Here is a 57,671-nt window from a genome sequence, read left to right on the forward strand (position 1 = left end):
CCCGACCACGCCGTGGGGGGTGGGATAGGCAGCGCTCCCCCTCCCCCCCCCCCCCCCCCCCCCCCCCCCCCCCCCCCCCCCCCCCCCCCCCCCCCCCCCCCCCCCCCCCCCCCCCCCCCCCCCCCACCCCCCCCCCCCCCCCCCCCCCCCCCCCCCCCCCCCCCCCCCCCCCCGCGGCCGGGTTACAGCGGAACCGGGTCGATGTCGCAGTTGGCCCGCTGCCCTGCCTTGGCCTGGACGGTGGCCGGGTGCGGGGCGGCGTTCTCCGAACGGAGCCGGGGCTCGTCGAGCACGCGCTCCATCCGCGCGATGGTGTCGGCCCGCAAGGTGTTTCCGTCGGTCTCCTCGCCCACCGCCACCAGGTCCGTCGCCAGGTTCACGGCGCAGGCCAGCGTGGTCGGGTGGTCCTCGCCGAGCGTGGCACGGCAGCGCTCGAGGGTCGCCTCGCCGAGTACGCGCGCCGCGGCGTGGTCGTCGAGCGCGGCCAGGTCACTGGCCAGGTTGATGGCGCAGGCCAGCGCGATGGGATGGGCGGGACCGAGCCGTTCGGTGAGCGACGAGAGGGCCGCTTCGTCGAGCCGGCGCGCCTCGTCGGGCTGACCGAGCAGACGCAACGTCACCGCGAGGTCGATGTCGGCGGACAGGACGTGCGGGTGGCCGGGGTCGAAGATCGCGCGGTACCCCTGGCAGGCCTTGACCCCTCGCTCACGTGCCGCCTGGAGGTCGCCGTTCTCGCGCAGGGCGATGGACAGCGTCAGGGCGGCGGAGAGCGACTGAGGGTGGTTCTCGCCGTACCGGCGGGTGAAGCGCGAGCTGGCGTCGAGGGCCATCTCCAGGGACTTGGCGTGGTCGCCCTCCTTGCGGCAGGCCTCGCTGAGCTGGCGCACCGTGCCGATGGCGGCGGGGTTCCCGCGGCCGAAGACCTCGCGATAGGCCATCATGACGGCTTCATGGCGGGCGCGCGCCCCGACGTAGTCCCCTGTCTCGCGCATGTCGATGGCTACGTTGAGCTCGGTGTGCAGCGTCTGCTGGTGGTCCTGGCCGAGGACACGCAGCTTCAACGCCAGGGTCTGCTGGTCGAGTTCGTACGCCTGGCCGTACTGGCCCATCAGGCGCAGGCTCACCGCGAGGTTGTGGGCGGTGTTGAGGGTGGTCGGGTCCTCTTCGCCGAAGGCCCTGCGCGCCCGCTCGTACACCGTGGCGTCCAGCTGGGCGCCGAGGGCGAAGTCTCCTTCGACACGGCGCACGGCCGCCTCGAAGTTGATCGCGTCCAGGGAGTCCTCACGGGAGTCCTCACGGTCGGACGGGGCTGTGCGCTCGTAGATCGCCCTGATCTCGGCGACCAGGGCAGCGGCCTCGCGGTGGCGGCCGACGGCCCAGTAGAAGAAGCCCAGTTTCTGCCCCATGATGAGCGTCATCTGGTCTTCCTCGCCGAAGACGTCCCGCCAGGTCCGCCAGGCCCGCTCGGAGAAGTCGAGCGCCACCTCGTGGTCGCCCCAGTGGTAGAGGTACAGGGCGACGTTCAGGACGAGCTGGCGCACCCAGGGCTGGTCCGACTTGACCGCGTCGGACGCGATGACGTGGCTGTAGAGCTCCGCGTACTTGGGCCAGTTGGCCGGGGACACCGGCGACTTGGGGTCGGCGGCGGCCAGCAGGGTGTGCGCCCCGTGACGCATCCGCGCCTGTTCCTCGGGGGACATGCGGTTGTTCAGGACGAGCTGTACGAGGCGGTGCATCTCGATGGAGTTCGTACGGTGGTCGATGCGGGCGAGGGAGTAGCGGTTCACTTCCCTTATGGCGCGCGCGAGCCGCATCGGGTCGTTCAGCGTCGCGTCGAGCTCGGGGAAGATGCTGCTGTTGCCCAGGCCGGAGAAGATGGACCGGGAAATCGGGTCCGGGGCGAAGTACGAGCAGAGCTGCAGCAGACGCAGGGCCGAGGGGCTGCGGGTCTCCAGGTGGTCGAGGGAGACGTTCCACGCGGCCGCGACCGGCAGTTGGTAGTCCGGGGGAGGCGACGTCTCCAGGAGTTCGGTCCGCTTGTTCTCGAAGAGGCGCAGATACTCCGAAGCGGGCATGCCCGTCTCCGCGCGCCACGCGGCGGCCTGTTCCAGGGCCAGCGGCAGGTCTCCGAGCGCCTCGGCAAGACGGTCCGCCTCTTCCTCCTGGAGGGGCGGCCCGGAGTGGCGCAGGAGTTCCTTGCTCTCCTCGCGGGTGAAGACGTCCACTTCGAGTGAGCCGCCGACCAGGCCCCACCGCCGGTTGCGGGAGGTGACCAGGATCGTGCCGTTGCCCCCGGTGGGGAAGTAGTGGCGTACCTGCTCGGGGTTGTCGGCGTTGTCGAAGATCAGCAGCCAGCGGGAGTACGGCCGGCCCTCGCGCAGTGCCTCACGCACCGCGGGGCCCGCGATGTTCGCCTCGGTGCTGGTCTCCAGGCCCAGGCGTCCGGCCAGCTCCACGAGCGCCTGACCGATCTGGCCGGGCCGCTCGGAGGGAATCCACCAGACGATGTCGTACTCACCCTGATGGCGATACGCGTACTCGATGGCGAGCTGGGTCTTGCCCACGCCGCCCATGCCGTGGATCGCCTCGGGCAGGACCGTGGTGGTGCCCTCCCGCAGACGCTCGCCGAGCAGTTCGAGCAGCTCCGCGCGGCCGGTGAAGTTCGGGTTGCGGGGCGGCAGGTTTCCCCAAACGCGCGGCAGTGATGTGCGGTCCCCCTCGATCGTTTGCTGGGGCGTAGTCGACATCACCAATGCTCCTTCAGGATGGGGCCGAGAGACGGGGGGTTGACCGCTTTTCTCCAGGCTGACTGCGTATCGACGATCGTGCCAGCCAAGTACCCCTGCCAGCAGGGCGGCGCGCTGCATGAAACGTCCGGAGAGTGCCCTCAGCGCGGCGAGTTCCACGCGCAGGAAGTCGATGTTCCGGCTGTTCACCCGGGGCATGGCCAGGGTGTCGAGCGGTTCGGCGGGGGAGGGGAGCAGCGAGGGGGTCTCCGACCCGTCGGCCGCCAGCAACGCGCGTACGTCGTGCAGGATTCTTGCCGTGTCGCTGCGGCGGCCGAGTGCCAGCAGCTCCTCGCGGATGTCGGGGGCGAAGGAGAACGCCACGTCCGTAATGTCGTCGCCCTGTTCCCCGCTGGGCCGGACGAGGCCGCTCATCAGCAGCTCGGAGGCGTGCACAGGGCCCGCTCCCGGCGTGGTCTCAAGGACCTTCTGGATGAGGGGGAGGCTGAGGGGCGCGGCCGATAAGCGGGTCGCCAGCGTGAAGGCCGTGGGGGAGGCGCCGGCGCGGAAGTCCGAGACGCGTTCCGACGCGGGCACCGTGCTGCGCGGGTCGGGGACGTCGTTCGTCCAGGGCAGGGCGCGCGCGGCGTCGGGCCTGCGTTTCCAGTCCCGCGCCCGGACGGCGGACATCTCGAGCCACTGCGGCTCGGGGCCCATGAGGAGCTGGGTCCAGGCTTCGGCCCAGCGGTTGGTCAGGGCGAGGACCGGCACGAGGACCGTGTCCCCCTCGGCCTCCGGCTCGCCCGGGTCGCGCGACTCGACGGGGGCCTCGCGCAGCTCCCAGTCGAGCTCGCTGTTGGCCGCCCAGGGGTGACCGGCGCGCAAGCGCACCCGGCAGACGTCCAGGCCGGTGCGGAACCACAGCTGCTGGGGGAGTACGTGCACCACGGCGACCGGGCAGGTGCGGCCCCAGGCGCGCAGCAGGGGCAGGACGGCGCCCGACCGCCAGCCGGCCGCGAGCCCGTCGGTCAGGACGAGGATCACGCGGCGCATGTCCGTGATGCCGCCGAGCGGTTCCTCGGGGCTGATCCGGGCGGGGTCGGTCTCGTCGGTGCCGCGCAGGCTCAAGACGCGTACGCGCGCGAAGTCCCCTTGGCGGTTCAGCTCGTCGATCAGGTCGTCGACCGCCTGGTCCCACACCTTCATGGTCAGGTGGCCGTCGAGGACGAGGACCGCTTCGGCGCGCTCCTGTCCGCCGGGCCGGCCGGACCTGGCGCGGCCGAGCCGGCCGAGAACGGACGCGGCCTCACGTCGTGCCCGCGTGGCCGGTCCCCGCTGCCCTCCGTCGTCATGCATATGCGCCCTCAAGGCGTCGAGGCGGCCTGGACAGTTGTGCGGAGTCCCGCAGAGCGCGGGCGTGCGTGACATCCACAAGCGCAGCGTGACAGTGCGCCCGCACTGCAAGCAAGGGGGTACGGCGGCATGGGCCGGGGCGCACGGAAATCATGCTAGAAGTCACGCCTGCATCGAGACGAGATGTGCCCGCACGGCAAGGCACGGTCCTCCGGGCGCGTGGTTCCGTGCGCCGGGAGGGCAGTTGCGTGCGCCCGGCGTCGGGAGGTTCACGGACCTGGGCCTGTGGTCGGCGGGGCCCGTTCAACTCGTCACCGGCGCACGGTCGGGGCCAGGTGGCCCGGGTCTGCGTTCCGGGTCGTCGAGCAAAATCGCGAGATGGCGTCCCACGTGGTGGTCCCAGCCCTCGGGTCCCAGCGCCAGAGCCTCCTTGCGCCAATTCCCGGCGCGCGTCACCAGGCTGGACAGGCCCCTGTCCTGGACCATCTCGGCGACGGCTTCCTTGAACGCGGGGTCACCGCAGTCGCCGCGGTGCCAGATCATGGCGGGCACCCCCGCCCGCAGGCCGGCCATGAACTCCTGGTGGCTGGCAGGGCAGTCGGTGCCCGGTGGCTGGCTCAGCACCAGACAGACCGCGTGGTCGTCCTCCTTCAGTTCGCGCTCCAGGTGGAAGTGCGACTGGCCGGGAGGGTTGAAGTACGAGTGGCTGTCGGCGGGCTGCTCCTTGAGCTGGCGCCACTTCTTGTGCCAGGGGCGGTGCCAGGCGGCTTTCCGGAGGCGTTCGAAGCTGCGGATCAGCACCGAGTAGTCCATCACCAGGGGAGTCGGCGACGAGGAGGAGGACTCCTTGTGCCACCACTCCACGGGCTCCCCCAGCAATTCCCACGGGAGGATGAATTCCAGGACGACCGGTTGCCGCAGGTCCGCCCACCGCTCCTCGGTCTGTTCGATGAGGACCTCGACCTCGGCGGGCAGGTCGTCGCGGTGCAGATGCAGGGTCTCGCCCGGCACGGGATGCCAGCCCTCGGCGTCCGACTGACGCCAGTGGGAGAGGAAATAGCGGTCGGGATCCACTCCGTCGGGCTCGAACTGGATCATCAGGTACGCGGGCACCAGGGGCGGCGGGGCCTGCTGGGCCATGCCGCTGCGCTGCCAGTCGGCGATCTGCTCCTCGAGCCCCCAGGTCCTGGCCTGCTGACGGTTCCAGCGGCGCAGGTCCTCCGCAGCCTCCATCTGTCCGTCCTCCACGAGCCGTTCGGCGGCCAGGGCCAGGAACGCCATGCTGACGGGGAGTTCCTTCGCGGCGGTGTTGTCGCCGGCCAGTCGTAGGAAGACTGCCCATCCCGTGTCGCACCACGCGGGCAATTCCTGGGTGCGTGACCGGCTGGCACGCCGGGCGAGCGTGGCGAGCCCGGCGGACGAGCGCATGTCCCGCAGGATCGGCTGCAGGGGATGCAGGTCGGCGCCGTCGAAGAACTCCACGGCCTCCCATTCGTCCACGAGCCGCCGCAGCGACAGAATGGCGGAAGACTGCTGCTCCAGATACTGCAGGCAGCGCACCAGACTCGTGAGGCCGTCGGGGACCTGCGAGCAGTGCTCCACCAGCTGCAGCAGCCAGGGCCGCAGCGCCGCGTTGCGCAGGGGGTCCACGGGGGACGCCAGCTCGTCGCTCAGCATGCGCACCCAGATGTCGGCGCTGTTCTCCTGTCGTACCGTGCTCGAATCCTGCAGTACGTCGACGATGTCGGCGACCAATTCGTTGCGAACCCTCGCCGGGCTGCGCCCTTCCACCCCCGTGACCTCCCGATCGCCACCAGCAGCCAGCAGTCAGCACTCATGTGAATCGATGGTGCGGCACCGTCAAATCGATGGTGGCGACAAGCGTACGGCCACAGCCCAGCTCAGGGCAGGCCTCCGGCCATTCGCGGGCAGAGCTGTGACCATTGGCCTGGCTCCGCCAACTCCTTCTTATGCACGTTCAGTTCAGGGTTCGATCAGGTGTCCGCAAGTCCTGATTTCAGGCCCGCCCCGCACAGCGGCACCACGGCACTCCGTTCGCCGAGTGCGCCGTCCCGTACGGCCGCCCAGCACGCGACCCCGGTCGCCTCGACGAACAACCCCCGGCTTGCCAGGTCGAGTTGGGCGGCGCGGATCTGGTCCTCCGTGACCGTGAGGAAGCCGCCGCCGGAACCGCGTACGGCCCGCAGGATCTGCCGTGCCCGGGGCGGGCGCGGGATCGCGATGCCCTCCGCGAGCGTGGGCGCCGCCGGGGTGTTTCCCAGGGGTTCGTCGGCTCCCGCGCGCCAGGCATCGGCCAGCGGGGCGACCGCGGCGGCCTGCACGGCGTACAGCGTGGGCGCCTTCGCGATCAGGCCCGCCGCGTGCAGTTCCCGCACCGCGAGGGCCGCGCCGAGCAGCAGGGTGCCGTTGCCCACGGGCAGGACGAGGGCGTCCGGGAGGCGGCCGCCCAGGTCCTCCCAGAGCTCGAGGACGTACGTCTTGGTGCCGTGCAGGAAGTAGGGGTTGTGGACGTGCGAGGCGTAGAAGGTGCCCGGTTCGTCGGCGGCCGTCCGGGCCGTCCATGCCGTCTTCTCGCGGTCCCCGGGGACGACTTCGAGCCGCGCGCCGTGTGCTCCGATCTGCTCCAGCTTCTTCGGTGACGTGCCCTCGGGGACGTACACCGTGCAGGGCAGTCCGGCCCGCGCGCAGTACGCGGCGACCGCCGTGCCCGCGTTGCCGCTGCTGTCGGCGATCACCCGCTCCGGGGCGAGCCGCTGCGCGAGCGCGGCGAGCATGACGGCGCCGCGGTCCTTGAAGGAGAGCGTCGGCATCAGGAAGTCGAGCTTGGCCGAGATCGCGCCATCCAGCGGTACGAGGGGTGTGCGGCCCTCGCCGAGCGAGAAAGCGGGGGCGGGCAGCGGCAGGGACTCCGCGTACCGCCACAGGGAATTGACCCTTCCGTTCAACGATTTCAGCGACCCGGGGTTGGGGGAGAAGTCCAGGTCGAGCGGGCCGCGGCAGACGGGGCAGCACCAGGCCAGCGTGCCCGCGGGGACGCGGGTTCCGTCAGCGGGGCAGAAACAATCCGGCAATGCTGTCATGTACGCAGGTTAGTTGGGGCAGTTGGGGCGGATGTGTCATGACGGGTGCGTGGCGGTCATGTTACGTCCGGTACTGACCCTTGTGGGATTCCTATGGGTCCGCCAATCTTTCGTCCCGACGGAGGTAAGAGCAGGTGGATCGCTGGTCGAACGGACACCGTCAAGTTGACATGTCCCTGCCTTCCCTGTGTTTGCCCTCGTGCACGTGAGCACCACCGGCACCACCCCCCACCAGCGCACCACCTATTGAGGAGGACCCCTCAGATGGCAGTGATGCGTCATACCCGCCGAAGACTGGCCGGGATCAGCGCGACAGCGGTCGCGGCCCTCGCCCTCGGCCTCGTCTCCGCCCTCCCGGCGACCGCCCAGCCGGGTCAGGCCGAAGGCACCGTCGAGAACGCCGGAGTCCCCGGCGCGATACCGGGCAGCTACATAGTCAGCCTCGACGAGGACGCCGCGAAGGCGGGCTCCAAGGCGGGCAAGGCACTGGCCGAGGAGTACGGCGCCGAGATCAAGCGCACGTACAAGAAGGCGCTCAACGGCTACGCGGTCGAACTCTCCGCGGCCGAGGCCAGGAAGTTCGCCGCGGACCCGGCGGTCGAGTCCGTCGTGCAGAACCGCACATTCACGGTCGACGCCACCCAGCCCAATCCGCCGTCCTGGGGCCTGGACCGCATCGACCAGAAGACGCTCCCGCTGAACAACTCGTACACCTATCCGGACTCCGCCGGTGAGGGCGTCACGGCGTACGTCATCGACACCGGGGTCCGCATAAGCCACAGCGACTTCGGCGGCCGTGCTTCCTACGGATATGACGCGATCGACAACGACAACACCGCGCAGGACGGCCACGGCCACGGCACGCACGTCGCGGGCACGGTCGGCGGAACCCTGCACGGTGTCGCCAAGAAGGCGAAGATCGTCGGCGTGCGCGTCCTCAACAACCAGGGCTCCGGGACCACCGCGCAGGTCGTCGCCGGCATCGACTGGGTCACCCAGAACGCGGTGAAGCCCGCCGTCGCGAACATGTCGCTCGGCGGCGGCGCCGACAGCGCCCTGGACGCGGCCGTACGCAACGCCGTCGCGTCCGGCATCACCTTCGCGGTCGCGGCCGGCAACGAATCCGTCAACGCCTCCACGCGCTCTCCCGCGCGTGTGACCGAGGCCATCACGGTCGGCGCCACCACGAGCACCGACGCCAAGGCGAGCTACTCCAACTTCGGCAGCGTCCTCGACCTGTTCGCGCCGGGCTCGTCCATCACCTCGACCTGGAACAGCAGCGACACCGCGACGAACACGATCTCCGGTACGTCGATGGCGTCCCCGCACACCGCGGGCGCCGCGGCGCTCTACCTCGCCGACAACCGCACGGCGTCCCCGGCACAGGTCTCCGCGGCGCTGGTCGCGGCGGCTTCCACGGGCGTCGTCACCAGCCCCGGCTCGGGCTCGCCCAACCGCCTCCTGAACGTGGGCCCCGGCTCGACCAACCCCCCGGGCCCCAAGTTCGAGAACACGGCCGACTACGCGATCAACGACAACGCCACGGTCGAATCACCGGTCACCGTGAGCGGCGTCCCGGGCTCCGCCCCCGCCGCCCTGAGCGTGCCGGTCGCCATCAAGCACACCTACGTGGGTGACCTCCAGGTGCAGCTGATCGCGCCCGACGGCAGCGCGTACACGCTGAAGGGTTATGGCACCGGCGGCAGTTCGGACGACATCAACACCACGTACTCGGTGAACGCGTCGTCCGAGACGGCCAACGGGACGTGGAAGCTGCGAGTGAGCGACAACGCGGCGCGGGACGTCGGGAAGATCGACTCCTGGGGGCTGCAGTTCTGAGTGACCCCTCTTCGTGACTCTCTGAGTGCCTTCTTCTAGCTCTCCTCCTCGTCCTCGCGGTACGGCTCCGGGTCGGTGACCCAGCCCGCCGCGAGGACGAGGCGGGGAAATTGGCCCTCCGCCCGGTCCGTCGTGGCATCCCCCGCTCGTGCGCCGCACGCGATACGTGGGCTTTTTGTCCGCTTCTGTGATAGTTCTTCGGCGTGACGACCGTCGTGACGCCGACCGTCGCCGGCCGGTGTGGTTCGAGGCCCGCGGCGGTGGATTCTCCCCCAAGGGGTAGCCGCAACGACCGGAACGGGGCCAGGGTTTCGTGCGTCGCGCACCTCTCCCGCGGGCTCCTCGTCGTCGTCGCTCTCCTGAACGCCGCTCTTGTCGTGCTCGTGGCGTCCCCGTTGCCCCGCATCTCCCTCCTGGTGCTCGTCGCGGGAGCGATCACCTCCTGGGGGCTCGTGCTCGTGCCGCCCGCGGTCGTCGGCCTGGTCGCCGGAGCGGTCGCGGGCCGGCGGTATCCGTGGTGCGCCGGACTGGCCGTACTGACCGCGTTCGTCGCGCTCGTGTACGGCGTCATGCCCTACGCCGCCGCGTACCGCACCACCGAGGAGCACGGGCAAACCCTGGCTCCCGGCGCCTACTTCGAGGGCGTCAACTACGCCAAGGCCCCTGACGGCGACCGCACCCGCCGGTACGCGCGCATCGGCGAGCAGCGCGGGAAGCTGGACCTCTGGACCCTCCCGAAGCGGGACGGCGTGCGCCACCCTGCCGTGGTCTGGGTGCACGGGGGCGGCTGGAACAAGGGGCATCGCGGTCAGAGCCCCGCATGGAACCGCTGGTTCAACGCGCGGGGCTGGTCCGTCTTCGACATCGACTACCGGCTCGCGCCGCACGTGACCCAGCTCGACCAGATCGGCGACGTGAAGTGTGCCGTGGGCTGGGTGCGCCGGCACGCGCGCGTGTTCGGCATCGATCCCGACCGCCTGGTCCTCGCGGGGAGTTCGGCGGGCGGCAACCTCGCGCTGGCGGCCGCCTACACGGAGGGTGATGACCGCGTCCCGTCGTCCTGTGCGGTGCGTGACAGCTCGGTCGCCGGGGTGATCTCCCTCTACGGGCCGACCGACATGGGGCGCCTCATCGCGGGGACGGCGCTGCGCGGGGACCCCATGATCCCGCGTCTGATGGGCGGTTCGGCAAAGGCCGTCCCCGCCCGCTACCTCCTGGGTTCGCCCGCGAAGCTCGTACGGACGGATGTGCCGCCCACCCTCCTGCTGCACGGCAGCGCGGACCGGGCGGTACCGGTGGCGCAGGCGCGCGAGCTGGCGCGGCGGCTCGATGCGGTGGGGGCGCCGGCGACGTACGTCGAACTGCCCTGGGCGGACCACTGTTTCGACGTGAACTGGGGTGGGTGGGGGAGCCAGATCGCGCGATCGGCGGTCTCCCACTTCCTCGCCGTCCGGGGCGAGAGCGCGTGATCGACGTCCCCCGGAGCGCTGCGCGAAGGTGATCGCCATAGCTGCGAAAAGCCCCTGCGTAAAGACCTGCACACTCCAGAATCATCACTTCGGGTGATTCCTTGGCCTTGGCTTGCGGTCAACAACCCACGGTTGCCAGGCTGTTGCTGTCTGTCAACCTGATGGGAGTGGCCAGTGACTTTCGGTGAACAGCCGGCGTATCTGCGTGTCGCGGGTGATCTCCGCAAGAAGATCGTCGACGGTTCGCTGCCGCCGCACACCCGACTCCCCTCGCAGGCCAGGATCCGCGAGGAGTACGGGGTGTCGGACACGGTCGCCCTGGAGGCCCGCAAGGTCCTGATGGCCGAGGGCCTGGTCGAAGGGCGTTCCGGATCGGGCACGTACGTGCGCGAGCGTCCCGTGCCCCGCCGCGTGGCGCGCACCGGGTATCGCGCCTCCGGCGGCTCGACGCCGTTCCGCCAGGAGCAGGCGGAGGACGGCGCACGCGGCACCTGGGAGTCCCGCAGCGAGCAGGTGGAGGCGGGCAGCGCGATCGCCGAGCGTCTCGGCATCCGCGCGGGCGACCGCGCGATGTGCACCAAGTACGTCTACCGCGACGCGGGCGAGGTGATGATGCTCTCGACGTCCTGGGAGCCCCTCGCCGTCACCGGACGCACTCCGGTGATGCTCCCCGAGGAGGGGCCGCTGGGCGGCTGCGGAGTGGTCGAGCGCATGGCGGCCATCGACGTGGTCGTGGACAACGTCGCGGAGGAGGTCGGCGCGCGCCCGGGGCTTGCGGAGGAGCTCATGGCGCTCGGCGGCGTCCCCGGCCATGTGGTGATCGTCGTGCAGCGGACGTACTACGCATCGGGCAAACCGGTCGAGACGGCCGACATCGTGGTCCCCGCGGACCGGTACCGGATCGCATACCACCTGCCGGTGAAGTGACCGGACGCTCCGGCGCACGCCCGAACTTCGCCGAAATCCAGACGGGCCTGTCCGCCCGCGGTGATCGCCACTCGACGCCCGCCCGACTTCTGTAAACGCCCGGACACCAGGGGGCGCACTTGCCAAAGTGCGCCCCCTCAACGTTGGCCAATTGCGTACCTCTTTGTGCAAAGTCGTATCCGCTGAGTAAAGGTCGGGCGTAGGCTCGGGCATATGCGGATTGCGGTTTCCTTACTGATCGAGGCGTGGCGCGCGCCGAGGGCGGCGAGCGGAGGGCGCGATGAATGACGGAACGGTCGTACTGCCCTGGTTCGTGATTCGTCAGGACGACAACGGCAACCGCTACAGGGTGGGCAGGTACGCGACGAAGGCCGAGGCCGAGAGAATCGCGCACAGCCTCGACGACCACGGCCACCAGCAGCTGTACTGGGTGGAGAAGCTGAGCCAGAACGGCACCGCGCACTGACCGCATAGGCTCCGCCGCATGACGGAACGGATCGTGGTGGGCGCCGCCCTGTATGACGACGGGCGCCTGCTCGCGGCGCGGCGCAGCGCACCCCCCGAGCTCGCGGGCCGCTGGGAACTGCCCGGCGGGAAGGTCGAGCCCGGCGAGCGCCCCGAAGAAGCCCTGGTACGGGAGCTGCGCGAAGAACTGGGCGTCGACGCCGAGCCGGTCGCCAGGGTGCCGGGCGAATGGCCGCTCAAGCCGGGGTACGTCATGTGGGTGTGGACGGCGAAGCTCCGCTCCGGAACCCCTGAGCCCCTTGAGGACCACGACGCCCTGCGCTGGCTCTCGCCGGACGAGGTCTGGTCGGTCCCCTGGCTGGACGCGGACGTCCCGGCGGTGGCGGCCGTGACCGGGTGCCGCTAGGGGAGCGCGCGAGGTGATGTCTTCCCGCACTTGAGCCCCACCTACGCCGTTCGTGCCACAGTGCGCCCAGGTAAGCGGTAATTCCGCCGGGATATCGGGTATGTGCCCATTAACCCCATGAAACCGGACAAGGGTCCGCTGTTGGACAAGGGTCCGCTGTTGCTGGTCTGGAAGTGATCGGCGTGATCGACACCGAAGGCGACTGCGCCGAGTGGGATTTTCCCGCGGACCCGGGCGCCGTGCGCATGGCTCGTGCCGTCGTCCGCAAGCAGCTCGGAGCCTGGGGCCTCGCTGCCCTCGGAGACGTCACCGTCCTCCTCGTGAGCGAATTGGTGACCAACTCGCTGCGGCATGCATCGGGCCCCATCGGAGTACGGCTCGTACGTCAGGCCGGGCCCTTGGGCACACTCCTCGTGGAGGTCTCCGATCCGCTGCCCGACCCGCCCCGGGAGCGCGACGCCACGCCTGATGACGAGGGGGGCAGGGGTATCCAGTTGGTGGCCCGCGCGTCGCGGCGCTGGGGGACGCGACAGGGCAGTACGGGGAAGACGGGGAAGACGGTGTGGTTCGAGCTGGTGCTGCCGGGTTAGAAGACTGGCAGCGTGAGACGGACACAAGACGGTGACGGGCCAAAAAGGGTTGAGTCCGTGCTGTGATCGTGAACGCCGTGTGGCGTGGCTCCGTAGTGCTGGATACTGCGGGCAGCCGCATCCGGTGACCGGTGCCGGACGTGGTGAGCTGGAGGGGACGGTTCGCGTGAGCGAGATACCAGCGAAGGCGACGGAGCAGGACGGGCCGTCGGGTGACGCTAGGGGCGAAGCTGCGGATGATGTGATGTGGCAGAGCAGTCCACCCGGTTCCATCTATGACTACATCAAGGTGGCCTCGTTCTCGATCGGCCCCGACGGTCTCATCGACCAGTGGAGCCTGCGTGCCGAGCGGCTGTTCGGAGTGGCCGCCGACGACGCCGTGGGCAGGGACCCCATCGAGGCCTTCGTCCCGGCCGAGCTGCGCAGCAGCGGGCACCGCAAGATGGCGGAGATCCTGGACGGCAGGGAGTGGACCGGGTCCGTTCCCTTCCGGACGCCGGCGAGGTCCGACGGGTCCGGTGGAACCGGTGGGCCTGGGGGATCCGGCGGGTCCGGCACAGGCTCCTTCAGAGGCTTCGAAGGCATCGCTGAGGTCTACGTGATGCCGACGGAGACCGAGGAGGGCGAGCGGGCCGCCGTCTGCATCGTCGTCGACGTACGGGCGCTCCGGCAGATCGAGACCGACCTCGCCGCCTCGCAGGCCATTTTCGGCCAATCTCCCTTCGGTTTCCTGTTGTTCGGCACCGACCTGAAGGTGCAACGGGCCAACCGCCGCTTCGCCGCGGTCTTCGGAGGCGGCGTCGAGGACCACCGGGGGCGTACGGTCCACGACTATCTGCCACGGCACGAGGCCGACCGCATGGCCGCCGCGCTCAAGCGGGTCCTGGAGACCGGCGACGCCGTCACGGACATGCAGATCGTCGGCCCCGCCCCCGGCAGCAACGACCGCCGCCACTGGTCGATCAACCTCTACCGCGTGCACAGCGGTTCGGGCCGCCCCATAGGCATCGCGGGCCTCGGCACCGACGTCACCCGGCGTCACGCCGCCGCCCGCGAGGCCGCCCACGCCCGCCGCAACCTCGCCCTTCTCAACGAAGCGGGCGCCCGGATAGGCAACTCCCTCGACCTGGAGACCACCGCGCGCGAGCTGCTCGACGTCACCGTCCCCGGCTTCTGCGACCTCGCCTCCGTGGACCTCTACCAAGGGCTGCTCGACGGCGACGAGACACCTCCCGGCCTCGCCGACGGAAGCGCCGAGCTGCGCCGCGTGGCCTTCGCGAGCGCCGTCGCCGACGCGCCCTTCCCGGACGGCGGCCACCCCGTCGACGTGGGCGCCGTGCACCGCTTCGGTTTCACGTCGCCCTGCGCCGACGCCCTGCGCACGGCGCGGCCGAGGCTCGTCTCGGCGGCGGACGACGGCTCCGCGAGCAGGCTCACCGGCGGGCTCGTCCAGTCGACGCTCGCCGTGCCGATGGTCGCCCACGACACCGTCGTCGGCCTCGCCCAGTTCTCCCGCACGAAGGGGAGCGAGCCCTTCGGAGAGCGCGATCGCTCCCTCGCCGTCGAACTCGCCGCGCGCGCCGCCGTCTGCATCGACAACGCCCGCCTCTACCGCCGCGAGCACGAACGTGCGCTGATACTGCAACGGTCCCTGCTCCCGCCCGACGACCCCGAGGCGTCAGGTCTGGACATCGCCTGCCGCTATCTGCCGGGCAACGCGGCCACCGAAGTGGGCGGCGACTGGTTCGACGTCATCGAGCTGCCGGGCCACCGCACCGCGCTGGTCGTCGGCGACGTCATGGGCCGCGGCCTGCGCGCCGCCGTCGCCATGGGTGAACTGCGCACCGCCGTACGCACCTTGGCGCTCCTGGACCTGGAGCCCGCCGAGGTCCTCTCCGCGCTCGACGAGATCGCCCGCGGCCTCGGTGACCCCTCAGGCACCCAGCAGGCCACGAGAGCGGCCCGTCAGACGCGCTCCGCGAACGGGTCGGACCTTTCCGAGGTCTACCTCGCCACATGCGTCTACGTGGTCTACGACGCCGTCACGCGCCGCTGCACCTTCGCCAACGCGGGGCATCTGCCGCCCGTGCTCGTCGAGCCCGGCGAATCGCCGCTCATGCTCGACGTGCCGCCCGGCATGCCGCTTGGCGTCGGCGGCGAGCCCTTCGAGGAGGTCGAGGTCGAACTGCCCGAGGGCGCCCTGCTCGCGCTCTACACGGACGGGCTCGTCGAATCCCGCGACCATCCCCTCGACGAGGGCCTGAACGCCTTCGTACGGGCGCTCGACGACCCCGCGCCCGCCCTCGAGGACGTCTGCGACCACGTCCTGAACACCCTCGACACCCACCACGGAGAGGACGACATCGCGCTCCTCATGGCCCGCATCCAGGGGCTGCCCGCCGAGGCCGTCGGTGACTGGACGCTGGAGCGCGACCCGAAGTCGGTGGGCCGGGCCCGCGAACTGGCCTGCGCGCAGCTGCGCTCCTGGGACCTGGACCCCCTCTGCGACACGACCGAACTGCTGGTCAGCGAGCTGGTCACCAACGCCCTGCGGTACGGCGAGGGCGACATCCGGGTGCGGCTCCTGCTCGACCGCACCCTGGTGTGCGAGGTGTGGGACGCGGGGCTCGTCCAGCCGCGCCGCCGCCGGGCGCGCGACACGGACGAGGGCGGCCGCGGGCTGCAGCTGGTCGGTCTGCTGAGCGCCGCCTGGGGCTCGCGCAGGACGCCGCGCGGCAAGACCGTGTGGTTCGAGATGCCGTTGCCGGACAGCGGGGTGGAGCCGATGGACGCGGCGGAGGCGCTGCTCAGTCTTTTCTGACGTTCCCGTAGTGCCGCGGGGCCGCTACGTGGTGGCCTTGAGGGCGGCGAGGCGGGCCGCGACCTCCGCCTCGTCGCCCAGGCTGTCCAGCTGCTCGAACTGCGCGTCGAGGGAGGACGCGGCGAGTTCCTGCTTGCCCAGCGCCCTGGCCTCCTCGCGGCGCACCTTGTCCTCGAAGCGGCTCAACTCGCTCGCCGGGTCCAGGACATCGATGCTCTGGGCGGCGTCCATCATCTGGTTCTGCGCCTGCGCGGTCTTGGCACGGGCGACCAGCTGATCGCGCTTCGACTGGAGCTGGGTCAGCTTGATCTTCATCTGGTCGAGGCCGGACTTCAGCTTGTCGACGACCTCGGTCTGCGAGACGATCGTCGGCTCGGCGTCCTTGGCCTCCCGCTCGGACTGCAACTGGCGCTGCAAGGCGACCTTGGCGAGCCGTCGAACTTGTCTGCCTCCACCGCGCTCCCGCCGGAGCGCAGTTCGTCCGCCTTCTTGCTGGCGGCGACCGCCTTGGTGCCCCATTCGGCTGCCGCGTCCTGGTCCTCCTTGTGGTCCAGTTCCAGCATCCGCAGATTGCCGATCGTCGTCGCGACCGCCTCCTCCGCCTCCCGGATGTTGTTCGTGTAGTCGCGGATCAGCTGGTCGAGCATCTTCTGCGGGTCCTCGGCCTGATCGAGGAGGGAGTTGATGTTGGCCTTGGCGAGCTGGGCCACGCGCCCGAGGATCGTCTGCTTCGTCATGCGGGGCTCCTTCATATGAGGGTGAGGGGAGAGGCGGGGGGAGAGGCGGTGGGAGAAGCGTGGGAGGGGCGAGTCTCAGAACCTCCCGCCCCCGCCCATCCGCCCCCGCGTGCCCCCGCCGCCGAAGCTTCCGGGGCCGCCTCCGCCGAAGCCGCCCCCTCCGAAGCCGCCTCCGCCCATGCCGCGGCCCCCGCCTCCGAAGAGCTCGCCGAGGATGATGCCGCCGAGCACCGCGCCGCCCATGCCGCCGCCGCGCCCACCACCGCCTCCATAGGGGTTGCCGTAGCCGCGTACGTCGCGTTCGGCGAGCTGCAGGGCCTGACGGGCCTGGGCGTCGGCCTGCTGGGCCTCGGCGAGCGCGGCAGGGGCATCGGTGTCCTGGGCGGCCTCCGCGCCCGAGAGGTGCCGCTGCGCCTCGGCCAGGCGGGTCCTCGCCTCGCTGCCGACCCCGCCCCGGTGGGTGCCGATGAAGTCCGCCGCCGTTCCCACGGCGCTGCGCGCGGTGAGCAGGGCCTGGCCGAGGAGGGCCGTGGCGCGGCGGCTCGTGAGCTCGCGTTCGCGGGCGCCCTTGAGGGACTCGTCCAGGACCGAGTCGGCCTCCTCCACCCGGCGCAGGGCGTCGATCGGGTCGTACGGGCCCGCCGCCATCGTCTTGCGGACCTCGGCGACCACCGTCTCCGCACGGGCGATACGGCCGTGCAGATCGGCCGTGGACGCTCCCGCCGCGGTGCCTTGGAGAAGGCCGCGCGCCTCGGCGAGGTCGGTCTCCGTCTCGGTGAGCGCGGCGGGGAGCTTCTCCGCGGCCAGCGCGAGTTCAGCGGCGAGGCGCTCGACGGCGTCCACGAAGGTGCCGGCCTGGTCGACTGCGCCCTCGGCGGCACGCAGGTGGACGGCGGCCTTGCCGTTGTCACCCGCGTCGATGGCTTGGCGGGCCTCGTTCAGATGGGTCGTGGCGAACACGAGCCGGTCCTTGGCCTGCTCGACGTGGCCGAGGACGGGCGCCGACGCGGCCGGCGCGTACTGCTCGCGGATCGTGCCGAGGGTGGTCTCGGCCGCGGTGGTGCGGCCCGTGACGTCCCGGAAGATCTGCTCGGCGTGGTTCAGGGCCCCCGCCACGTCGCGTTCGAGGGCGCGCAGCTGGTCGAAGCCCGCGGCTTCCGCGTCGAGGCGGCGGCCGGCCTCGGTGCAGCGCGCGATGATCTCGTCCAGCATCGTGCGCCGGGTCGCGTCGTCCTCCGGATAGGCGTCGTCCAGCTGCTGGCGCAGCTTGAAGGCCGTCGTCAGCTCGGAACGTGCGTACGCCAGCGCGTCCGTGAAGGGACGCACCGCCTCGTCGCCGAACTGGGCGGTGGCGAAGCCGAGTTCCTCCGCGCTGGTACGAATCGCGTCGTCGGCCTCCACCAGGAGCTGCTTGCTCCGCTTGTCGAGTTCGGGGAGCGGGGTCTGCTGCCCGCCCTGCCCGCCCGCCGGTCCCTTGCCCCAGCCGCCGCCACCGGGCGTCGTACGCGTGTTGGTGCGCTTCTTCCGTCTTCCGTACGCCACCGCCGCGAGGGCGCCCGCGCCGCCGACCACCACGATGGGCAGCACGAGGTCACCGGCGGCCGCCTCGTCACCGCTGCCGCCGCCTCCCGGGTCGGCGGCTCCCGGGGTGATGGCCGGGGTGGGGACGGGCCGGCCGGTGAGCGCCGCGCTGTAGCCGTCCGCGGCGCCGATGGCGGCGCCGGCCCAGTCGTTCTGCCGTAGCGCGGGCTTGATGGCGGTGGTCGCGACGTCCTGGAGCTGCGCCTCGGTGAGCCGGGAGCCGACGTCGGCGGAGTAGGCGTACTGGCGGTCGTGCGTGGCGACCGCGAGCAGGAGGTCGTCCAGACCGAGCCCGTTGCGCTCGGCCGTGACATCCGCCCAGTCCTGCGCGCCGCGACCGGAGAAGTCACGCACGTAGACGACGAAGAGCTGGAGGCCGCGGTCGTCGTAGAGCTGGTCGAGCGCCTGCTCGGTGGCACCTTTGCGGTCACCGAGGGCGCCCACCTTGTCGGTGATCTGGCCGTCACGGGAGAGCGTGACCGGATCATCGGCCGGGGCGGCGAGTGCCACGGGGGCGGACAGGAGCAGCAGGCACCACGCGAGCAGTGCGGTGGCTGCCGCTGTCGCCCGCACGGCCAGATGCGAGGGCGGCGTCACATTTGGGAGCGTATGACCGTCTTCGGGGGCGCGCGACCGGGAGATCGGGCGGCACCTCCAGCGCCCCCGCCCCCCGCTCTACTCCAGCAAGACTGCGCCTCACCCCGCGAACTCCACCTCCGGGTACTTCGCCGAAGGCCCGTCCAGCAGGTGATCGTCCTGATCACGCAGCCATCGGTCGAAGAACGACGTCGTGTACGCACGTTGTGCTGCCACCGCGCGGCCCGGGTCGACCGTGCCTATGTGCTCCTCGACGACCTTCTCGTCCACCCCGGCCTGGGGGAGCAGCGCGGCGAGGTCCGTGTACGTCTGGTGCATCGAGCCGTGCAGGGTCAGGTTCCGCTTCCAGCCGGTCGAGTGGGACCAGAACGCGCGCCACGACGGTTCCGTCGTACGGTCACTGCCCTGCCGGCCCATGAGGAGGAAGGGGCCGCCCAGGCCGTGCCGGGCCACCGGCGTCAGATGCGTGCCGTTCGGCTCGGGGTTGTTCTCCAGGGTGCCGTCCATGTTGATGCCTGCCTTGACCCGGTCGTCCTCGAACATGGTCTCGGCGGCCGCGATGCCGCCCGCCGACGGGCCGAACATGCCGACCCGCTTGCGGTCCACGACCTCGGACAGGCCGTTCGGCAGCGAGCCGAGGCGGTCCAGGACGAACTTCGAGTCGGCCACCCGCACGTCCAGGACCTTCTTGAGAAGCGCGGGCAGTGCTTCGTCCTGTTCCGCTTCCGCCAATGCCTCACGGAGCGGGGCGTCGTCCTTGACCGAGCCGTCGGGGAACTGCACGCCCGGAGCCTCGTAGGTGTGGTCGATCGTCACCACCACATAGCCGTGGCTCGCGAGCTCCTCAACCGCTGAAGTGCCCCACGTGCGGGGGTCGTTGGCGCCCGCCGCGTACAGCAGGACCGGGCGCCGGCCCCCGCTCGTATCGGCCGGCGCTCCCTCCCTCGCGTGCGTGCGCAGAGCGGCGAAGTCGATCGCGTCCTTCGGTATGCCGTGGGGCGAAGCGGCGTTCCAGCGCTCCGCCGCTCCCGGCGTCATATACGGAGCGAGGCGGTGTCCGCCCGCGCCGCCGGCCCTCCCCGCCGCCACCGGATACCAGACGCTGATCATCAGCTCCCGATACGGCACGGACTTCACCCAGGGGTCGTGCCGTGAGGTGTCGACGACTCGGGCCGACACCGTGCCGATCCGGTGCGGTCCCGTGGGCGCGGGTAGCTTCGCCCCGCTGCCCGTGGGTTGCGCATGCGCTGGGGCCGGGGCGGTGAGCAGCGTTGCCGCCAGACCGGCTGCCGCAAGTCCGAGAACCGAGCGCCGAGTCACAGCCGAGGAAGTGTTCATGCCTCAATGCTGATCTCGTCCCGCCCTCGTGACCATGGGGGAAATCACGAGTCTTGGTTGTGGGGGATTACCCCCACAACCCCTGCACCCCTACTGCTCCCCCCGCCGCCGGATCTTGTTCCCGAGCCAGACCAGCGGATCGTACTTCCGGTCAACTGCGCGCTCCTTGAGGGGAATCAACGCGTTGTCCGTGATCTTGATGCCCTCCGGGCACACCTCCGTGCAGCACTTGGTGATGTTGCACAAGCCGAGCCCGTGCTCGTCCTGGGCGGTCCGCTTGCGGTCGATGCCGCTCTCCGCGGCTGCGTCCAGCGGGTGCATGTCCAGCTCCGCGACCCGCATCAGGAAGCGCGGCCCGGCGAAGGCTTCCTTGTTCTCCTCGTGGTCACGCACCACATGGCACGTGTCCTGGCACAGGAAGCACTCGATGCACTTGCGGAACTCCTGGGAGCGGTCCACGTCCGCCTGCTGCATGCGGTACTCGCCCGGACCGAGGCCCTCCGGCGGCACGAAGGCCGGCACCTCGCGTGCCTTCGTGTAGTTGAACCCGACGTCCGTCACCAGGTCCCGTACCACGGGGAAGGCCCGCAACGGCGTCACCGTGATGACGTCCTCGCGGTCGAACACCGACATCCGTGTCATGCACATCAGCCGCGGCCGGCCGTTGACCTCCGCCGAGCACGAACCGCACTTGCCCGCCTTGCAGTTCCAGCGCACCGCCAGGTCGGGGGCCTGGGTCGCCTGGAGGCGGTGGATGATGTCGAGGACGACCTCGCCTTCGTTGACCTCGACCTTGAAGTCCTCCAGGTCGCCGCCCTCGACGTTCCCGCGCCAGACCCGGAACCTGGCGTCGTACGACGTACTGGAAGCACCGGGAGAACTCGGCGTAGCGGTACCACTCACTCGAAAAGCTCCTCTTCGGCCAGGTACTTGACCAGCTCTTCCTTCTCGAAGAGAGCAAGCAGGTCGTCTCGGATGGGTTCGGTGGTGACCCGCACCAGGTCGATCTGGCCGCGTACGGGATCCGTCGCCGCCAACCCTCCCGACGGGTCGGTGAGTTGGCAGAGCAGGTTCGCGCGGCGCCATTCGCGGTTCATGCCCGGATGGTCCTCGCGGGTGTGCCCGCCGCGGCTCTCCGTGCGCTCCAGGGCGGCCCGTGCGACGCACTCGCTGACCAGGAGCATGTTGCGCAGGTCGAGCGCGAGGTGCCAGCCGGGGTTGAACTGGCGGTGGCCCTCGACGCCGGCCCGCCGTGCCCGCACCCGCAGCTCCGCCAGCTTCTCCAGGGCCTGTTCCATCTCGGCCTCGCGGCGGATGATGCCGACCAGGTCGTTCATCGTCTGCTGGAGTTCCTGGTGGAGGGTGTACGGATTCTCCGGCGTCGCCCCGGTATCGGGGCCCTCCGCGCTGAACGGCCGCAGCGCCTCGGCCGCCGCCGTGTCCACCTGGACGTCGTCGATCACCGGCCTGGCGCCCGCCCCGGTGAGCCCGGAGGCGTACCGCGCCGCGTGCAGCCCGGCCCGCCGCCCGAAGACGAGCAGGTCGGAGAGGGAGTTGCCGCCGAGCCGGTTGGAGCCGTGCATGCCGCCCGCGACCTCTCCGGCCGCGAACAGGCCCGGTACGCGTCGTGCCGCTGCGGTGTCCGACTCGACCGCGATACCGCCCATCACGTAGTGGCAGGTCGGGCCGACCTCCATCGCCTCGGCGGTGATGTCGACGTCCGCGAGCTCCTTGAACTGGTGGTACATGGAGGGCAGTCGGCGTCGGATGACCTCGGCCGGCATGCGCGTCGACACGTCGAGGAAGACCCCGCCGTGCGGTGAGCCGCGGCCCGCCTTCACCTCGGAGTTGATGGCGCGCGCCACCTCGTCGCGGGGCAGCAGCTCAGGGGGGCGGCGGTTGTGGTCGGGGTCCTCGTACCAGCGGTCGCCCTCTTCCTCCGACTGGGCGTACTTCTCCTTGAAGACGTCCGGTACGTAGTCGAACATGAACCGCTTGCCTTCGGAGTTCCGCAGTACCCCGCCGTCGCCGCGCACCGACTCGGTGACCAGGATGCCCTTCACCGAGGGCGGCCAGACCATGCCCGTCGGGTGGAACTGCACGAACTCCATGTTCAGGAGCGGCGCCCCGGCGAGCAGCGCGAGGGCGTGTCCGTCACCGGTGTACTCCCACGAGTTGGATGTCACCTTGAAGGACTTGCCGATGCCACCGGTGGCCAGGACCACGCTCGGCGCGTCGAGGACGAAGAAGCGGCCGGACTCGCGGTCGTAACAGAACGTGCCGCTGACCCGCTCGCCCTCCTTGAGGACGCGGGTGACCGTGCACTCCTGGAAGACCTTCAACCGCGCTTCGTGGTCGCCGAATTCGCGTTCGTCCTCCTGCTGGAGGGAGACGATCTTCTGTTGAAGCGTGCGGATGAGTTCGAGGCCGGTGCGGTCGCCCACGTGCGCAAGCCGTGGGTACTCGTGCCCCCCGAAGTTGCGCTGGGAGATCCGCCCGTCCGCCGTACGGTCGAACAGGGCGCCCCAGGTCTCCAGCTCCCACACGCGGTCGGGAGCTTCGCGCGCGTGCAGCTCGGCCATCCGCCACTGGTTGAGGAACTTGCCGCCGCGCAGGGTGTCGCGGAAGTGGACCTGCCAGTTGTCGCCGGAGTTCACGTTGCCCATGGAGGCGGCGATGCCACCCTCGGCCATCACCGTATGGGCCTTGCCGAACAGGGACTTGCAGATCACGGCCGTACGGGCGCCCTGCTCACGTGCCTCGATCGCGGCCCGCAGGCCCGCTCCTCCGGCTCCCACGACGACAACATCCCACTGCTGCCGCTCCACTTGAGACATCAGAACAACCTCGGATCGTCGAAGACGCCGGACGCGATCAGATACACGTAGAAGTCGGCGAGCGCCACACTCACCAGGGAGGCCCAGGCGAGCAGCATGTGCCGGGCGTTCAGCTTTCCGACCCACTGCCACATGCGGTAGCGCACGGGGTGCTTGGAGAAGTGCTTGAGCTTGCCGCCGACGATGTGCCGGCAGGAGTGGCAGGAGAGGGTGTATGCCCAGATCAGCACGATGTTGACCAGCATGACGAGCGTGCCGACGCCCATGTGGCCCCACGCGTAGTGCTCATCGCGGAACGAAAGCACCGTGTCGTACGTGAGGATGCCTGCCACCGGGACCGCCGCGTAGAAGAAGTAGCGGTGGATGTTCTGCAGGATGAGCGGGAACCGGGTCTCTCCGGAGTACTTCTTGTGCGGCTCGGCGACCGCGCAGGCGGGCGGTGAGGCCCAGAAGCCGCGGTAGTAGGCCTTGCGGTAGTAGTAGCAGGTCAGGCGGAAGCCGAGCGGGAAGATCAGGATGAGCAGGGCGGGGGAGAGGCCCCACCAGCTGCCGAAGATCTCCCAGTTGGGCCCTGACCGCATCGGCTCGCAGTTCTCGGCGAGGCAGGGCGAGTAGAACGGTGAGACGTAGGGCGCCGCGTAGTAGTCCGCGTTCGCGAAGGCCCGCCACGTCGAGTAGACGATGAAGGCGAAGAGACCGGCGGCGGTCGCCGCGGGCGCGAGCCACCAGCGGTCGGTCCGCAGATGGGCAGCGCTGATCGCGGCGCGCGTGGCCGCTCGTACGCCGCCGGGATCCTGACCGCTTTTCAGATGGGGTTCCGTGCCAGTGGCCAACGAGGCTCCACTCCTTTGTCCTCAGATCGGCGGTCCTCAGAACGGCGAGGCTCAGAAAGGCGCTGCTCAGAAAGGCGCTGCTCAGGGCGGGCGCGGCAGCTCAAGGGGCACGCCGGTCGCTCGCGCCCAGGCCCTCGTCGTCCGAGTCCGTCCACAGCGAGCTGTCGTACGGCGCGTCGGGGATGGTGACCAGGTCGGGCCGCTTTGCCGGAGCGGCGGCGGGATCCTGGGCCGCGGCGCGCAGGAACGCGACGCTCTCACGCAGACGGTCGGCGTCCGTGCGGACGCGGCGCACGTCGATCCCGGCAAGACCACCCCGGGAACCCTCGCCGACCTGCTGCTCCAGCTTGCCGACGGTGCGGGCCAGATCGTCGACGCATCGCTGAACAGCCGTCAGATCATCCTGCAGAGCCATGACTTGCCCTCACTTCAGGGGTGCGGCGGCAACGTTCATGCGCCTGCGAGTGTCGCGCGTCACATCCCGGCTTGTGAAGGGATCTGCAGGGATTCCCGGCTCGTACGCGCTGAAATGCGCCGGGGTGTACGCCACCGCGGCGGCCGTGCCTCGGGCGCGGGCCGGGGTCTTCGTCACGCTCGGTCACCCGTGGTTGGGCCGCACGAGTGGGATATGGCGCCCCCACGCCGTGTCGCTCCCGTGCGCCGGGTCCCGTCCCCTTCAGTGGATCGATAGATGTGATCAGCTCCATATACCGCCAAACGTGATCAAACCCGGCCCGGTCCTGGTAGCGGGCGGCCGGGCGAGCCCCGGAGGTACCCGTCATGTCCCCAGACCGCGCCAGACTGAGATCTGCCGTGTTCCTCGCCACGGGCGTGCTAGCCCTGCCCGCCCTCGCCGCCTGCAGCTCCCAGGACGAGGCGGGCTCCCCGACCGCGGGCCAGGACATCGCGCCCGCGGCCCGGGACCACGTCGCCGACGGCGGGACCATGAACTGGGCCGTCGAGTCGATGCCGGAGACCCTCAACTCCTTCCAGTCGGATGCGGACGCGGGCACGTCACGGATCGCGGGAGCCGTCCTGCCGTCGATGTTCCGTCTCGACGCGCAGGGCAGGGCGGAGCGGAACAGCGATTTCCTGGAGTCCGCGGAGGTCGTCGAGCGCGAGCCCAAGCAGGTGGTGCTCTACAAGCTCAACCAGCAGGCGGTGTGGAGCGACGGCCGGGAGATCGGCGCCGATGACTTCGCCGCGCAGCAGCGCGCCCTGTCCGGGAAGGACAGCGCGTACTGGACGGCGCGCAACGCGGGCTACGACCGCATCGGGAAGATCGAGCGCGGCGCGGACAACCTGGAGGTGCGTGTCACCTTCGACAAGCCGTACGCGGACTGGCGTTCGCTCTTCTCGCCGCTGTACCCGAAGGAGGTCATGGGCACTCCCGACACCTTCAACGACGGCGCGCGGCGCAAGCTCAAGGTGAGCGCGGGGCCGTTCGCGGTGCAGGACTTCGACAGCAAGGCGGACGAGGTCACGCTGGTGCGCAACCCGCGCTGGTGGGGCAGGCCGGCGAAGCTCTCCAAGCTGGTGCTGCGCGAGGTGCCGCGCGAGAAGCGGGCCGCCGCGCTCGCCGAGGGCAAGGTCGACCTGGCCGAGATCGACGCCCCCGAGGCCCGGCGCATCACGAACGCGGCCCGCGACAAGGGCGTCCAGGGCCCGCTCGGTCACGGCCCCGAGGCGCAGCTGACTCCCGCCAAGGCGCTGCGGTCCTGGGCGGTCGCGCACGGCTCCGACGAGGAGGCGGCCGACTCCGAGCAGCTGGCCCGCGAGCGGACCGGCAAGGCCATCAAGAAGTACGCCACCGAACAGTCGGGTCTGCGGGGCTACACCGTCCGCAAGTCACTCGAACCGGCCTACACCCAGCTCGCCCTCAACGGCACCGAGGGGCCGCTCGCCGATGACCGGGTGCGGCGTGCGGTGGCCAGGGCGCTCGACCGCGAGGAGCTCGCCAAGGCGGTCCTCTCGCCGCTCGGCCTGCCCGCCGAGCCGGTCGGCAGTCACCTGGCCCTCGCCGGCCAGCACGCGTACGCGGACAACAGCGGGGCCCTCGGTGACCAGGACACGGCGGAGGCGCGGGCGCTGCTCGCCGACGCGGGGTGGACGCCGGGCGGCCCGCTGAAGGAGCCGAAGGGGAAGACGGCCGGGGGCGAGGCGGACACCAAGAAGGCGAAGTCCGATTCCGATGCCGACGCGGACTCCGACGCGGGCTCCGACGGCGACTCGGGTGACGACGGCACGTACGTCGTCGGCGAGGACGACCAGAAGCCGGGCGACAGCGGCACCTCGGTGCTCGCGCCCGCTCCGGCGGCGGCCTACCAGTGGGCGGCGCTGACCCGCCAGGCGGACACCCTCGCGGCTCCCGGTGAGGCGGACAAGGAGAAGAAGAAGGACCCCGGCGGGCACGCCAAGCAGCAGGCGGAGAAGCGAGCCGAGAAGCGTGCGGACAAGCAGGCCGCGAAGGGAGGTGCGCCCGGCGCGTACGCCCCCAAGGGGACCGCGGCACCGGCCGCCACCGCTGCGGCGGGCGGTCCCATGGCCAAGGACGGCAAGCCGCTCACCCTCCGCTTCGTCCTGCCGTCCGGTGAGGGCTCGGAGTCGCTGCGGACGGTGGCCGACCAGATCTCGCGGATGCTGGAGAAGATCGGCATCCGTACGGAGACGGCGAAGGTGGCCGACGAGAGCTACTTCAAGGACCACATCGCTTCCGGGCAGTACGACCTCGCCCTCTACTCCTGGCCCGCGACGGCGTTCCCGGCCACGGACGCGCGCCCGATCTTCGCCAAGCCGGTGCCGGCCGCGGACGGGTCGCTGAACGTCGAGCAGAACTACACGCGGGTCGGCACGGATCACATCGACCAGTTGTTCGACCAGGCGATGGGGGAGCTGGACGAGGACGAGAGCCGTGCGCTGGTCAAGAAGGCCGACGCCCGTATCTGGGCCGAAGCAGGATCGATTCCTCTCTATCAGCGCCCCCAGCTGATGGCGGCCCGCACGAACCTCGCGAACGCGGGGGCGTTCGGATTCCAGGTGCCGAACTATGAGGACATGGGCTTCCTGAAGCAGGGCGCCAAGCCCGCGGCGAAGTAGCTCCGCCGCAGGTCAGGCTCAGATTCCCCTCAACTCCCTTGCCCGCCGCCCCCCGCGGCGGGCAAGGTCGTCCCCACCCCTTGACCCGGGACACCCCTGCCCCTTTTTCCCGACCCCGCCCCTCGCCCGCGACCGGATGACCGGGGAGGGGGCGTCGCACGCTCGGAGTTTCTGGCTGAGACCGGTAAAACCCCAGGTCAACCCCATCGTCAGCCCCCCGCGGAGGTCTCCTCCGCGTGAGGGACGTAGACTGGGGTGAGGCCGTGGCGTGTTCTGCCCGGCAGGGCACGCGTGCCGGACCGTACGCGCGGCCATCCACTCTTCCCGGGAGAAGCGCAGCTCGTATGCCCACGCGCCATGACATTCGTAATGTTGCCATCGTCGCCCACGTCGACCATGGCAAGACCACCCTGGTCGACGCCATGCTCAAGCAGGCCGGCTCCTTCGCCGCGCATGCGGCAGAGTCCCTCGACGACCGCATGATGGACTCGAACGACCTGGAGCGTGAGAAGGGCATCACGATCCTGGCCAAGAACACGGCCGTCAAGTACCACCCCAAGGATGGCGGCGACGTCATCACCATCAACATCATCGACACCCCCGGCCACGCCGACTTCGGTGGTGAGGTCGAGCGCGGCCTGTCGATGGTGGACGCGGTCGTCCTCCTCGTGGACGCCTCCGAGGGTCCGCTGCCCCAGACCCGCTTCGTCCTGCGCAAGGCCCTCGCCGCGAAGATGCCGGTGATCCTCTGCATCAACAAGACGGACCGTCCGGACTCCCGCATCGCCGAGGTCGTCGACGAGACGTACGACCTCTTCCTGGACCTGGACGCGGACGAGGACCAGATCGAGTTCCCGATCGTCTACGCCTGCGCCCGTGACGGCGTCGCCTCGCTGACCAAGCCGGAGGACGGCACCGTCCCGGCCGACAGCGAGAACCTGGAGCCGTTCTTCTCCACGATCCTGGAGACCGTCCCGGCCCCGAAGTACGACGAGGACGCGCCCCTCCAGGCGCACGTCACGAACCTGGACGCCGACAACTTCCTCGGCCGTATCGCGCTGTGCCGCGTCGAGCAGGGCGAGCTGCGCAAGGGCCAGACCGTCACCTGGATCAAGCGTGACGGCTCGCAGTCCAACGTCCGCATCACCGAGCTGATGATGACCGAGGCGCTCACCCGCAAGCCCGCCGAGAAGGCGGGCCCCGGTGACATCTGCGCCATCGCCGGTATCCCGGAGATCATGATCGGTGAGACCCTCGCCGACCCCGAGAACCCCATCGCGCTCCCGCTCATCACGGTGGACGAGCCCGCGATCTCCATGACCATCGGCACCAACACCTCGCCGCTCGTCGGCAAGGGCGGCAAGGGCCACAAGGTCACCGCCCGTCAGGTGAAGGACCGCCTGGACAAGGAGCTCATCGGTAACGTCTCGCTCCGTGTCCTGGACACCGAGCGTCCCGACGCCTGGGAGGTCCAGGGCCGTGGTGAGCTCGCGCTCGCCATCCTGGTCGAGCAGATGCGCCGCGAGGGCTTCGAGCTGACCGTCGGCAAGCCCGAGGTCGTCACCAAGCAGATCGACGGCAAGACGTACGAGCCGATCGAGCGCATGACGATCGACTCGCCCGAGGAGCACCTCGGCGCCATCACGCAGCTGATGGCGACCCGCAAGGGCCGCATGGAGACGATGACCAACCACGGCTCCGGCTGGATCCGCATGGAGTGGATCGTTCCGTCGCGTGGCCTCATCGGCTTCCGTACGGAGTTCCTGACCCAGACTCGCGGCACCGGCATCGCGCACTCGATCTTCGAGGGTCACGAGCCGTGGTTCGGCGACCTGCGCACCCGTCACAACGGCTCGCTCGTCGCGGACCGCTCGGGTTCGGTCACGCCGTTCGCGATGGTCAACCTCCAGGAGCGCGGTGTCATCTTCACCGAGGCCGGCACCGAGGTGTACGAGGGCATGATCGTCGGCGAGAACTCGCGCGCCGACGACATGGACGTGAACATCACCAAGGAGAAGAAGCTCACCAACATGCGTGCGGCTTCCGCGGACACGACGGAGAACGTCGTGCCCGCCCGCAAGCTGTCGCTCGAGCAGTCCCTGGAGTTCTGCCGCGACGACGAGTGCATCGAGGTGACCCCGGAGACCGTGCGGATCCGCAAGGTCGTCCTGGACCAGAAGCAGCGCGGGCGCACCGCGTCGCGCGCCAAGCACGGCTAAGCACCGGGCAAAGCCCGGCCCATCTTTCGGCCGGGCTCGCCGGTGGCGCAACTGCCGCCGCCGTCCCGCGAATTCGGCATCTGAGGCCGGTTTCCGCCCTTCCTCCGGGAAGAGGCGGGGGCCGGCCTCCGTGCGTGTGCGGGGGTTACCCCTTGCAGGGCCCTCAGGGGGCACTACGCTGGCCCGGGCCCCGGGGGCGACGGGACATGTGCCGTCGCGACTCTCCGCGCATCTACGCGCGTCCACAGAGCCGCCCCCGAAGACGCACCAAGTTGTCTCCGGCATGGTCCGCCGCAACCGGTTTTCCTGGACCATCTGTCCGGAATACGGACACCGTTGACCGTTAGATGTGTAACACGTCCGTTTCGCAACCATCTATCTCGGATCGGTTTGTCCGGATTTTGGAAGTTGTACGCACCAGGTGTGATTGAACCGAGACCAAAAGAGTGTGGTCGGGCGGTACCTCATGGCTAATAGTTGACCGCGTATAGCTCGGGTCAATGGGTCACGCGCTGTGGGGAGCGCCGACTCACGAGCACACTGGGGTACTTCGATCTACGCGCCGTCAGGGGTGTCGGCGCGGATTCCTGTACCCCCTCTTGTAGTGAACCAGTGGACTCATGAGGAGGAACCCCATGCGTGGTGCCAAGAGCGCCAAGTGGGTCGCGATAGCGGGTGTCGTGGCGCTGACGGCAACGGCCTGTGGTGGCGGCGACAGCGACAGCGGCAACAGTGGCAAGGTCGACCCCAAGGGGATCGTCAGCTACGCCAACGGCGAGCCGCAGAACGCCCTGCAGCCTTCCAACACCATGGAGGCGTACGGCAGCGTCGTCATCGACTCGCTCTTCACGGGCCTGGTCCACTACGACAAGCAGGGCAACATCACCTACGAGAACGCCGAGTCGGTCACCCCCGACAAGGACTCGAAGGTGTGGACCGTCAAGCTGAAGTCGGGCTGGAAGTTCCACAACGGTGAGGCCGTCACCGCCAAGTCGTACGTCGACGCCTGGAACTGGGCCGCCAACCCGGCCAACGGCCAGCAGAACAGCTCCTGGTACCGCGACATCGTCGGCTACGACAAGGTCCACCCCGAGAAGGGGAAGGCCAAGGCGGAGACGATGGAGGGCCTGAAGGTCGTCGACGACAACACCTTCACCATCACGCTGAACGACGGCATCCCGTACTACGCGTACAAGCTCGTCTACGCGCCCTTCTACCCGCTGCCTTCGGAGGCCCTCAAGGACCCGAAGAAGTACGGCGAGGCGCCGGTCGGCAACGGCCCCTACAAGTTCTCGAAGTGGGACCACAAGAAGCTCATCTCGGTCCGCGCCTGGGGCGGTTACAAGGGCGACAAGCCGAAGAACGGCGGCATCGACTTCAAGGCCTACACCAAGGACACGGCGGCGTACGCCGACCTGAAGTCGGACAACGTCGACTCGATGCCGATCGTGCCGAACAGCGAGACCGCCAACTTCAAGCAGGACTTCGGCGACCGCGCCATCGAGCAGGACTTCTCGGCGATCAACACGATCAACCCGGCCTTCTACACGAAGCAGTGGAAGGACATCGACGTCAAGGTCCTGCAGGGCCTGTCGATGGCGATCGACCGCGACACCATCGCCAAGACCGTGTTCTACGGCACGCGTGAGTCCGCCACCGGCTGGGTCGCCAAGGGCGTCAAGGGCTACCAGAAGGACGCCTGCGGCGAGTACTGCAAGTTCGACGCCAAGAAGGCCAAGGCCTCCATCAAGGCCGGCGGTGGCGTTCCGGGCAACAAGATCTCCATCCAGTACAACGCCGACCAGCCGCACAAGGACTGGGTCGTCGCGGTCTGCAACAGCATCACCAAGTCGACCGGCGTCAAGTGCGTCGGCGACGCGGTGACCGACTTCGCGGCCGACACGGAGATCCGTGACCAGAAGAAGGTCAAGTCGATCTACCGCTCCGGATGGGTGCTCGACTACCCGTTCAACGGCAACTTCCTCGCCGACCTCTACGGCACCGGCGTCGACGGCAACAAGGGCGGCTTCTCGGACAAGAAGTTCGACGAGCTGACCAAGAAGGCCGACGGGGCGAAGACCATCGAAGAGTCCGCCAAGCTGTACGGGCAGGCCGAGAAGGAGCTGCAGAACAGCTTCCCGGGCATTCCGCTCTGGTACAACAAGACGCTCTCCGCGTACTCGAACAACGTGAAGGGCATGGAGTTCGACCAGGCCGGTGACCCGGTTCTCACCGAGGTCGAGGTCTTCGAGAAGAAGTAGTCGTCGGAGTTCCGTTCCCGTGAGCGACGCCCGGAGATCCCGGGCGTCGCTCACGGGCGGGCTCCGCAATGGACGGAGGCACCACCATGGGGCGCTACGTCGCGAGGCGACTGCTCCAGATGATCCCGGTCTTCATCGGGACAACCCTGCTGATCTTCCTGATGGTCAATGTGCTCCCCGGCGACCCCGTACGGGCGCTGTGGGGAGACAAGCCGCCGGACCCGGCGCAGGTTGCGCAGATCAGGCACGACCGCGGGCTCGACCTGCCGCTCTGGCAGCAATACCTGCATTACATGGGCGGATTGCTGCAGGGCGACTTCGGCAAGACCATCGCCGGCAACAGGCCCATTCTTGACGAGATCAAGCAGGCTTTCCCGATTTCGATGAGACTCGCCGCCATGGCGTGGACGTTCGAACTCGTCGTCGGCATCGCCCTGGGCGTGCTGGCCGGTGTACGGCGCAGCCGGATCGTGGACAACACCGTGACGCTCTTCACGCTCCTCGTGATCTCCGTCCCGATCTTCGTGTTCGGCCTGTTCCTCCAGCTGATCTTCGGCAACGAGCTCGGCTGGGTGAAACCGACGGTCCAGGACTCGACGAACTTCCAGCAGTTGCTGATGCCGGCACTCGTGCTCGGTCTGGTCGGCCTCGCCTATGTGGCACGCCTGAGCCGCACCTCCATCGCGGAGAACCGGCAGGCGGACTACATACGCACCGCGGTCGCCAAGGGCCTGCCACGCCGCCGGATCATCACCCGGCACCTGCTGCGCAACTCCCTCATCCCGGTGGTCACCTACCTGGGCACCGACATCGGCACCCTGATGGGCGGCGCCGTCATCACCGAGGGCATCTTCAATGTCACCGGTGTCGGCAACCTGCTGTTCGACGCGCTGGGCAACCGAGAGGGCGCCGTAATCGTCGGCATCGTGACGGTCCTGGTGCTCGTGTATCTCCTCGCGAGTCTGATCGTCGACCTGCTCTACGCCGTTCTGGACCCGAGGATCCGTTATGCCTGACCTCACCAAGTCCCCGGCCACGGACGAGGCGCACGCCGTCGCCATCGTCGAGGCCGACGCGAAGACCGTCGACGCCGCCGACACGACGGGCAAGCCGCGCAGCCTCTGGGGCGACGCCTGGCGTGACCTGCGCCGCAGGCCGCTCTTCCTCGTCTCCGCGCTGCTGATCGTCGTCGTGCTCCTGGTAGCTGCCTTCCCCGGCATGTTCACCAGCGCCGACCCCCGGTCCGGCGACCTGACCAATCACTTCCTGGAGAAGCCGAACCTCGGCCACGTCTTCCAGCCCGACTGGTTCGGCTATGACCGCCAGGGCCGCAGCGTCTACGCCCGCGTGGTCTACGGCGCCCGCAACTCGATCATGGTCGGTTTCGGCGTGACCGTCCTGGTCACCCTCTTCGGCGGCCTGGTCGGCATGCTGGCCGGGTACTTCGGCGGCATCTGGGACAGCATCCTTTCGCGGCTCACCGACGTGTTCTTCGGTATCCCGTTCCTGCTCGGCGCGATGGTGGTCCTGAACGCCTTCACCGAGCGCAACGTCTGGGTCATCACCGGCGCCCTCGCCTTCCTCGGCTGGACGCAGATCGCCCGCGTGATGCGCGGCGCGGTGATCGTCACCCGGCACGCGGACTACGTCGTGGCGGCGAAGGCACTCGGCGCGGGCACCAAGCGGATCCTGTTCCGGCACATTCTGCCGAACGCCATCGCCCCGGTCATCGTCATCGCGACCATCGCCCTCGGCACGTACATCGTCGCCGAATCGACGCTGTCCTTCCTGGGCCTCGGCTTCGGCGGTGACGCGCTCTCCTGGGGCGGAGACATCTCCGACGCCCTGAACGACATCCGCAACAACCCGCACACGCTGATCTTCCCGGCAGGAATGCTGAGTCTCACGGTGCTTGCGTTCATCATGATGGGCGACGCCGTACGCGAAGCCCTCGACCCGAAGCTGCGCTGAGGGAGGCGTAAATGACCAGCATCGACATCAAGGAAGACTCGGTTCCCGCCCCCCGCTCGGGTGAGGAAAAGAGCGGCAGGCTCCTGGACGTCAAGGACCTGCACGTCGAATTCCACACCCGTGATGGTGTGGTCAAGGCCGTCAACGGCGTCAACTACAGCGTGGACGCGGGCGAGACGCTCGCCGTTCTCGGTGAGTCCGGCTCCGGCAAGTCCGTGACAGCCCAAGCGATCATGGGCATCCTCGACATGCCGCCGGGGAAGATCCCGCAGGGCGAGATCGTCTTCCGCGGCCAGGACATGCTGAAGATGTCCAACGAGGAGCGCAGGAAGATCCGTGGCCGCAAGATCGCCATGATCTTCCAGGACGCCCTTTCGTCGCTCAACCCCGTGCTCTCGGTGGGCTACCAGCTCGGCGAGATGTTCCGGGTGCACGACGGACTCGGCCGCAAGCAGGCCAAGGCCAAGGCCATCGAGCTGATGGACCGGGTGAAGATCCCGGCCGCCAAGGAGCGGGTGAACGACTACCCGCACCAGTTCTCCGGCGGTATGCGCCAGCGCATCATGATCGCGATGGCGCTCGCCCTGGAGCCCGACCTGATCATCGCGGACGAGCCCACCACGGCTCTCGACGTGACGGTCCAGGCGCAGGTCATGGACCTGCTCGCGGACCTTCAGCGTGAGTACAACATGGGCCTGATCCTGATCACCCACGACCTCGGCGTGGTCGCCGACGTCGCGGACAAGATCGCGGTCATGTACGCGGGCCGGATCGTCGAGACGGCCCCGGTCCACGAGCTCTACAAGCGCCCCGCGCACCCGTACACGCGCGGTCTGCTCGAGTCGATTCCCCGGCTCGACCAGAAGGGCCAGGAGCTTTTCGCGATCAAGGGCCTGCCGCCCAACCTGCTCCACATCCCGTCCGGCTGTGCCTTCAACCCGCGCTGCCCCAAGGCCGAGGACATCTGCCGTACGGACGTCCCGCCGCTGGTGCAGGTCACGGAGCAGGACGGCGCGGAGCTGCCGGGCCGCGGCAGCGCGTGCCACTTCTGGAAGGAGACGATCCATGGCTGAGCCGCTCAAGAAGACGGACGAGCCGCAGGACGTGATGCCGAACGTCTCCGAGGTGGAAACGGTCGACGCGGCCACCGCCGAGGAGGCGGTCGCGGCCATCGAGGCGCCGGTGGAGCGCGGCGAGCCGATCCTCCAGGTCCGCAACTTGGTCAAGCACTTCCCGCTCACGCAGGGCATCCTGATCAAGAAGCAGATCGGCGCGGTCAAGGCGGTCGACGGCATCTCGTTCGACCTGTACCAGGGCGAGACGCTGGGCATCGTGGGCGAGTCCGGCTGTGGCAAGTCCACGGTCGCCAAGCTCCTGATGACCCTGGAGCGCGCCACCGCCGGCGAGGTCTTCTACAAGGGCCAGGACATCACCAAGCTGTCCGGGCGCGCGCTGAAGGCGGTCCGCCGCAACATCCAGATGGTGTTCCAGGACCCCTACACGTCCCTGAACCCCCGTATGACGGTGGGCGACATCATCGGGGAGCCCTTCGAGATCCACCCCGAGGTGGCTCCCAAGGGCTCGCGCCGCCAGAAGGTCCAGGACCTCCTGGACGTGGTCGGCCTCAACCCCGAGTACATCAACCGCTACCCGCACCAGTTCTCGGGCGGTCAGCGCCAGCGCATCGGCATCGCGCGCGGTCTGGCCCTCAACCCCGAGATCATCATCTGCGACGAGCCGGTCTCGGCCCTGGACGTCTCCGTCCAGGCCCAGGTCATCAACCTGATGGAGAAGCTGCAGGACGAGTTCAACCTCTCCTACCTCTTCATCGCGCACGACCTGTCGATCGTCCGGCACATCTCGGACCGCGTGGGCGTGATGTACCTCGGCAAGATGGCGGAGATCGGCTCGGACGAGCAGATCTACGAGCACCCGACGCACCCGTACACGCAGGCACTGCTCTCCGCGGTGCCGGTGCCGGACCCGGAGGCGCGCGAGGGCCGCGAGCGGATCATCCTGACCGGTGACGTCCCGTCCCCGGCCAATCCCCCCTCCGGCTGCCGCTTCCGCACCCGCTGCTGGAAGGCGGAGGCGAAGTGCGCGGAGGAGACCCCGCTGCTCGCGATCCCCCAGCGGTTCGCGGGCCTGGACACTCCGGCGGCACACGAGTCGGCGTGCCACTTCGCGGAGGAAAAGGACGTCGTGCACGCGGCGTAAGCCTGTGTGCGGCCTGTACGCGATGGGGGCGCCCGGAACCACTTGGTTCCGGGCGCCCCCATTTTCGGCTCAGCGCTCGACGTCCCCCGGCTTTCCGTAGCGCCGGAACGCGGCGGTCTCCACCGTCCAGGGGCCGAACGGCACGTCGTCGCCGAAGATGTACGGCTCCTTGTTCCCGTAGCGGCCGGCACATGGCTCGGAGTGCACTTCGATCGTGCCGGTCCGTGGGTCGACGATCATGTAGTGGTCGATGCCCATGGCGGGATACTCGGCCAGCTTCTCGCCGTAGTCGTTGTGCGGGTCGGACGGGGAGACGATCTCGACGACGGCCAGCACCTGCGTGGCGTCGACGGCCAGGCCTTCCTCGTCCAGCACGGCCTCGGGGATCACCAGGGCGTCGGGGCGGCGCATGCGGCCGATCGAGGGGTGCTCGATCTCCGGGCCGTTTGCGCAGACATAGCCCGGGTGGGTGGCAAGGAGCTGCTTGTCCAGTTGCTTGCAGATGCGGCGGACCGTGCCCTCGTGGCGCTTCGAGGGGCACATCATGGCCAGTATCGGCCCCGAAGGGCCGATCTCCACGTTCCACGTGCCCTCGAGGCGCTCGGCATAGGCGCCCAGCTCCTCGGCGATCGCGCGCATCTTCGCGTACTCCATATATCGAGGGTAGCGAGTGCGGGGTGGAGGCATACGGGGGTTTCCCGGTCCTACTGGCCCCGGAAAGCCTCCATAAAGATGCGTAACGCAGCGCATTGGGGTGTATTTGGGCCTGAGTCAGACATAGGAAGTCGGATACAGGCCTGAGAGGGAGGCTCTCCATGCGTGGAGCCACGCACGCCAAGTGGGCCGCATGCGCGGTGACCGTCGCGCTCGCGGCAACCGCCTGTGGTGGAGGCGGGGACAGCGGCGGTGGTGGTGGCGACGGCTCCGGGATCGTGGGGTCCTCCTGGGGCGATCCGCAGAACCCGCTGGAGCCCGCCAACACCAACGAGGTGCAGGGCGGCAAGGTGCTCGACATGCTCTTCCGGGGTCTCATGCGGTACGACCCGAAGACCGGCGAGGCGAAGAACATGGTCGCCGAGAAGATCGACACCAAGGACTCGCAGAACTTCACCGTGAAGATCAAGAAAGGGTGGAAGTTCAGCAATGGTGAGGCCGTCACCGCGAAGTCCTTCGTCGACGCCTGGAACTACGGCGCACACCTGAAGAACAACCAGAAGAACGCCTACTTCTTCGGTTATATCGAGGGGTACGAAGACGTCCACCCGGAGAAGGGGGACGCCAAGGCCGACAAGCTCTCCGGGCTGAAGGTCGTCGACGACACCACCTTCACCGTCAAGCTCACGCAGAAATTCTCCACCTGGCCCAAGACCCTCGGCTACCCGGCCTTCGCGCCGCTGCCCAAGGCGTTCTACGACGACCACGACGCATGGCTCGCCAAGCCGGTCGGCAACGGCCCGTACACCGTGGACTCGTACGCCAAGGGTTCCAAGATGTCCCTGCGGAAATGGGACGGGTACAGCGGTACGGACAAGGCGAAGAACGGCGGGGTGGATCTCAAGGTCTACACCGACAACAACACCGCCTACACGGACCTGATGGCGGGCAATCTCGACCTCGTCGACGACGTTCCGGCCTCGCAGCTCAAGAACGCCAAGAATGATCTGGGTGACCGCTACATCAACACCCCGGCGGGCATCATCCAGACGCTCGCCTTTCCCTTCTACGACAGCAAGTGGTCAAAGGACGGGATGGAGAAGGTCCGCCAGGGGCTTTCCATGGCGATCAACCGCGAGCAGATCACCGAGACCATCTTCCAGAAGACCCGCACCCCGGCCACCGACTGGACGTCGCCGGTGCTCGGCGAAGCCGGCGGCTACAAGTCCGGCCTCTGCGGCGACCCCTGCAAGTACGACGCGGACAAGGCGAAGAAGCTGATCGCGGACGGCGGCGGCATCCCCGGCGGCACGCTGAAGATCACGTACAACGCGGACACCGGCTCGCACAAGGAATGGGTCGACGCCGTCTGCAATTCCATCAACAAGGCACTCGGCAACGACAAGTCCTGTGTCGCGAGCCCGGTCGGCACCTTCGCCGACTTCCGCAGCAAGGCCTCCCAGCAGAAGCTGGACGGCGCCTGGCGCGCGGGCTGGCAGATGGACTACCCGCTGATCCAGAACTTCCTGCAGCCGCTGTACTACACGGACGCCCCGTCGAACGACGGCAAGTGGTCCGACAAGAAATTCGACGAGCTCGTCGACAAGGCCAACGCAGAGACCGACACCGCGAAGGCCGTCTCCACCTTCCAGGACGCCGAAAAGGTGCTCGCCGAGCAGATGGCGGTCATTCCGCTCTGGTACCAGAACGGCAGCGCCGGCTATTCGGACAGGGTCTCCGACGTGGAACTGAACCAGTTCAGCGTCCCGGTCTACAACGAGATCAAGGTCAGCTGAGGCCAGGGAGCGGTCATCCGGCGCCCAGCACCACGCCGGATGACCGCTCCCGCTACTTCCGGAGCCCTCCATGGGACGTTATGTGATCCGGCGTCTGCTGCAGATGATCCCGGTCTTCTTCGGCGCCACGCTGCTGATCTTCCTGATGGTGAACGTGATGGGCGACCCCGTCGCGGGCCTCTGCGGGGACCGAAAGTGCGACCCCGCGACAGCCACTCAACTGAAGAAGGAGTTCGGCCTCGACAAGCCCGTGTGGCAGCAGTACGCGACCTACATGGGCAATGTCTTCACCGGCGACTTCGGTACCGCCTTCAACGGGCAGAAGGTCACCGAGCTGATGTCGACGGCCTTCCCCCTCACGATCCGCCTGACGCTCGTCGCGATCGTCTTCGAGATCGTCATCGGCATCTCGCTGGGAGTGGTGACCGGCCTGCGGCGCGGGCGTCCCATCGACACCGTCGTGCTGCTCCTGACGCTCGTGGTCATCGCCATCCCCACCTTCGTCACCGGCCTGCTGCTCCAGCTGCTGCTCGGCGTCGAATGGGGCGTGATGAAACCCTCCGTCTCCTCGGAGGCACCCCTCAACGAACTCATCGTGCCGGGGCTCGTGCTCGCCTCGGTCTCCCTGGCGTACGTCACCCGGCTCACCCGCACCTCCATCGCCGAGAACCGCCGCGCCGACTACGTCCGCACCGCCATCGCGAAGGGGCTGCCCAGGCGCCGCGTCATCACCCGGCACCTGCTGCGCAACTCGCTCATCCCGGTGGTCACCTTCATCGGCACGGACATCGGCGCGCTGATGGGCGGCGCGATCGTCACCGAGCGCATCTTCAACATCCACGGCGTCGGCTTCCAGCTCTACCAGGGGATCCTCCGCCAGAGCACCCAGACCGTCGTCGGCTTCGTGACCGTCCTCGTCCTGGTCTTCCTGGTGGCCAACCTGATCGTCGACCTGCTGTACGCCGTACTCGACCCGAGGATCCGCTATGCCTGAACCCCGAGAGCCAGACGGAGCCATCGCCCCGACCGGCGCGGGCGGCGCGATGGACCTCGCGGCGACCGAGGGGTCGACGCTGGAGAAGGCCCCCACGGGTTCCGGCGGCCCCGGCCCCTCCGCCCCCGCCCGCAGCCTGTGGTCCGACGCCTGGCGCGAGCTGCGACGGAACCCGGTCTTCATCATCTCCGCCCTCATCATCGTCTTCCTCGTCGTCATCGCGATCTGGCCGTCCCTGATCGCCTCCCGCAACCCGCTCGACTGCGACCTCGCCAACGCCCAGAAGAGCTCCACCGCCGGCCACCCCTTCGGCTTCGACGGACAGGGCTGCGACGTCTACACACGGACCGTGTACGGGGCCCGCGCCTCGGTCACCGTCGGCGTCTGCGCCACGCTCGGCGTCGCGATCCTGGGCAGCGTGCTCGGCGGGCTCGCGGGCTTCTTCGGCGGGGCCTGGGACGCGATCCTCTCCCGCATCACCGACGTCTTCTTCGCCATCCCCGTCGTGCTCGGCGGCTTGGTGCTCCTGTCGGTCGTCACCAGCAACACCGTCTGGCCGGTGATCGGCTTCATGGTCCTGCTCGGCTGGCCGCAGCTCTCGCGCATCGCCCGCGGCTCCGTCATCACCGCCAAGCAGAACGACTACGTCCAGGCGGCCCGCGCCCTGGGCGCCTCCAACTCGCGGATGCTCCTTCGGCACATCGCGCCGAACGCGGTCGCCCCGGTGATCGTGGTCGCCACCATCGCGCTCGGCACGTACATCGCCCTGGAGGCGACCCTCTCGTACCTCGGCGTGGGTCTGAAGCCGCCGACCGTGAGCTGGGGGATCGACATCTCGGCCGCCTCCCAGTACATCCGCAACGCCCCGCACATGCTGCTCTGGCCCGCCGGAGCGCTTGCGATCACCGTGCTCGCGTTCATCATGCTCGGCGACGCGGTGCGCGACGCCCTCGACCCGAAGCTGAGGTAGGCGCCCATGGCGACCGTGGCATCCGACGCGCCCACCGTGGGGGCGTCCAAGCTGCTCGAAGTGCGTGATCTGCACGTGGAGTTCAGGACCAGGGACGGCGTCGCCAAGGCCGTCAACGGCGTCGACTACACCGTCAGCGAGGGAGAGACGCTCGCCGTGCTCGGCGAGTCGGGGTCCGGCAAGTCCGTGACCGCGCAGGCCATCATGGGCATCCTCGACATGCCGCCCGGAAAGATCACCGGCGGCGAGATCCTCTTCAAGGGCCAGGACCTCCTCAAGCTCAAGGCGGAGGAGCGGCGCAAGACGCGCGGCGCCGGAATGGCGATGATCTTCCAGGACGCCCTGTCGTCGCTGAACCCCGTGGTCAGCGTCGGCCAGCAACTCGGCGAGATGTACGTCGTCCACCAGGGGATGTCCCGCAAGGACGCCAGGGCCAAGGCCGTCGAGCTGATGGACCGGGTGCGCATCCCCGCCGCCAAGGAACGTGTCGGGCAGTATCCGCACCAGTTCAGCGGCGGCATGCGCCAGCGCATCATGATCGCCATGGCGATGGCGCTCGAACCCTCGCTGATCATCGCCGACGAACCGACCACCGCGCTGGACGTGACCGTGCAGGCCCAGGTGATGGAGCTGCTCGCCGAGCTCCAGCGCGAGCTGCACATGGGTCTGATCCTCATCACCCACGACCTGGGCGTCGTGGCGGACGTCGCCGACAACATCGCCGTCATGTACGCGGGCCGCATCGTCGAGAAGGCCCCCGTCCACGAGATCTACAAGGCGCCGGCGCACCCGTACACGCGCGGCTTGCTGGAGTCGATTCCCCGGCTCGACCAGAAGGGCCAGGAGCTCTACGCCATCAAGGGCCTGCCGCCCAACCTCATGAACATCCCGCCGGGTTGCGCCTTCAACCCCCGCTGCCCGATGGCACGGGACGTCTGCAGGACCGATGAGCCGCCGCTCTACGAAGTGGCTTACGAGGGTCTGGCCGCCGACCGCCGGAGCGCCTGCCACTTCTGGAAGGAGACGCTCGATGCCTCATGGTGAGCACATCAGCAGGAAGCAGCTGGAGGACGAGGGCGAGACCGCACGGCAGCTGATGCACAAGGCGCGGGCGGAGCACGAGTTCGCCGCGCACGGCTCGGCGTCGGGCCGCGAGCCGATCCTCCAGGTACGGGGCCTGGTCAAGCACTACCCGCTCACCCAGGGCATCGTCATCCGCCGGCAGATCGGCGCGGTCAAGGCCGTCGACGGCGTCGACTTCGACCTCGGCCACGGCGAGACGCTCGGCATCGTGGGGGAGTCCGGCTGCGGCAAGTCGACGGTCGCGAAGATGCTGGTGAACCTGGAGCGGCCGACGGCGGGCGAGATCCGCTACAAGGGCGAGGACATCAGCAAGCTGTCCGGGCGCGCGCTGAAGGCCGTGCGGCGCAACATCCAGATGGTCTTCCAGGACCCCTACACCTCGCTCAACCCCCGTATGACGGTCGGCGACATCATCGGGGAGCCGTACGAGATCCATCCGGAGGTCGCGCCCAAGGGCTCGCGGCGGCAAAAGGTGCGGGAGCTGCTCGACGTGGTCGGGCTGAACCCCGAGTACATCAACCGCTATCCGCACCAGTTCTCCGGCGGGCAGCGGCAACGGATCGGGATCGCGCGGGGTCTTGCGCTGCGGCCCGAGATCATCGTGGCGGACGAGCCGGTGTCGGCGTTGGATGTGTCGGTGCAGGCGCAGGTGGTGAATCTGCTTGACCACCTGCAGAACGAATTCGATCTCTCGTACGTGTTCATCGCGCACGACCTGTCGATCGTGCGGCACATCTCTGACCGGGTCGGGGTGATGTACCTGGGGCGGATCGTCGAGATCGGCTCCGAGGACGAGATCTACGAGCATCCGACGCATCCCTATACGCAGGCGCTGCTTTCGGCTGTGCCGGTGCCTGATCCCGAGGCGCGGGAGCATCGGGAGCGGATCATTCTCTCCGGGGACGTGCCGTCGCCCGCCAATCCGCCCTCGGGGTGCCGGTTTCGCACGCGGTGCTGGAAGGCGCGGGAGCGGTGTGCGTTGGAGGTGCCGCTGCTTGCCGTTCCGGCGGAGTTCCGCGGTGTCTCGGGCCCCGCCGCCCATGACTCGGCGTGCCACTTCGCTGAGGAGAAACAGGTGGTGCCGTAGGGGTGGGGTTCGAGCGTTCCCTGCGGGGCAATCCCCAATCCCGCCCCTTCCCGAAACCATGGGGCTCCGCCCCCTGGACCCCCAGATCGCCCTCCGGGCTCTGTCCTCAATCGCCGGACGGGCTGAACTTTCAGTGGGGTTGGGGACGAAGCCTGTTGGTGCTTTACACGCGGGCAATCGCACCGTCGCGCCGACGATATACGCCCCCGGCAGGCTGAGCCTCGTACGGCCGTGCGGGTGCCGTAGGTCGGCCGGGGCAAGCCATGTCGCCCCGGCCGATCGCCCCGCGCTAGGACAGCCCCAGCGACCGCTTCAAGAAGTCCACCTGAAGCAGCAGCAAGTTCTCCGCCACCTGTTCCTGCGGAGTCATGTGCGTGACCCCGGAGAGGGGGAGCACCTCGTGCGGGCGCCCCGCGGCCAGCAGCGCCGACGACAGGCGCAACGCGTGCGCCACCACCACGTTGTCGTCCGCGAGGCCGTGCACGATCATCAGCGGCCGGGACGGGTTCTCCGGGGCCACCAGGCCCTCCTCGGTGACGAGGGAACTCAGGGCGTACGGCGCCGGGTCGGCGCCCGGATCGCCCAGGTACCGCTCCGTGTAGTGCGTGTCGTACAGCTGCCAGTCCGTCACCGGCGCCCCCGCGACCCCCGCGTGGAAGACATCGGGGCGGCGCAGGACCGCGAGCCCCGCGAGGTAACCGCCGTAGGACCAGCCCCTGATGGCGACCCGGGAGAGGTCGAGGGGGAACGACTCCGCGAGGCCCTGGAGCGCGTCCACCTGGTCGTCCAGGGTGAGCGTGAAGTCGCGCCGGATCGCCTTCTCCCAGGCGGGGGAGCGGCCCGGAGTGCCCCGGCCGTCCGCGACGATCACCGCGAAACCCTGGTCGGCGAACCACTGGGACGTGAGGTACGGATTGTGGGCGGCGAGCACCCGCTGACCGTGCGGGCCGCCGTACGGATCGAGGAGGACGGGCAGCGGGCCCGAACCCTCCTCGTAGTCCGTGGGGAGCAGGACGGCGCACGGGATCTTGCGTGCGCCCCCCTCGGTCAGTGTTACGCGCGGCGTGAGCTCCGGATGCCGGGCGTGCGAGGCGACGGTCGCCACCTGCTTGCCGTCGCGCAGTACCCGGACGCGTGAGCCCGGCTGGTCGAGCGTGGCCGTCACGAGGACGGTGAGGCCTCCCGAGCGCACCGCCGAGTGCACCCCGGGTTCGGTGGAGACGCGCTCGACGCCCAGTTCGTTGACCCGGTAGACGTGCACCTCGCCGGTCTCGGGTGCCGCCGCGGCCGCACCCGCCGACGCCGAGATCAGCACGTCGTCGTCCGCCACGTCAAGGACGGCGCGGACGTGCAGCTGCGGCCCCGTCAGGGGGCGTTCGCCCACCGCGAGGACCCGCGCGCCGCCCTCGTCCACGATCCGGACCAGTCGTCCGCTGGGGGACCAGGAGGGGGCGCCGGGGAAGAGCTCCAGCCACTGCGGATCCTCCTCCGCGTGCACCATCCGGGTCGAGCCGTCGTCCGGGTCCACCGCCAGGTAGAGCTGGCTGAGCTGGTCCCTCGACTGGACGAGGAGCAGCGGCGCACCGGCCGACGACCAGTGCACGCGGGCCAGGTAGGGATAGCGGGCGCGGTCCCACATCACCTCGGTGCGGACGCCGTCCAGGGTCACGACGAAGAGGCGCACGTCCGCGTTGGCGGTGCCGGCCGCCGGATACGCGACCCGCGCGGGCTCCGTCTCCGGGTGCGCGGGGTCGGCGATCCACCAGCGCCGTACGGGGGCGTCGTCGGCGCGTGCGACGAGGAGCCGGTCCGACTCCGGCGACCACCAGAACCCGCGCGAACGCTGCATCTCCTCGGCCGCGATGAACTCCGCGAGGCCGTACGTCACGGTCTCCTTCTCGACGGAGTCGGGCTCGGGTGCGGCAAGTGCGCGGTCGCCTTCGCCGTCGGCGCCCGTCACCCGCAGGGCGCCCCCGGCGATGTACGCGATGTGGCGGCCGTCGGGCGAGGGGCGCGGGTCGATCACCGGTGCGGGGGCGGGCAGTTCACGCGCCGTGCCCACGCGAAGCTCCGCGGCGAAGAGCCGCCCGGACAGGGCGAAGGCGGCGAGTTCCACCGCCGCGTCCGTCGCGTAGCCCACGATGCCCGCGCCGCCCTCGCGACTGCGCTCGCGGCGGGCCCGCTCCGCGGCGGAGAGGCGCTCGGCCGCGCCCTTCAGCAGGGCCTCGGGGTCGGCCGCGACACGCTCGGTGGCGCCGTCCGCCAGGTCCAGGACCCAGAGTTGGTTCGCCCGGGCCGTGCCGGACGTCGAGCGCAGGAAGGCGACGCGGGACCCGTCCGGCGCCACCGTGAACGCGCGGGGCGCACCGAGAGTGAAGCGTTGCGTGCGGGCGTGCAGGCGGGGGAAGGAGAGCCGCTGCGCGTGACTCTCGGCGGGCCCGGTGGTTCCGGGCGTCTCGGTGGTCATCCCCCGAGCCTATGGGGCATGCGCCCCTTGTGCTGCCGTGCTCCGACTCATGCGGACCCACGGATAGTTATGATCCGTAGCGCTTAGTGGGTATGTACCTGCTGGCGTCCGCACTGGTGCAGGGTCTGGGACTTGGAGGTGAGCCGCCGTGGCACTCTCGATTTCGGCGGTGGTGCTGCTGGCGATCATTGTCTTCTTGCTGGTCAAGAAGTCAGGGTTGAAAGCGGGCCACATGATCGTCTGTGTCTTGCTCGGCTTCTATCTGGCGAGTTCCTCCATCGCCCCGACGATCAATGAGCTGACGACGAACGTGGCGGGGATGATCGGCGACATCAAGTTCTGATCAAGGCGCGGCACGTTCAGATCAGCACGTTCTGATCAGCGCGCGGGGTGCTCGTAGGGTGGTCCCATGACGGAACTGCCCGCCCGGCGTCTGCTGCTCGTGCACGCGCACCCCGACGACGAGTCGATCAACAATGGCGCGACGATGGCCAAGTACGTGGCCGAGGGCGCCCATGTCACGTTGGTGACGTGCACGCTGGGCGAGGAGGGCGAGGTCATCCCGCCCGGCCTCGCCCATCTCGCGCCCGACCGCGAGGACGCGCTCGGGCCGCAGCGCATCGGCGAGCTGGCCGCCGCGATGAAGCAGCTCGGCGTCGCCGACCACCGCTTCCTCGGCGGCACCGGCCGCTACCGCGACTCCGGGATGATGGGCGTCGAGCAGAACCACCGTGCGGGCGCCTTCTGGTCCGCCGATCTCGACGCCGCCGCCGCGCACCTCGTCGAGGTGATCCGCGAGGTGCGGCCCCAGGTGCTCGTGACGTACGACCCGGACGGCGGGTACGGCCACCCCGATCACATCCAGGCCCACCGCGTCGCGATGCGCGCCGCGGACCTCGCGGCCGAGAGCGCCTTCCGCGCGGATCTCGGCGAACCTCACACCATCGCCAAGATCTACTGGAACCGCGCACCGCGTTCCGTCGTCGAAGAGCGGTTCCGGTGGATGGAGGGGGCTTTGCGGCACTCACCGTTCACGACCCCCGGCGTGGTCGCGGACGTGCCGGGCGTGACGGACGACGAGCGGATCACGACGGAGATCGACGGGACCGCCTTCGCCCCGGCGAAGGCCGCGGCGATGCGCGCGCACGCCACGCAGATCGAGGTGCAGGGACCGCTCTTCGTTCTGTCGAACGGGCTGGCGCAGCCGATCTTCGATGTGGAGTACTACGAATTGGTACGAGGAGGAAGCGGTGCGATGGACGGCGAGCGTGAGACCGATCTGTTCGCGGGGCTCGCTCACGCGGGGCTCGAAGGGCTCGAAGGGGTGACGACGCCGTGAGTACTCGTTCGCGTGCCACGTCGGCAGCGTCGCCGGCTTCCGGTTCGTCGTCCGCCGCTTCCCCGCCGGGCGGCAGCGCCCTCGCGCAGCCGCTGAATCTCGGCCGCTTCGCCTCGTACGCAGGCCTCTTCGTGCTGGGGGCGGTCGTCGGCGCCGCGGGCGCCCTCGTCCAAGGGGCCTGGTTCCCGGGCGGGTTGCTGCTCGCGCTCCTCGGGGCCGCGGGGCTCTTCCACGGAGGGACGCGTGCCGTCGGCACCAGAGCGGGGGCGGTGGCGCCGGCGGCGGGCTGGCTCGTCTCCGTCATGCTGCTCACGGCCAGCCGGCCCGAGGGGGACTTCCTCTTCGGGGCGGGAATCGGCTCGTACGCCTACCTGCTGGGCGGGATGGCGGTCGCTGTGATGTGTGCCACCCTCGGGCAGCGACCGCAACCAGGCGGGCCCGCCGCCCGACTTGGCAAGTGACGTACCACTTCAACCCGTGTCCCGCACGGGTTTGACGGCGGTCACAGGATGAGTGCCGACGGCGGCCAGTATGGTGGTGCGCGCCGCCGAGCCTCCCCCAGCCTCCGGCCGGAGGGAATTTCCTTCCGCGCGGGGAGCACGGGCGGCGGAGCCAACCGGGAGAACCTGCCTTGAGTCGTGAAACTGACAGTTCGTCCTCCGGGCCCCAGGGGCGCGGTGGAGCCGCTTACCCCTCGGGGACGCCGCCGTACGGCTCCCCCGCGCAGGGTGCCGCGTCGGACGGCGCCGTGGACGGCGCGCAGCGGCAGGCCGCCGACGAGCGGCCCGACGAGCCCAAGACCGAGACCACGCTGACCACGCGTATCCGGATCAACATCCCCGGGTCGCGGCCCATCCCACCGGTCGTCATGCGCACGCCCGTCGTGGACAGCGACCCCGGTGCGTCACGTCCGCTGGACGGTGGCCGCGCGGCGTCCGACGCCGCTGACGGCGCCGGACGCCAGGGGTCCGCCGACGCCGCGGGCGGTCCCGGTTCCGCCGGGCTTCCCGCGTCGGGCTCCGCGCCCGCGGGGCCTGCCGCCGCCGGGCCCTCGTCGCCCTCCGCTCCGGCGGAGGAGAAGACGAGCGACTGGTTCGCGCCGCGCAAGAGCGGCCCGGCGACGAACGGCGGGAACCCCGCGCCCAATTCCGGCAATTCGGGCGGCGATGGTTCCGGTGCGGGTACGGGCTCCTTCGACGTCTCCGGCGCCGTGGCGGCCGGTCCGCTCGGCACGGGTGCGCCGCAGGGCGGCGACCCGCAGCGCGGCGACCTGCCGTACTTCTCCGGAAGTGGCGCGGGTGAGGGTGGCCGCGGTCCTTCGGGGCCGACCGGCGGACCCGTGACCGGCGAAGGACCGCTGGCGCCGAAGCCCGCCGATCCGTCCCACCCGGCGAACCAGGCCAACCCGGCGGGCCGGGCGAACCCGATGGCGGCGCCGAATCAGGGCGGACCCGGCCATCCCGGCAACCAGGGCAACCCCGGCAATCGTCCCAACCCGGCCAATCCCGCGGCCCGTTCGGGCGCGGGCGCCGGTGCCCCCGTGATGGGCGACGACACCGCCATCCTCACGCCGCAGAAGGCGGGCCCGCTCCAGGGCCCCGGCGGCGGCCAGCGGCCCCCCGCCGCGGGCGGTCCCGTCCCCGGCGGCCCCGGCTCCATCCCGGGCGGCCCGAGCGCGCCCTCTCCCGGGACCAACGTCTCCGGCGACACCCTGACCAGCGGCATCCCCGTGGTGCCGCCGGCGCAGAACTCGCCGTTCGCCACGGCCCCGCAGACCGACGGGCCCGTGCCGCACACCCCGCCCAAGCTGCCCGAGCCGGTGCAGCCGAACGTGCCCGTCGCCGCGGCCCCGGCCAAGAAGAAGGGCCGCAACAAGCTCGTTCTCGTGGCCGTCGCCGTGGTCGTCGTGGCCTGCGGGGCGTACGGCGCAGGGCTGTTGATGAACCACGCCGACGTACCCAAGGGCACCACCGCGCTCGGCGTCGACATCGGGGGCGGCACGCGCGACGAGGCCGTCAAGAAGCTCGACGCGGAGATCGGCGAGCGCGTCGCCAAGCCCCTGAAGCTGTCGGTCGACGGCGAGACGGTCACGCTCAGCCCGGACCAGGCGGGGCTGACCCTGGACAGCCAGGCGACCGTCCGCGAGGCCGCGGGCAGCGACTACAACCCCGTCTCGGTGATCGGTTCGCTCTTCGGCGGCGCGCGCGTCGCCGAGCCGGTCATGCCCGTGGACGAGGAGAAGCTGGCGGCCGCCCTGGAGCGCGCCGCGGGCGGCTCGGGCTCGGCCAAGGAGGGCACGGTCAAGTTCGTGCCCGGCAAGGCCGTCCCCGTGTACGGCAAGGCGGGCAACGGCATCGACGCCGCCGCCTCGACGAAGGCGGTCTCGGAGGCGTACAAGAAGCAGGTCGAGACCGGCAGTGCCGGCACCGTCGCGCTGCCCGTCACGACCCGCAAGCCGACCGTCCCGAACGCCGAGGTCGACAAGTTCATGACGCGCTTCGCGAAGCCCGCCATGTCGGCCAACGTCACGATCAAGGCGGGCAACGCGTCGATCCCGTTCGGCCCGGCGAAGTCGCTGCCGAAGGTGCTCGAGACGAAGGTGCTCAAGAACGGCACGCTGCAGGTGCACTACAACACCGTCGAGCTCAAGAAGCTCTACGGCAACGTCTTCGACGGCATCCTGATCCAGCGCGGCAACGGCGACAAGACCCCGGTCCAGCCGACGGACGTGGCCGCCGCGATGAACAAGGCGCTGATCGGCAAGACGCCGGCGGAGCGGATCGGCGTGATCGAGACGAACGCGAGCTGATCCCCGTACGCACCCGGAGGCCGGACGGCTCACGTCAGTGATCCGTCCGGCCTCCGGCATGAACGAGCGCGACGGCATGACATCCGTCATCCCGAACCCGGCACACACGACACTGCCGCCGCCCGCCGCGTCTTCGCGACGATGGATCACATGAACGCAGTGAGTTCCACAGCGGTGGCAGCGGTGAGCTTCTACCAGGTGACCAAGGCATACGGGGACGTCCGGGCCGTCGACGACCTCACGCTCGATCTCCGCCCCGGCGAGACCGTCGCTCTCCTCGGGCCGAACGGCGCGGGCAAGTCCTCCACGCTCGACCTGCTCCTCGGCCTGCGCGACGCGGACAGCGGCATCGTGCGGGTCTTCGGCACGAGTCCGCGCGAGGCGATCACCGCGGGCCGGGTCGGCGCGATGCTGCAGAGCGGCGGCCTGATGGCGGGGGTCACCGTACGCGAGCTGGTGCGGCTCGCCTGCGATCTGCACCCGAGGCCGCACCGCGCCGACGACGTGCTGGCCGCCGCGGGCCTCACCCAGCTCGCCGACCGGAAGGTCGACAAGCTGTCCGGCGGGCAGGAACAACGTGTGCGATTCGCACTCGCGACCGCTGGAGCGAACGACCTGATCGTCCTCGACGAGCCGACCACCGGCATGGACGTCACCGCGCGCCAGGCCTTCTGGGCGACCATGCGCGAGCAGGCCGACCGGGGGCGCACGGTCCTGTTCGCCACGCACTACCTGGAGGAGGCCGACGTGATCGCGGACCGGGTGCTCGTCCTGCATCGCGGCCGACTCCTCGCGGACGGCACGGCCGCCGAGATCAAGGCGATGGCCGGGGCGCGGAGGGTCTCCTTCGACCTCCCCGAGCTGGACGCCGCGCTCACGGAGAAGCTCGGCGCCCTGCCGTTCCTCACCGCCGTCGACGTCTCCAACCACTCCGTACGCCTGCGGTCGACGGACGCCGACGCCACCGTGCACGGGCTCTACGGGCTCGGCCTTTACCCCCGCAACCTAGAGGTCGCGGGCCTCGGCCTGGAGCAGGCCTTCGTGGCGATCACCGCCGCCAAGGAGGCCGGCAGGTCGGTCGAGGAGGCCAAGAAGGAGGCGGGGGCATGCTGATCAAGCTGGAGATCGTCCGCGCCCTGCGGAACAAGAAGTTCCTGTTCTTCTCGGTGATCTATCCGGCGATGCTCTTCCTGATCATCGCGGGCGGCCAGGACAGCAAGGAGACGGTGGGGGACACGGGGCTCGCGCTGCCCGCCTTCTTCATGGTGTCGATGGCCTCGTTCGGCGCCCTCACCGCCGTCCTCATGGGCAACAGCGAGCGCATCGCCAAGGAGCGCGAGAGCGGCTGGGTGCGGCAGTTGCGGCTGACGAGCCTGCCGGGGCGCGGCTACGTCATCGCGAAGACGGCGAGTGCCGCCATGGTCAGCCTGCCGTCGATCGTCGTGGTGTTCGTGGTCGCCGCGGCCGTCAAGGACGTATGCCTGGAAGCCTGGCAGTGGCTCGCCCTGACCGGCGCGATCTGGGCGGGCAGCCTCGTCTTCGCCGCGCTCGGCGTGGCCATCGGCTATCTCGCGACCGGCGACGCCGTGCGCCCGATCACGATGATCGTGTACTTCGGGCTCTCCGTGCTCGGCGGCCTGTGGATGCCCACGGCGACCTTCCCGGGGTGGCTGAGCGACATCGCGACCTGGCTGCCGACCCATGCGTACGCTGCCCTCGGACAGGCCATCGAACTGGGCGAAGCCCCGCACGCGCAGGACGTCGTACTCCTCGTCGGGTACTTCGTCCTCTTCGCGGGCGGCGCGGCATGGCTGTACCGGAAGGACACATCGAAGGCGTGAGCGACACCGACCGCACCGAGCGCACCGAGCGTGCCGACGACACCGACCGGTCCCACCCGCTGGACACCTTCGGGCACCCGCCGGCCGGCCGCCGCCAGGTGCTGACGAAGGTGCTCTGGATCGGCATCTGGCTCGTCTTCCTGGCCAGTCCGGTGGAGGACCTGATCGGCGCCGAGCGGGGCGGCGCGGCCACCGCGCTCGGCTGTGCGGGCCTGACCGCCTTCGTGGTCTGCTACCTGTCCCTGGTCTTCCGTTACACCTCCAGGGTGCACGACTGGCGTGTGGTGCATGTGTCGTTCGGTGTGCTGCTCGCGCTGGCGGCCGCCCTCTCGTTCGCCTTCGGCACGGCCTGGCTCGGTCTCTTCGTGTACGTGGCCGTGTCGGCCGGGGCGGTGCTGCCGTTGTGGCACGCCACATGGGTCATCCCGGCCGTCACGGGCGTGATGGTCGCGATCGGCCTGCGCACCGACAGCGTCGAGGACCTGCTCGGGAGTCTCGCCGTGCTGACCCTCCTGGTCGGCTTCGCGATGACCGGGGTGCGCCAGTTGGTGCGTACGACGATCCAGCTGCGCCAGGCACGCGCAACCGTCGCCCAACTGGCCGCGAACGAGGAGCGGTTGCGGCTGGCCCGCGATCTGCACGACCTCCTCGGCCACTCGCTCTCCCTCATCACCCTGAAGAGCGAGCTGGCCGGACGCATGCTCCCGGCCCACCCCGACAAGGCCGCGCAGCAGGTGGCCGACATCGAGCAGGTCAGCCGCCAGGCCCTGGTGGACGTGCGCGAGGCGGTCTCCGGCTACCGCAGGCGCACCCTCGCCGGTGAGCTCGCGGGCGCGCGCACGGCGCTGACCGCCGCCGGTGTCGAGGCCGACGTACCCCTTGAGGTGCCCGTCGTGCTGCCGGGCGAGCAAGGGGAGACGGCGCTGGCCTGGGCGCTGCGCGAGGCGGTGACGAATGTCGTGCGGCACAGCGGTGCGCGCCGCTGCACGGTGGCGTTCACCGCACGGCACACCCTCGACGGTCCGGTGGTCGAGCTGACGGTGGAGGACGACGGCAGGGGCGGTTCCGCCGCCGCCCGGGGCAACGGCCTGGCGGGTCTGGCCGAGCGCGTGGAGGCGGTCGGCGGCGTCCTCGACGTGGGTCCGGGCGTGCGCAGGGGCTTCCGGCTCACGGCCAGGGTGCCGCTCGAGCGGGGCGCGGAGCCGGCGCCCGGCGCCTCCGCCCTAGGATCCTCCGCATGAGTACGAACAGTGCGGTGCCCGCCGTCAGGGTGCTCCTCGCCGAGGACCAGTCGATGGTCCGCGAGGCGCTGGCCGCGCTGCTCGGCCTGGAGCCGGACATCGAGGTGGTCGCGCAGGTGGCCCGCGGGGACGAGGTGCTCGCGGCCGCGCGCGAGCACACGGTGGACGTGGCGCTCCTCGACATCGAGATGCCCGGCCGCACGGGCATCGAGGCGGCGGCCGAACTCCACGCGGAGCTGCCGGAGTTGAAGATCGTGGTCCTCACCACCTTCGGCCGCCCCGGCTATCTCCGCAGCGCCATGGAGGCAGGCGCCGACGCCTTCCTGGTCAAGGACGCCCCCGCGGCCCAGCTCGCCGACGCGGTCCGCAAGGTCCTGGCGGGGGAGCGGGTCATCGACCCCACGCTCGCGGCTGCCGCGCTCGCCGGAGGCGCGAACCCGCTGACCGACCGCGAGCGCGAGATCCTGCGCGCGGCGGCCGACGGCGCCACCAACGCCGAGCTGGCCACGGCCCTGCATCTCTCCGCGGGCACGGTCCGCAACTATCTCTCGACGGCCATCCAGAAGCTCGCCGTACGCAACCGCGCCGAGGCGGTCAAGGTGGCCCGCGACAAGGGCTGGCTCTGAACTGCCGCACCGCATAAGTCAGTTCAGCATCGCCCGCGCCCCGAGCGCCTCCTGGCGCAGTCGCGCCGCCGCATCCTCGTCAGTGGCGGCCAGGACGTCGGCGTACGTCTCGATCTCCAGGGCGCCCGCCAGGAAGTCGCCGCGCTGGACCAGGAGTTGGGCGCGGTCGTAGTGCAGCCGGTCGGAGTGCGCGGGCAGCAGCAGGGAGAGTTCGACCGCCCAGAGCGCGACGTCCGAGCGCTCGGGCCGGGCCGCTGCCCACGCGCGGATGTTGTTGAGGACGCGCAGGACGATGTCCAGGGGCCCGGCGGGACTCAGCATCGACGGCACGAGGGGCGTGCCCGTGGCCCCGGCGACCAGCAACTCCGCGTCCGTGGGCGTCAATACGTCCCCGCCCGCGAACGGGTTGGCGAGGATCTGCTCCTCGTGGGCGCCGAAGCCGACCACGAAGTGGCCGGGCAGGGCCACCCCGTGGACGGGCACACCCGCACGACGGGCGACCTCGATCCACACCACCGAGAGCAGGATGGGCAGTCCTCTGCGCCGTCGGAGCACCTCGTGCAGCAGCGCGGACCGGAGGTGCTGGTAGTCACCGGGCCTGCCCTTGAACCCGTGGCGTGTGCCGAGCAGTTCGGCGAGCGCGAGCGCCCAGGGCCGTGGGCCGTCGGCCTTGTCGGGCAGCCGCTCGGCCAGCTGGTCGGCAAGGCGGTCGAGGACGTGCCGCGCCAAGCGCATGCCCGCGTCGTCGAGGTCCGGGTCCGCCTCCGCGCCGATCAGCAGGCACAGCAGGGCGAGATCAGGCTGCGCCGACCGCGCCTGATCGGCGAAGAGACGCCGCCGCTCGGGGGATTGGGGGTGCATAGGTGCTTCGTGCCCGGCCGGGCCGATCGATAGCGATCCGATCTCACCCCTTGGTTCCGCCCCCGTCGGTCAAGGGTGCATCCGGGCCCCTTTGAGGACCTTGTCGACCGCGTTGCGCGGACCGTGGACGAGGAGCCCGACCAGGTCGAGCTGATCCGTCGGCACGGCGCGCACCGCGGCCCGGTTGTCCCGGTCGTTGCCGGTGGTGAACAGGTCGGACGTGAACACCGCCCTCGGCAGCGAACGCGAGAGAGCGCGCTTGTGCGCGGCGCTCATGGTCTCCTTCGTCCCCTCGAAGACCAGGACGGGCTGGCGGATCATCGACAGATAGGGGGTGCCGTCGGCGTCCTCGTACGGCTCCCCGATCACCTCGGGCGCCGCCGTGCCGAGCCCGCTGACCAGGAACGCGGTCACGTTGAGGCGCTGCCAGGGCTCCAGGTCGTCACGGAGCAGGACGGCGATCTTGGTGTCGAAGCGGACGGGGGCCTCGTCCGTCGTCGCGGCGGTGTCTGTCTCAGCGGTAGCGGTGGTTCTCATGCAATGAGACTGCCGAGTGGACCGCCGCCACGTCTTGTACGTTCTTTGCATGGTGGTCCGGCAGGAAATATCCGCATGGCGCCCGCCGGTCGCGGGTGTCGTGGAGGTCTTCCACGCCCATTTCACGGAGCACGCGTACCCGATGCACGTCCATGACGCGTGGACCCTGCTGATCGTCGACGACGGAGCCGTCCGATACGACCTGGACCGGCACGAGCACGGCACTCCGGGCGACACCGTCTCCCTGCTGCCGCCCCAGGTCCCGCACAACGGCTCGCCCGCCACCCCCGACGGTTTCCGCAAGCGCGTGCTCTACCTGGACATGACACAGCTGGACGCGAGCCTCATCGGCCCCGCGGTGGACGGCCCCGACCTGGTCGACCCCGTCCTGCGCACCCGCGTGGGCCAGCTGCACGCGGCCCTGGCGTGCCGGGGCGACGAGCTGGAGGCCGAGAGCCGCCTCGCGCTGATCAGCGAGCGCCTGCGCGGCCACCTGCGCCCCAGGGTCACCACCGGCACCCCGGGCGACACCGGACGGGGCGTCGCCCAGAACCTCCGTGACCTCCTCGACGAGCGGCTCCTCGACGGCGTGACCCTGGACGAGGCGGCGCGCCTGGTCCACGCCCACCCCACGCACCTCGTGCGCGCCTTCAGCGGGGCCTACGGCATCGCACCGCACCAGTACGTCATGTCCCGCCGCGTCGACCGCGCCCGCCGTCTCCTCCTGGCGGGGCAGCCGCCGGGAGAGGTGGCGACCGCCGCCGGCTTCTACGACCAGTCACACCTCGGCCGGCACTTCAAGCGGATGGTGGGCATCGCACCCGGGCGTTACGCCCGCACTGCCAAGACCCTCAGTTGAGCATCGCCCTGGCGGCCCGCGCCTGGTCCCGCACGCGGTCCGCCGTGGTTGGCTCCACCGCCGTCACCACGTCGGCGTACTCCTCCAGCTCGGCGGCGCCCGCGAGGAAGTCCCCGCGCTGGACGAGCAGTTGGGCCCGTTCGTAGCGCAGCCGTGCCGGGTGGGCGGGCAGCAGCAGGGAGAGCTCCACGGCCCAGAGCGCGACGTCCGAGCGCTCGGGGCGGGCGGCCGCCCAGGCGCGGACGTTGTTCAGGATGCGCAGCACGATGTTCAGCGGATCGGCGGGCGTCAGCATCGACGCGGACACCGTGCCGCCCGCCGACCCGGCGACGAGCAGCTCCGCGTCCGCGCCCGTGAGCAGCCGCCCGCCGGCGAACGGGTCGGTGAGCACTTGCTCCTCGCGGGTGCCGAAGCCGACGACGAAGTGACCGGGCAGCGCGACGCCGTAGACGGGTGCTCCCGCCCGGCGGGCCACCTCGATCCACACCACGGAGAGCAGGATCGGAAGGCCGCGGCGGCGCCGAAGCACCTCGTGCAGCAGGGAGGACTCAAGGCGCTGGTAATCGGCGGGCGTGCCCATGAACCCGCACTGCGCGCCGAGGAGTTCGGCGAGGGCGGCCGCCCACTCCCGGGCCCCGCCGGGGCGGTAGGGGAGCTGCCCGGCGAGCCGGTCGAGCTCGATCTGCGCCGCGTCGATGCCGTCGTCGTCGAGCCCGGGGTCCGCCTCCGCGCTCAGCAGGAGGCACAGCAGGGACAGGTCGGGCCGCTCGGACCTGGCCTCCTCGGCGAACCGCCGCCGGGACGCGGCCGTCCTTGACTCCTCGTGCATGCGTGCCTCGTGCCTTACTTACCGAGCCGGCCGGTAGGAGCTACCGAGCCGACGGGTATCGATAGTGGTGGTAGGTGTGGTGCGCGGCGAAGCCAAGACCGCCGTACAGCGCCCGCGCACCTTCGTTGTCGTCCTCGACCTGCAGCCAGGCCGCCGAGGCGCCTTCGGCGAGCGCCTGCCGGGAGAGCGCGGCCATCACCGCCGTCGCCAGTCCCTGCCTGCGGTGCGCCGGATCCACCTCGACCGCCATGAATCCCGCCCAGCGTCCGTCCACGACGCACCGCCCGATCGCGGCGGGCCCCGCGTCAGGAGAGGCCCCGGGCACGGAAGCGAACCACACCGAGGGGCCGCCCGCCAGCACCTTGCGCACATGGGGGCCCGGCACCTTGAACCGCTTGTACCGACGCAGCCACGCCTCGTCGCAGGAGCGCGCGAGGACCACCTGCTCCGCCCCTGCTCCGGGCACGTCCGCGTCGCCGAGGGGCGCGAGAGCGCCGACGTGGATCGCGGAACTCACCTCGCGCTCCCAGCCCCGCTCCTCGAGCTCCGCGCAGAGCAGCTCCTGGGTGTCCTCGGCCCCGGTCGCGGTCTGGATGTACGCGGGCAGCTCCCGCTCCGCGTACCACTGACGTACGTACGCCAGGGCCTCGTCCAGCGGCCGTCCCGGATCGCCCAGCGGCAGCACCGAGTTGGCCCGCCGGGTGAATCCGGCCGCCGCGCGCAGCTCCCACTCGCCGAGCGGCTCGCTCTCCACGGGCGGCCAGGCGCGCGCCGCCACCCGGGCCAGCTCCCGGTAGGAGGCCGCCGGGCCGCGCCTGCGGGCCGGGGCGGAGGGGACGACCTTGCCCGCCACCAGGAAGCTCTCCGCGATGTGGACACGCTCGCCGTCGCGGCGTGTGATCAGTACCACACCGTCGTTCCACGATGTGAGAACGCCCACCGTGTCAGTGAACTTGCCACCCGTCCCGGGCCCTTCGTTCAGGCGGCGTACCGACACCCGTTTGCCCACGTCAGCAGGGCTGATGCGCACCTCAAGCCGTCCGCCCGCAGTGAATTCCACAGCTCTGTACGCCCCTCCTGTTCGGATCATGCCCGGGAACGGAGATACTAGAGGCGGGCATCGACGACGCCGCGCTCCCGCGCGCCAGGCGAGCGGAGCCTGAGGACGGCCCGCCAACGCCCGTATCGAGGAGGAACGACAGCGTGACCTACGTCATCGCGCAGCCTTGTGTCGACGTCAAGGACAAGGCGTGCATCGAGGAGTGCCCGGTCGACTGCATTTACGAGGGCTCCCGGTCCTTGTACATCCACCCGGACGAATGCGTCGACTGCGGAGCCTGCGAACCGGTCTGCCCGGTCGAGGCGATCTTCTACGAGGACGACACTCCTGAAGAGTGGAAGGACTACTACAAGGCGAACGTCGAGTTCTTCGACGAGCTCGGATCGCCCGGTGGTGCCAGCAAGCTCGGCCTGATCGAGCGCGACCACGCCTTCATCGCCGCATTGCCGCCGCAGAACCAGTAACGGCAGCTTGAAGCGCCGCCTCGGTCCCGTACGGCACATCCCGCCGTGCGGGACCGAGGCATTTCCCCATACACGCAGTACGTACACGCAGTACGGGAGTCAGCACGTGTCCGTAGTCTCCGGTCTCTCCGGCCGCCTTCCCGCCTTCCCCTGGGACAAGCTCGAGCCGTACAAGGCCACGGCGGCCGCCCACCCCGGCGGCATCGTCGACCTTTCGGTGGGCACCCCGGTCGACCCGGTCCCGGAGCTGATCCAGAAAGCGCTGGTCGCGGCGGCGGACTCGCCGGGCTACCCGACGGTGTGGGGCACGCCCGAACTGCGCGACGCGATCACCGGCTGGTGCGAGCGCCGCCTCGGCGCACGCGACGTCACGCACCACAACGTCCTGCCGGTCGTGGGCTCCAAGGAACTGGTGGCCTGGCTCCCGACGCAGCTGGGCCTCGGCCCGGGTGACGTCGTGGCCTACCCGCGCCTCGCCTACCCGACGTACGAGGTGGGCGCGCGTCTGGCCCGCGCCGAGTACGTCTCGTACGACGACCCGACGGACCTGGACCCCACGAACCTCAAACTGCTCTGGCTCAACTCGCCCTCCAACCCCACCGGCCGCGTCCTGTCCAAGGACGAGCTGACCCGCACCGTGGCCTGGGCGCGCGAGCACGGGGTGCTCCTCGTGAGCGACGAGTGCTATCTGGAGCTCGGCTGGGAGGCGGAGCCGGTCTCGGTCCTGCACCCGGACGTGTGCGGCGGTTCGTTCGAGGGGATCGTCGCCG

General features: G+C 70.0%; 45 protein-coding genes and 1 pseudogene (1 of these 46 running past the window's edge). 30 read left to right on the forward strand and 16 right to left on the reverse strand.

The features are described 5' to 3' along the window. Positions 1–182: 182 nt before the first annotated feature. From fxsT to ACZ5U5_RS34755, 3 genes are all read right to left on the reverse strand, one after another. On the reverse strand, positions 183–4,082 hold the full coding sequence (fxsT, locus tag ACZ5U5_RS34745; protein WP_469029859.1) for an FxSxx-COOH system tetratricopeptide repeat protein: 3,900 nt from the start codon (positions 4,080–4,082) through the stop codon (positions 183–185). Between the two features lie 300 nt (positions 4,083–4,382). Continuing rightward, positions 4,383–5,870 (reverse strand): VMAP-C domain-containing protein, encoded by a 1,488-nt coding sequence (locus ACZ5U5_RS34750; protein WP_469029861.1) that lies wholly within the window; start codon positions 5,868–5,870, stop codon positions 4,383–4,385. Positions 5,871–6,073: 203 nt separating this feature from the next. Further along, entirely contained in the window at positions 6,074–7,180 is a 1,107-nt protein-coding gene (locus tag ACZ5U5_RS34755; RefSeq protein ID WP_469029863.1) for a threonine synthase, read from the reverse strand. Between the two features lie 264 nt (positions 7,181–7,444). Between ACZ5U5_RS34755 and ACZ5U5_RS34760 the strand changes: the two genes are divergently transcribed. From ACZ5U5_RS34760 to ACZ5U5_RS34790, 7 genes are all read left to right on the forward strand, one after another. Next, on the forward strand, positions 7,445–9,019 hold the full coding sequence (locus ACZ5U5_RS34760) for a S8 family peptidase (RefSeq protein WP_469029865.1): 1,575 nt from the start codon (positions 7,445–7,447) through the stop codon (positions 9,017–9,019). 203 nt (positions 9,020–9,222) lie between these two features. Continuing rightward, positions 9,223–10,488 carry an alpha/beta hydrolase fold domain-containing protein gene (locus ACZ5U5_RS34765; RefSeq protein WP_469029868.1) on the forward strand — a complete coding sequence of 422 codons (1,266 nt, stop codon included), beginning with the start codon at positions 9,223–9,225 and terminating at the stop codon, positions 10,486–10,488. 174 nt (positions 10,489–10,662) lie between these two features. Then, positions 10,663–11,415 carry a GntR family transcriptional regulator gene (locus ACZ5U5_RS34770; protein WP_469029870.1) on the forward strand — a complete coding sequence of 251 codons (753 nt, stop codon included), beginning with the start codon at positions 10,663–10,665 and terminating at the stop codon, positions 11,413–11,415. 280 nt (positions 11,416–11,695) lie between these two features. Beyond that, the gene (locus ACZ5U5_RS34775; protein WP_469029873.1) at positions 11,696–11,881 is read left to right on the forward strand and encodes an SPOR domain-containing protein; all 186 of its coding nucleotides are present in this window, start codon (positions 11,696–11,698) and stop codon (positions 11,879–11,881) included. Positions 11,882–11,899: 18 nt separating this feature from the next. Beyond that, a complete protein-coding gene (locus tag ACZ5U5_RS34780; protein WP_469029875.1) occupies positions 11,900–12,286 on the forward strand; it encodes a (deoxy)nucleoside triphosphate pyrophosphohydrolase in 387 nt (128 codons plus the stop codon). 173 nt (positions 12,287–12,459) lie between these two features. Beyond that, positions 12,460–12,876, forward strand: a complete 417-nt coding sequence (locus ACZ5U5_RS34785) for an ATP-binding protein (RefSeq protein ID WP_469029878.1) — start codon at positions 12,460–12,462, stop codon at positions 12,874–12,876. Positions 12,877–13,042: 166 nt separating this feature from the next. Then, the gene (locus tag ACZ5U5_RS34790; RefSeq protein WP_469029880.1) at positions 13,043–15,697 is read left to right on the forward strand and encodes a SpoIIE family protein phosphatase; all 2,655 of its coding nucleotides are present in this window, start codon (positions 13,043–13,045) and stop codon (positions 15,695–15,697) included. 24 nt (positions 15,698–15,721) lie between these two features. On the opposite strand, the pseudogene ACZ5U5_RS34795 reads toward ACZ5U5_RS34790, so the two are convergent. From ACZ5U5_RS34795 to ACZ5U5_RS34825, 7 genes and pseudogenes are all read right to left on the reverse strand, one after another. Continuing rightward, positions 15,722–16,434: pseudogene (locus tag ACZ5U5_RS34795) on the reverse strand (PspA/IM30 family protein). Between the two features lie 75 nt (positions 16,435–16,509). Then, positions 16,510–18,612 carry a TPM domain-containing protein gene (locus ACZ5U5_RS34800; RefSeq protein WP_469029882.1) on the reverse strand — a complete coding sequence of 701 codons (2,103 nt, stop codon included), beginning with the start codon at positions 18,610–18,612 and terminating at the stop codon, positions 16,510–16,512. Positions 18,613–18,711: 99 nt separating this feature from the next. Next, positions 18,712–19,950 carry an alpha/beta hydrolase gene (locus tag ACZ5U5_RS34805; protein ID WP_469029885.1) on the reverse strand — a complete coding sequence of 413 codons (1,239 nt, stop codon included), beginning with the start codon at positions 19,948–19,950 and terminating at the stop codon, positions 18,712–18,714. A 90-nt stretch (positions 19,951–20,040) separates the two neighbouring features. Next, on the reverse strand, positions 20,041–20,853 hold the full coding sequence (locus tag ACZ5U5_RS34810; protein WP_469029887.1) for a succinate dehydrogenase/fumarate reductase iron-sulfur subunit: 813 nt from the start codon (positions 20,851–20,853) through the stop codon (positions 20,041–20,043). Then, positions 20,850–22,787: a fumarate reductase/succinate dehydrogenase flavoprotein subunit gene (locus ACZ5U5_RS34815; RefSeq protein ID WP_469029889.1), complete on the reverse strand. Its 1,938-nt coding sequence runs from the start codon at positions 22,785–22,787 to the stop codon at positions 20,850–20,852. Before ACZ5U5_RS34815 ends, ACZ5U5_RS34810 begins: the two co-directional genes overlap by 4 nt. After that, on the reverse strand, positions 22,787–23,620 hold the full coding sequence (locus ACZ5U5_RS34820; RefSeq protein ID WP_469029892.1) for a hypothetical protein: 834 nt from the start codon (positions 23,618–23,620) through the stop codon (positions 22,787–22,789). Before ACZ5U5_RS34820 ends, ACZ5U5_RS34815 begins: the two co-directional genes overlap by 1 nt. 100 nt (positions 23,621–23,720) lie before the next feature. After that, entirely contained in the window at positions 23,721–24,035 is a 315-nt protein-coding gene (locus ACZ5U5_RS34825; RefSeq protein ID WP_469029894.1) for a hypothetical protein, read from the reverse strand. Positions 24,036–24,400: 365 nt separating this feature from the next. Between ACZ5U5_RS34825 and ACZ5U5_RS34830 the strand changes: the two genes are divergently transcribed. The 7 genes from ACZ5U5_RS34830 (at position 24,401) to ACZ5U5_RS34860 (ending at position 35,384) form a co-directional block, all read left to right on the forward strand. Continuing rightward, on the forward strand, positions 24,401–26,716 hold the full coding sequence (locus ACZ5U5_RS34830) for an ABC transporter family substrate-binding protein (protein ID WP_469029897.1): 2,316 nt from the start codon (positions 24,401–24,403) through the stop codon (positions 26,714–26,716). Positions 26,717–27,060: 344 nt separating this feature from the next. Then, positions 27,061–28,935, forward strand: coding sequence for a translational GTPase TypA (gene typA / locus ACZ5U5_RS34835; protein ID WP_363209070.1), 1,875 nt, complete (start codon positions 27,061–27,063; stop codon positions 28,933–28,935). Between the two features lie 635 nt (positions 28,936–29,570). Continuing rightward, a complete protein-coding gene (locus tag ACZ5U5_RS34840) occupies positions 29,571–31,196 on the forward strand; it encodes a peptide ABC transporter substrate-binding protein (RefSeq protein ID WP_469029900.1) in 1,626 nt (541 codons plus the stop codon). An 86-nt stretch (positions 31,197–31,282) separates the two neighbouring features. Continuing rightward, complete coding sequence (locus ACZ5U5_RS34845) at positions 31,283–32,212, forward strand: ABC transporter permease (RefSeq protein WP_469029902.1); 930 nt, start codon at positions 31,283–31,285, stop codon at positions 32,210–32,212. Beyond that, positions 32,205–33,167 carry an ABC transporter permease gene (locus ACZ5U5_RS34850; protein ID WP_469029905.1) on the forward strand — a complete coding sequence of 321 codons (963 nt, stop codon included), beginning with the start codon at positions 32,205–32,207 and terminating at the stop codon, positions 33,165–33,167. The genes ACZ5U5_RS34845 and ACZ5U5_RS34850 overlap by 8 nt, the downstream gene beginning before the upstream one ends. An 11-nt stretch (positions 33,168–33,178) precedes the next feature. Further along, entirely contained in the window at positions 33,179–34,240 is a 1,062-nt protein-coding gene (locus tag ACZ5U5_RS34855; protein ID WP_469029907.1) for an ABC transporter ATP-binding protein, read from the forward strand. Continuing rightward, entirely contained in the window at positions 34,233–35,384 is a 1,152-nt protein-coding gene (locus tag ACZ5U5_RS34860) for an ABC transporter ATP-binding protein (RefSeq protein WP_469029910.1), read from the forward strand. The genes ACZ5U5_RS34855 and ACZ5U5_RS34860 overlap by 8 nt, the downstream gene beginning before the upstream one ends. A 69-nt stretch (positions 35,385–35,453) precedes the next feature. On the opposite strand, the gene ACZ5U5_RS34865 is transcribed toward ACZ5U5_RS34860, so the two are convergent. Next, positions 35,454–36,038, reverse strand: a complete 585-nt coding sequence (locus tag ACZ5U5_RS34865; RefSeq protein WP_469029912.1) for a Uma2 family endonuclease — start codon at positions 36,036–36,038, stop codon at positions 35,454–35,456. 161 nt (positions 36,039–36,199) lie between these two features. On the opposite strand from ACZ5U5_RS34865, the gene ACZ5U5_RS34870 reads away from it, so the two are divergent. From ACZ5U5_RS34870 to ACZ5U5_RS34890, 5 genes are all read left to right on the forward strand, one after another. Beyond that, positions 36,200–37,834 (forward strand): peptide ABC transporter substrate-binding protein, encoded by a 1,635-nt coding sequence (locus tag ACZ5U5_RS34870; RefSeq protein ID WP_469029914.1) that lies wholly within the window; start codon positions 36,200–36,202, stop codon positions 37,832–37,834. 70 nt (positions 37,835–37,904) lie between these two features. Next, positions 37,905–38,828: an ABC transporter permease gene (locus tag ACZ5U5_RS34875; protein WP_469029917.1), complete on the forward strand. Its 924-nt coding sequence runs from the start codon at positions 37,905–37,907 to the stop codon at positions 38,826–38,828. Beyond that, positions 38,821–39,798, forward strand: a complete 978-nt coding sequence (locus ACZ5U5_RS34880) for an ABC transporter permease (protein WP_469029919.1) — start codon at positions 38,821–38,823, stop codon at positions 39,796–39,798. Before ACZ5U5_RS34875 ends, ACZ5U5_RS34880 begins: the two co-directional genes overlap by 8 nt. A 6-nt stretch (positions 39,799–39,804) precedes the next feature. After that, positions 39,805–40,842 carry an ABC transporter ATP-binding protein gene (locus ACZ5U5_RS34885; protein WP_469029922.1) on the forward strand — a complete coding sequence of 346 codons (1,038 nt, stop codon included), beginning with the start codon at positions 39,805–39,807 and terminating at the stop codon, positions 40,840–40,842. A gap of 52 nt (positions 40,843–40,894) precedes the next feature. Then, on the forward strand, positions 40,895–41,968 hold the full coding sequence (locus ACZ5U5_RS34890) for an ABC transporter ATP-binding protein (protein ID WP_469030598.1): 1,074 nt from the start codon (positions 40,895–40,897) through the stop codon (positions 41,966–41,968). Positions 41,969–42,257: 289 nt separating this feature from the next. On the opposite strand, the gene ACZ5U5_RS34895 is transcribed toward ACZ5U5_RS34890, so the two are convergent. Continuing rightward, positions 42,258–44,435, reverse strand: coding sequence for a S9 family peptidase (locus ACZ5U5_RS34895; protein ID WP_469029924.1), 2,178 nt, complete (start codon positions 44,433–44,435; stop codon positions 42,258–42,260). A 148-nt stretch (positions 44,436–44,583) separates the two neighbouring features. Between ACZ5U5_RS34895 and ACZ5U5_RS34900 the strand changes: the two genes are divergently transcribed. From ACZ5U5_RS34900 to ACZ5U5_RS34935, 8 genes are all read left to right on the forward strand, one after another. Continuing rightward, positions 44,584–44,778, forward strand: a complete 195-nt coding sequence (locus ACZ5U5_RS34900; protein ID WP_344521425.1) for a hypothetical protein — start codon at positions 44,584–44,586, stop codon at positions 44,776–44,778. 66 nt (positions 44,779–44,844) lie between these two features. Next, positions 44,845–45,774, forward strand: a complete 930-nt coding sequence (gene mshB / locus ACZ5U5_RS34905) for an N-acetyl-1-D-myo-inositol-2-amino-2-deoxy-alpha-D-glucopyranoside deacetylase (RefSeq protein ID WP_469029928.1) — start codon at positions 44,845–44,847, stop codon at positions 45,772–45,774. A 92-nt stretch (positions 45,775–45,866) separates the two neighbouring features. Beyond that, positions 45,867–46,235, forward strand: a complete 369-nt coding sequence (locus tag ACZ5U5_RS34910) for a DUF6113 family protein (RefSeq protein WP_469030601.1) — start codon at positions 45,867–45,869, stop codon at positions 46,233–46,235. A gap of 170 nt (positions 46,236–46,405) precedes the next feature. Continuing rightward, positions 46,406–48,583 carry a hypothetical protein gene (locus ACZ5U5_RS34915; protein ID WP_469029930.1) on the forward strand — a complete coding sequence of 726 codons (2,178 nt, stop codon included), beginning with the start codon at positions 46,406–46,408 and terminating at the stop codon, positions 48,581–48,583. Between the two features lie 150 nt (positions 48,584–48,733). Next, the gene (locus tag ACZ5U5_RS34920; RefSeq protein WP_469029932.1) at positions 48,734–49,696 is read left to right on the forward strand and encodes an ABC transporter ATP-binding protein; all 963 of its coding nucleotides are present in this window, start codon (positions 48,734–48,736) and stop codon (positions 49,694–49,696) included. Next, positions 49,690–50,424, forward strand: coding sequence for an ABC transporter permease (locus ACZ5U5_RS34925; RefSeq protein WP_469029935.1), 735 nt, complete (start codon positions 49,690–49,692; stop codon positions 50,422–50,424). Before ACZ5U5_RS34920 ends, ACZ5U5_RS34925 begins: the two co-directional genes overlap by 7 nt. 59 nt (positions 50,425–50,483) lie before the next feature. After that, positions 50,484–51,665, forward strand: a complete 1,182-nt coding sequence (locus ACZ5U5_RS34930; RefSeq protein ID WP_469030604.1) for a sensor histidine kinase — start codon at positions 50,484–50,486, stop codon at positions 51,663–51,665. Continuing rightward, positions 51,662–52,291: a response regulator gene (locus ACZ5U5_RS34935; RefSeq protein WP_469029938.1), complete on the forward strand. Its 630-nt coding sequence runs from the start codon at positions 51,662–51,664 to the stop codon at positions 52,289–52,291. The genes ACZ5U5_RS34930 and ACZ5U5_RS34935 overlap by 4 nt, the downstream gene beginning before the upstream one ends. 18 nt (positions 52,292–52,309) lie before the next feature. Here the strand turns inward: ACZ5U5_RS34935 and ACZ5U5_RS34940 are convergent, their stop codons facing one another. Continuing rightward, a complete protein-coding gene (locus tag ACZ5U5_RS34940; RefSeq protein WP_469029941.1) occupies positions 52,310–53,152 on the reverse strand; it encodes a SirB1 family protein in 843 nt (280 codons plus the stop codon). Between the two features lie 69 nt (positions 53,153–53,221). Continuing rightward, positions 53,222–53,689 carry a DUF2000 family protein gene (locus ACZ5U5_RS34945; RefSeq protein ID WP_469029944.1) on the reverse strand — a complete coding sequence of 156 codons (468 nt, stop codon included), beginning with the start codon at positions 53,687–53,689 and terminating at the stop codon, positions 53,222–53,224. 49 nt (positions 53,690–53,738) lie between these two features. Between ACZ5U5_RS34945 and ACZ5U5_RS34950 the strand changes: the two genes are divergently transcribed. After that, a complete protein-coding gene (locus tag ACZ5U5_RS34950; protein WP_469029947.1) occupies positions 53,739–54,548 on the forward strand; it encodes a helix-turn-helix transcriptional regulator in 810 nt (269 codons plus the stop codon). Here ACZ5U5_RS34950 and ACZ5U5_RS34955 read toward each other — a convergent pair. After that, positions 54,541–55,377 carry a transglutaminase family protein gene (locus ACZ5U5_RS34955; protein ID WP_469029949.1) on the reverse strand — a complete coding sequence of 279 codons (837 nt, stop codon included), beginning with the start codon at positions 55,375–55,377 and terminating at the stop codon, positions 54,541–54,543. The genes ACZ5U5_RS34950 and ACZ5U5_RS34955 overlap by 8 nt on opposite strands. 40 nt (positions 55,378–55,417) lie before the next feature. After that, the gene (locus tag ACZ5U5_RS34960) at positions 55,418–56,437 is read right to left on the reverse strand and encodes a GNAT family N-acetyltransferase (protein WP_469029951.1); all 1,020 of its coding nucleotides are present in this window, start codon (positions 56,435–56,437) and stop codon (positions 55,418–55,420) included. A gap of 143 nt (positions 56,438–56,580) precedes the next feature. On the opposite strand from ACZ5U5_RS34960, the gene fdxA reads away from it, so the two are divergent. Further along, complete coding sequence (fdxA, locus tag ACZ5U5_RS34965; RefSeq protein WP_030573070.1) at positions 56,581–56,901, forward strand: ferredoxin; 321 nt, start codon at positions 56,581–56,583, stop codon at positions 56,899–56,901. A gap of 106 nt (positions 56,902–57,007) precedes the next feature. After that, positions 57,008–57,671: the 5' portion of a bifunctional succinyldiaminopimelate transaminase/glutamate-prephenate aminotransferase gene (locus ACZ5U5_RS34970; RefSeq protein ID WP_469029955.1), read on the forward strand. It continues 440 nt past the right edge of the window; 664 of the gene's 1,104 nt are visible here — the first part of the coding sequence; its start codon is at positions 57,008–57,010; its stop codon lies off the right edge, out of view.

This window comes from Streptomyces sp. NPDC033177 (assembly GCF_055577715.1).

Excerpts from the sequence above, each read along its gene's own strand:
- ACZ5U5_RS34925 (WP_469029935.1), top strand. The coding sequence starts at position 49,690 with ATGCTGATCAAGCTGGAGATCGTCCGCGCCCTGCGGAACAAGAAGTTC.
- ACZ5U5_RS34895 (WP_469029924.1), bottom strand. The coding sequence starts at position 44,435 with ATGACCACCGAGACGCCCGGAACCACCGGGCCCGCCGAGAGTCACGCG.
- mshB (WP_469029928.1), top strand. The coding sequence starts at position 44,845 with ATGACGGAACTGCCCGCCCGGCGTCTGCTGCTCGTGCACGCGCACCCC.
- ACZ5U5_RS34885 (WP_469029922.1), top strand. The coding sequence starts at position 39,805 with ATGGCGACCGTGGCATCCGACGCGCCCACCGTGGGGGCGTCCAAGCTG.
- ACZ5U5_RS34815 (WP_469029889.1), bottom strand. The coding sequence starts at position 22,787 with ATGTCTCAAGTGGAGCGGCAGCAGTGGGATGTTGTCGTCGTGGGAGCC.
- ACZ5U5_RS34870 (WP_469029914.1), top strand. The coding sequence starts at position 36,200 with ATGCGTGGAGCCACGCACGCCAAGTGGGCCGCATGCGCGGTGACCGTC.
- ACZ5U5_RS34890 (WP_469030598.1), top strand. The coding sequence starts at position 40,895 with ATGCACAAGGCGCGGGCGGAGCACGAGTTCGCCGCGCACGGCTCGGCG.
- ACZ5U5_RS34875 (WP_469029917.1), top strand. The coding sequence starts at position 37,905 with ATGGGACGTTATGTGATCCGGCGTCTGCTGCAGATGATCCCGGTCTTC.
- ACZ5U5_RS34920 (WP_469029932.1), top strand. The coding sequence starts at position 48,734 with ATGAACGCAGTGAGTTCCACAGCGGTGGCAGCGGTGAGCTTCTACCAG.
- ACZ5U5_RS34780 (WP_469029875.1), top strand. The coding sequence starts at position 11,900 with ATGACGGAACGGATCGTGGTGGGCGCCGCCCTGTATGACGACGGGCGC.
- ACZ5U5_RS34935 (WP_469029938.1), top strand. The coding sequence starts at position 51,662 with ATGAGTACGAACAGTGCGGTGCCCGCCGTCAGGGTGCTCCTCGCCGAG.
- ACZ5U5_RS34865 (WP_469029912.1), bottom strand. The coding sequence starts at position 36,038 with ATGGAGTACGCGAAGATGCGCGCGATCGCCGAGGAGCTGGGCGCCTAT.
- ACZ5U5_RS34830 (WP_469029897.1), top strand. The coding sequence starts at position 24,401 with ATGTCCCCAGACCGCGCCAGACTGAGATCTGCCGTGTTCCTCGCCACG.
- ACZ5U5_RS34805 (WP_469029885.1), bottom strand. The coding sequence starts at position 19,950 with ATGAACACTTCCTCGGCTGTGACTCGGCGCTCGGTTCTCGGACTTGCG.
- ACZ5U5_RS34755 (WP_469029863.1), bottom strand. The coding sequence starts at position 7,180 with ATGACAGCATTGCCGGATTGTTTCTGCCCCGCTGACGGAACCCGCGTC.
- ACZ5U5_RS34950 (WP_469029947.1), top strand. The coding sequence starts at position 53,739 with ATGGTGGTCCGGCAGGAAATATCCGCATGGCGCCCGCCGGTCGCGGGT.
- fxsT (WP_469029859.1), bottom strand. The coding sequence starts at position 4,082 with ATGCATGACGACGGAGGGCAGCGGGGACCGGCCACGCGGGCACGACGT.
- typA (WP_363209070.1), top strand. The coding sequence starts at position 27,061 with ATGCCCACGCGCCATGACATTCGTAATGTTGCCATCGTCGCCCACGTC.
- ACZ5U5_RS34880 (WP_469029919.1), top strand. The coding sequence starts at position 38,821 with ATGCCTGAACCCCGAGAGCCAGACGGAGCCATCGCCCCGACCGGCGCG.
- ACZ5U5_RS34860 (WP_469029910.1), top strand. The coding sequence starts at position 34,233 with ATGGCTGAGCCGCTCAAGAAGACGGACGAGCCGCAGGACGTGATGCCG.
- ACZ5U5_RS34855 (WP_469029907.1), top strand. The coding sequence starts at position 33,179 with ATGACCAGCATCGACATCAAGGAAGACTCGGTTCCCGCCCCCCGCTCG.
- ACZ5U5_RS34840 (WP_469029900.1), top strand. The coding sequence starts at position 29,571 with ATGCGTGGTGCCAAGAGCGCCAAGTGGGTCGCGATAGCGGGTGTCGTG.
- ACZ5U5_RS34940 (WP_469029941.1), bottom strand. The coding sequence starts at position 53,152 with ATGCACCCCCAATCCCCCGAGCGGCGGCGTCTCTTCGCCGATCAGGCG.
- ACZ5U5_RS34850 (WP_469029905.1), top strand. The coding sequence starts at position 32,205 with ATGCCTGACCTCACCAAGTCCCCGGCCACGGACGAGGCGCACGCCGTC.
- ACZ5U5_RS34955 (WP_469029949.1), bottom strand. The coding sequence starts at position 55,377 with ATGCACGAGGAGTCAAGGACGGCCGCGTCCCGGCGGCGGTTCGCCGAG.
- ACZ5U5_RS34775 (WP_469029873.1), top strand. The coding sequence starts at position 11,696 with ATGAATGACGGAACGGTCGTACTGCCCTGGTTCGTGATTCGTCAGGAC.
- ACZ5U5_RS34845 (WP_469029902.1), top strand. The coding sequence starts at position 31,283 with ATGGGGCGCTACGTCGCGAGGCGACTGCTCCAGATGATCCCGGTCTTC.
- ACZ5U5_RS34760 (WP_469029865.1), top strand. The coding sequence starts at position 7,445 with ATGGCAGTGATGCGTCATACCCGCCGAAGACTGGCCGGGATCAGCGCG.
- ACZ5U5_RS34825 (WP_469029894.1), bottom strand. The coding sequence starts at position 24,035 with ATGGCTCTGCAGGATGATCTGACGGCTGTTCAGCGATGCGTCGACGAT.
- ACZ5U5_RS34945 (WP_469029944.1), bottom strand. The coding sequence starts at position 53,689 with ATGAGAACCACCGCTACCGCTGAGACAGACACCGCCGCGACGACGGAC.